At 73.1% G+C, this 55,121-nt stretch carries 57 protein-coding genes and 1 tRNA gene (2 of these 58 cut by a window edge); 26 read left to right on the plus strand and 32 right to left on the minus strand.

The genetic code is table 11. From position 1 onward, the window contains the following. Positions 1–510, plus strand: partial view of an MFS transporter gene (locus tag ABZ873_RS01455; RefSeq protein WP_360864092.1) — the final stretch only. 774 nt of this gene lie to the left of the window's left edge; 510 of the gene's 1,284 nt are visible here — the last part of the coding sequence; the start codon falls outside the window, past its left edge; its stop codon occupies positions 508–510. 4 nt (positions 511–514) lie between these two features. Here ABZ873_RS01455 and ABZ873_RS01460 read toward each other — a convergent pair whose 3' ends face one another. Beyond that, positions 515–1,345: a maleylpyruvate isomerase family mycothiol-dependent enzyme gene (locus tag ABZ873_RS01460; protein WP_360863727.1), complete on the minus strand. Its 831-nt coding sequence runs from the start codon at positions 1,343–1,345 to the stop codon at positions 515–517. Between the two features lie 163 nt (positions 1,346–1,508). Here ABZ873_RS01460 and ABZ873_RS01465 point away from each other — a divergent pair, with 163 nt between their 5' ends. Next, positions 1,509–2,288 (plus strand): carbon-nitrogen family hydrolase, encoded by a 780-nt coding sequence (locus tag ABZ873_RS01465; protein ID WP_360863728.1) that lies wholly within the window; start codon positions 1,509–1,511, stop codon positions 2,286–2,288. Positions 2,289–2,300: 12 nt separating this feature from the next. Here ABZ873_RS01465 and ABZ873_RS01470 read toward each other — a convergent pair whose 3' ends face one another. Then, entirely contained in the window at positions 2,301–2,663 is a 363-nt protein-coding gene (locus ABZ873_RS01470; protein ID WP_360863730.1) for a hypothetical protein, read from the minus strand. 110 nt (positions 2,664–2,773) lie between these two features. Next, entirely contained in the window at positions 2,774–3,292 is a 519-nt protein-coding gene (locus ABZ873_RS01475; protein ID WP_360863732.1) for an LURP-one-related family protein, read from the minus strand. 32 nt (positions 3,293–3,324) lie between these two features. Between ABZ873_RS01475 and ABZ873_RS01480 the strand changes: the two genes are divergently transcribed. Then, entirely contained in the window at positions 3,325–4,125 is an 801-nt protein-coding gene (locus tag ABZ873_RS01480; protein ID WP_360863734.1) for a hypothetical protein, read from the plus strand. A gap of 11 nt (positions 4,126–4,136) precedes the next feature. On the opposite strand, the gene ABZ873_RS01485 is transcribed toward ABZ873_RS01480, so the two are convergent. Then, positions 4,137–4,691, minus strand: a complete 555-nt coding sequence (locus tag ABZ873_RS01485) for a Uma2 family endonuclease (protein ID WP_360863736.1) — start codon at positions 4,689–4,691, stop codon at positions 4,137–4,139. Between the two features lie 117 nt (positions 4,692–4,808). Here ABZ873_RS01485 and ABZ873_RS01490 point away from each other — a divergent pair, with 117 nt between their 5' ends. Continuing rightward, positions 4,809–6,659, plus strand: a complete 1,851-nt coding sequence (locus ABZ873_RS01490) for an NHL domain-containing thioredoxin family protein (protein WP_360863738.1) — start codon at positions 4,809–4,811, stop codon at positions 6,657–6,659. A gap of 28 nt (positions 6,660–6,687) precedes the next feature. Here ABZ873_RS01490 and ABZ873_RS01495 read toward each other — a convergent pair whose 3' ends face one another. Beyond that, positions 6,688–7,980, minus strand: coding sequence for a M18 family aminopeptidase (locus ABZ873_RS01495; protein ID WP_360863740.1), 1,293 nt, complete (start codon positions 7,978–7,980; stop codon positions 6,688–6,690). Between the two features lie 152 nt (positions 7,981–8,132). On the opposite strand from ABZ873_RS01495, the gene ABZ873_RS01500 reads away from it, so the two are divergent. Then, a complete protein-coding gene (locus tag ABZ873_RS01500; RefSeq protein WP_360864094.1) occupies positions 8,133–9,344 on the plus strand; it encodes an RNA-guided endonuclease TnpB family protein in 1,212 nt (403 codons plus the stop codon). Positions 9,345–9,455: 111 nt separating this feature from the next. Here ABZ873_RS01500 and ABZ873_RS01505 read toward each other — a convergent pair whose 3' ends face one another. The 3 genes from ABZ873_RS01505 to ABZ873_RS01515 all read right to left on the minus strand — a co-directional run bounded on the left by ABZ873_RS01505 (position 9,456) and on the right by ABZ873_RS01515 (position 12,666). Then, complete coding sequence (locus ABZ873_RS01505) at positions 9,456–10,184, minus strand: hypothetical protein (RefSeq protein ID WP_360863742.1); 729 nt, start codon at positions 10,182–10,184, stop codon at positions 9,456–9,458. Between the two features lie 173 nt (positions 10,185–10,357). Continuing rightward, positions 10,358–12,184 carry an acyl-CoA dehydrogenase gene (locus ABZ873_RS01510; RefSeq protein WP_360863743.1) on the minus strand — a complete coding sequence of 609 codons (1,827 nt, stop codon included), beginning with the start codon at positions 12,182–12,184 and terminating at the stop codon, positions 10,358–10,360. A gap of 116 nt (positions 12,185–12,300) precedes the next feature. Further along, entirely contained in the window at positions 12,301–12,666 is a 366-nt protein-coding gene (locus ABZ873_RS01515) for an ATP-binding protein (RefSeq protein WP_360863745.1), read from the minus strand. Positions 12,667–13,023: 357 nt separating this feature from the next. Between ABZ873_RS01515 and ABZ873_RS01520 the strand changes: the two genes are divergently transcribed. The 4 genes from ABZ873_RS01520 to ABZ873_RS01535 all read left to right on the plus strand — a co-directional run bounded on the left by ABZ873_RS01520 (position 13,024) and on the right by ABZ873_RS01535 (position 16,076). After that, entirely contained in the window at positions 13,024–13,245 is a 222-nt protein-coding gene (locus tag ABZ873_RS01520; RefSeq protein ID WP_360863746.1) for a hypothetical protein, read from the plus strand. 46 nt (positions 13,246–13,291) lie between these two features. Continuing rightward, on the plus strand, positions 13,292–13,750 hold the full coding sequence (locus tag ABZ873_RS01525) for an SseB family protein (RefSeq protein ID WP_360863747.1): 459 nt from the start codon (positions 13,292–13,294) through the stop codon (positions 13,748–13,750). 192 nt (positions 13,751–13,942) lie between these two features. Then, positions 13,943–14,962: a winged helix-turn-helix domain-containing protein gene (locus tag ABZ873_RS01530; RefSeq protein WP_360863749.1), complete on the plus strand. Its 1,020-nt coding sequence runs from the start codon at positions 13,943–13,945 to the stop codon at positions 14,960–14,962. Positions 14,963–15,080: 118 nt separating this feature from the next. Continuing rightward, positions 15,081–16,076 (plus strand): pirin family protein, encoded by a 996-nt coding sequence (locus ABZ873_RS01535; RefSeq protein ID WP_360863750.1) that lies wholly within the window; start codon positions 15,081–15,083, stop codon positions 16,074–16,076. Positions 16,077–16,152: 76 nt separating this feature from the next. On the opposite strand, the gene ABZ873_RS01540 is transcribed toward ABZ873_RS01535, so the two are convergent. Both ABZ873_RS01540 and ABZ873_RS01545 read right to left on the minus strand, forming a co-directional pair. Continuing rightward, entirely contained in the window at positions 16,153–17,217 is a 1,065-nt protein-coding gene (locus ABZ873_RS01540) for an AI-2E family transporter (protein WP_360863752.1), read from the minus strand. A 95-nt stretch (positions 17,218–17,312) separates the two neighbouring features. Beyond that, a complete protein-coding gene (locus tag ABZ873_RS01545; RefSeq protein ID WP_360863754.1) occupies positions 17,313–19,547 on the minus strand; it encodes a SpoIIE family protein phosphatase in 2,235 nt (744 codons plus the stop codon). A gap of 157 nt (positions 19,548–19,704) precedes the next feature. On the opposite strand from ABZ873_RS01545, the gene aspS reads away from it, so the two are divergent. Then, positions 19,705–21,525, plus strand: a complete 1,821-nt coding sequence (aspS, locus tag ABZ873_RS01550; protein WP_360863756.1) for an aspartate--tRNA ligase — start codon at positions 19,705–19,707, stop codon at positions 21,523–21,525. Between the two features lie 105 nt (positions 21,526–21,630). On the opposite strand, the gene ABZ873_RS01555 is transcribed toward aspS, so the two are convergent. Beyond that, the gene (locus tag ABZ873_RS01555; RefSeq protein ID WP_360863758.1) at positions 21,631–23,451 is read right to left on the minus strand and encodes a VWA domain-containing protein; all 1,821 of its coding nucleotides are present in this window, start codon (positions 23,449–23,451) and stop codon (positions 21,631–21,633) included. A 404-nt stretch (positions 23,452–23,855) separates the two neighbouring features. Here ABZ873_RS01555 and ABZ873_RS01560 point away from each other — a divergent pair, with 404 nt between their 5' ends. After that, positions 23,856–25,952, plus strand: coding sequence for a PhoX family phosphatase (locus ABZ873_RS01560; RefSeq protein ID WP_360863760.1), 2,097 nt, complete (start codon positions 23,856–23,858; stop codon positions 25,950–25,952). 83 nt (positions 25,953–26,035) lie between these two features. On the opposite strand, the gene ABZ873_RS01565 is transcribed toward ABZ873_RS01560, so the two are convergent. From ABZ873_RS01565 to ABZ873_RS01580, 4 genes are all read right to left on the minus strand, one after another. Then, on the minus strand, positions 26,036–27,331 hold the full coding sequence (locus ABZ873_RS01565) for a HAMP domain-containing sensor histidine kinase (protein WP_360863762.1): 1,296 nt from the start codon (positions 27,329–27,331) through the stop codon (positions 26,036–26,038). Then, positions 27,274–27,981, minus strand: coding sequence for a hypothetical protein (locus ABZ873_RS01570; protein WP_360863764.1), 708 nt, complete (start codon positions 27,979–27,981; stop codon positions 27,274–27,276). Before ABZ873_RS01570 ends, ABZ873_RS01565 begins: the two co-directional genes overlap by 58 nt. 87 nt (positions 27,982–28,068) lie before the next feature. Further along, positions 28,069–30,066, minus strand: a complete 1,998-nt coding sequence (locus ABZ873_RS01575; protein WP_360863766.1) for an FUSC family protein — start codon at positions 30,064–30,066, stop codon at positions 28,069–28,071. 81 nt (positions 30,067–30,147) lie between these two features. Further along, positions 30,148–30,978: a hypothetical protein gene (locus ABZ873_RS01580; protein WP_360863768.1), complete on the minus strand. Its 831-nt coding sequence runs from the start codon at positions 30,976–30,978 to the stop codon at positions 30,148–30,150. A gap of 112 nt (positions 30,979–31,090) precedes the next feature. Between ABZ873_RS01580 and ABZ873_RS01585 the strand changes: the two genes are divergently transcribed. From ABZ873_RS01585 to ABZ873_RS01595, 3 genes are all read left to right on the plus strand, one after another. After that, a complete protein-coding gene (locus ABZ873_RS01585) occupies positions 31,091–31,621 on the plus strand; it encodes an Rrf2 family transcriptional regulator (protein ID WP_360863770.1) in 531 nt (176 codons plus the stop codon). Between the two features lie 65 nt (positions 31,622–31,686). Further along, entirely contained in the window at positions 31,687–32,094 is a 408-nt protein-coding gene (locus tag ABZ873_RS01590; protein ID WP_360863771.1) for a RidA family protein, read from the plus strand. A gap of 110 nt (positions 32,095–32,204) precedes the next feature. Continuing rightward, the gene (locus tag ABZ873_RS01595) at positions 32,205–32,558 is read left to right on the plus strand and encodes a hypothetical protein (protein ID WP_360863773.1); all 354 of its coding nucleotides are present in this window, start codon (positions 32,205–32,207) and stop codon (positions 32,556–32,558) included. A gap of 81 nt (positions 32,559–32,639) precedes the next feature. Here ABZ873_RS01595 and ABZ873_RS01600 read toward each other — a convergent pair whose 3' ends face one another. From ABZ873_RS01600 to ABZ873_RS01610, 3 genes are all read right to left on the minus strand, one after another. Continuing rightward, on the minus strand, positions 32,640–32,807 hold the full coding sequence (locus ABZ873_RS01600) for a hypothetical protein (protein ID WP_360863775.1): 168 nt from the start codon (positions 32,805–32,807) through the stop codon (positions 32,640–32,642). A gap of 660 nt (positions 32,808–33,467) precedes the next feature. After that, positions 33,468–34,064 carry a class F sortase gene (locus ABZ873_RS01605; protein WP_360863777.1) on the minus strand — a complete coding sequence of 199 codons (597 nt, stop codon included), beginning with the start codon at positions 34,062–34,064 and terminating at the stop codon, positions 33,468–33,470. A gap of 208 nt (positions 34,065–34,272) precedes the next feature. Next, positions 34,273–34,515 (minus strand): hypothetical protein, encoded by a 243-nt coding sequence (locus ABZ873_RS01610; protein WP_360863779.1) that lies wholly within the window; start codon positions 34,513–34,515, stop codon positions 34,273–34,275. Positions 34,516–34,696: 181 nt separating this feature from the next. Between ABZ873_RS01610 and ABZ873_RS01615 the strand changes: the two genes are divergently transcribed. Next, positions 34,697–35,170, plus strand: coding sequence for a histidine phosphatase family protein (locus ABZ873_RS01615; protein WP_360863781.1), 474 nt, complete (start codon positions 34,697–34,699; stop codon positions 35,168–35,170). A gap of 21 nt (positions 35,171–35,191) precedes the next feature. Here the strand turns inward: ABZ873_RS01615 and pucL are convergent, their stop codons facing one another. The 5 genes from pucL to ABZ873_RS01640 form a co-directional block, all read right to left on the minus strand. Further along, entirely contained in the window at positions 35,192–36,109 is a 918-nt protein-coding gene (pucL, locus tag ABZ873_RS01620) for a factor-independent urate hydroxylase (RefSeq protein ID WP_360863783.1), read from the minus strand. 276 nt (positions 36,110–36,385) lie between these two features. Next, the gene (locus tag ABZ873_RS01625) at positions 36,386–37,735 is read right to left on the minus strand and encodes an aspartate aminotransferase family protein (protein WP_360863785.1); all 1,350 of its coding nucleotides are present in this window, start codon (positions 37,733–37,735) and stop codon (positions 36,386–36,388) included. Positions 37,736–37,870: 135 nt separating this feature from the next. Then, positions 37,871–38,242, minus strand: coding sequence for a hypothetical protein (locus tag ABZ873_RS01630; protein WP_360863787.1), 372 nt, complete (start codon positions 38,240–38,242; stop codon positions 37,871–37,873). A gap of 144 nt (positions 38,243–38,386) precedes the next feature. Next, positions 38,387–38,590, minus strand: a complete 204-nt coding sequence (locus ABZ873_RS01635; RefSeq protein ID WP_360863789.1) for a cold-shock protein — start codon at positions 38,588–38,590, stop codon at positions 38,387–38,389. Between the two features lie 211 nt (positions 38,591–38,801). Further along, positions 38,802–39,542 (minus strand): protein phosphatase 2C domain-containing protein, encoded by a 741-nt coding sequence (locus tag ABZ873_RS01640; RefSeq protein ID WP_360863791.1) that lies wholly within the window; start codon positions 39,540–39,542, stop codon positions 38,802–38,804. A gap of 206 nt (positions 39,543–39,748) precedes the next feature. On the opposite strand from ABZ873_RS01640, the gene ABZ873_RS01645 reads away from it, so the two are divergent. The 3 genes from ABZ873_RS01645 to ABZ873_RS01655 all read left to right on the plus strand — a co-directional run bounded on the left by ABZ873_RS01645 (position 39,749) and on the right by ABZ873_RS01655 (position 42,021). Next, positions 39,749–40,072: a hypothetical protein gene (locus tag ABZ873_RS01645; protein ID WP_360863793.1), complete on the plus strand. Its 324-nt coding sequence runs from the start codon at positions 39,749–39,751 to the stop codon at positions 40,070–40,072. Positions 40,073–40,096: 24 nt separating this feature from the next. Then, positions 40,097–41,473, plus strand: coding sequence for an FAD-binding oxidoreductase (locus ABZ873_RS01650; protein WP_360863795.1), 1,377 nt, complete (start codon positions 40,097–40,099; stop codon positions 41,471–41,473). A gap of 119 nt (positions 41,474–41,592) precedes the next feature. Continuing rightward, positions 41,593–42,021 (plus strand): hypothetical protein, encoded by a 429-nt coding sequence (locus ABZ873_RS01655; RefSeq protein ID WP_360863797.1) that lies wholly within the window; start codon positions 41,593–41,595, stop codon positions 42,019–42,021. Between the two features lie 123 nt (positions 42,022–42,144). Here ABZ873_RS01655 and ABZ873_RS01660 read toward each other — a convergent pair whose 3' ends face one another. Further along, positions 42,145–43,563, minus strand: a complete 1,419-nt coding sequence (locus ABZ873_RS01660; RefSeq protein WP_360863799.1) for a chloride channel protein — start codon at positions 43,561–43,563, stop codon at positions 42,145–42,147. 82 nt (positions 43,564–43,645) lie between these two features. Continuing rightward, positions 43,646–44,143 carry a potassium channel family protein gene (locus ABZ873_RS01665; RefSeq protein ID WP_360863800.1) on the minus strand — a complete coding sequence of 166 codons (498 nt, stop codon included), beginning with the start codon at positions 44,141–44,143 and terminating at the stop codon, positions 43,646–43,648. Positions 44,144–44,315: 172 nt separating this feature from the next. Here ABZ873_RS01665 and ABZ873_RS01670 point away from each other — a divergent pair, with 172 nt between their 5' ends. Both ABZ873_RS01670 and ABZ873_RS01675 read left to right on the plus strand, forming a co-directional pair. Beyond that, positions 44,316–44,705, plus strand: a complete 390-nt coding sequence (locus ABZ873_RS01670) for an SHOCT domain-containing protein (RefSeq protein ID WP_360863802.1) — start codon at positions 44,316–44,318, stop codon at positions 44,703–44,705. 668 nt (positions 44,706–45,373) lie between these two features. Then, positions 45,374–46,162 (plus strand): hypothetical protein, encoded by a 789-nt coding sequence (locus tag ABZ873_RS01675; RefSeq protein WP_360863804.1) that lies wholly within the window; start codon positions 45,374–45,376, stop codon positions 46,160–46,162. Between the two features lie 344 nt (positions 46,163–46,506). Here the strand turns inward: ABZ873_RS01675 and ABZ873_RS01680 are convergent, their stop codons facing one another. Further along, complete coding sequence (locus tag ABZ873_RS01680; protein ID WP_360863806.1) at positions 46,507–47,391, minus strand: alpha/beta hydrolase; 885 nt, start codon at positions 47,389–47,391, stop codon at positions 46,507–46,509. 161 nt (positions 47,392–47,552) lie between these two features. On the opposite strand from ABZ873_RS01680, the gene ABZ873_RS01685 reads away from it, so the two are divergent. Continuing rightward, positions 47,553–48,407 (plus strand): helix-turn-helix transcriptional regulator, encoded by an 855-nt coding sequence (locus ABZ873_RS01685; RefSeq protein WP_360863808.1) that lies wholly within the window; start codon positions 47,553–47,555, stop codon positions 48,405–48,407. Positions 48,408–48,483: 76 nt separating this feature from the next. Here ABZ873_RS01685 and ABZ873_RS01690 read toward each other — a convergent pair whose 3' ends face one another. From ABZ873_RS01690 to ABZ873_RS01700, 3 genes are read right to left on the minus strand one after another with little or no spacing between them, the layout of a single operon-like run. After that, complete coding sequence (locus ABZ873_RS01690; protein ID WP_360863810.1) at positions 48,484–49,341, minus strand: sigma-70 family RNA polymerase sigma factor; 858 nt, start codon at positions 49,339–49,341, stop codon at positions 48,484–48,486. Further along, the gene (locus tag ABZ873_RS01695) at positions 49,338–49,859 is read right to left on the minus strand and encodes an RNA polymerase sigma factor (protein WP_360863812.1); all 522 of its coding nucleotides are present in this window, start codon (positions 49,857–49,859) and stop codon (positions 49,338–49,340) included. Before ABZ873_RS01695 ends, ABZ873_RS01690 begins: the two co-directional genes overlap by 4 nt. Beyond that, positions 49,856–50,128, minus strand: coding sequence for a hypothetical protein (locus tag ABZ873_RS01700; protein WP_360863814.1), 273 nt, complete (start codon positions 50,126–50,128; stop codon positions 49,856–49,858). Before ABZ873_RS01700 ends, ABZ873_RS01695 begins: the two co-directional genes overlap by 4 nt. Positions 50,129–50,313: 185 nt before the next feature. On the opposite strand from ABZ873_RS01700, the gene ABZ873_RS01705 reads away from it, so the two are divergent. Beyond that, a complete protein-coding gene (locus tag ABZ873_RS01705) occupies positions 50,314–50,757 on the plus strand; it encodes an NUDIX domain-containing protein (RefSeq protein WP_360863816.1) in 444 nt (147 codons plus the stop codon). Between the two features lie 132 nt (positions 50,758–50,889). Here the strand turns inward: ABZ873_RS01705 and ABZ873_RS01710 are convergent. After that, a tRNA-Gly gene (locus ABZ873_RS01710) sits at positions 50,890–50,960 on the minus strand. Positions 50,961–51,136: 176 nt separating this feature from the next. Between ABZ873_RS01710 and ABZ873_RS01715 the strand changes: the two genes are divergently transcribed. From ABZ873_RS01715 to ABZ873_RS01725, 3 genes are all read left to right on the plus strand, one after another. After that, positions 51,137–51,349: a hypothetical protein gene (locus tag ABZ873_RS01715; protein ID WP_360863817.1), complete on the plus strand. Its 213-nt coding sequence runs from the start codon at positions 51,137–51,139 to the stop codon at positions 51,347–51,349. 100 nt (positions 51,350–51,449) lie between these two features. Continuing rightward, the gene (gene dcd, locus ABZ873_RS01720) at positions 51,450–52,037 is read left to right on the plus strand and encodes a dCTP deaminase (protein WP_360863819.1); all 588 of its coding nucleotides are present in this window, start codon (positions 51,450–51,452) and stop codon (positions 52,035–52,037) included. Continuing rightward, positions 52,034–52,531, plus strand: coding sequence for a phosphoribosyltransferase (locus tag ABZ873_RS01725; RefSeq protein ID WP_360863821.1), 498 nt, complete (start codon positions 52,034–52,036; stop codon positions 52,529–52,531). Before dcd ends, ABZ873_RS01725 begins: the two co-directional genes overlap by 4 nt. A gap of 82 nt (positions 52,532–52,613) precedes the next feature. Here ABZ873_RS01725 and ABZ873_RS01730 read toward each other — a convergent pair whose 3' ends face one another. Beyond that, positions 52,614–53,570, minus strand: a complete 957-nt coding sequence (locus ABZ873_RS01730; RefSeq protein ID WP_360863823.1) for a Yip1 family protein — start codon at positions 53,568–53,570, stop codon at positions 52,614–52,616. A 289-nt stretch (positions 53,571–53,859) separates the two neighbouring features. Between ABZ873_RS01730 and ABZ873_RS01735 the strand changes: the two genes are divergently transcribed. Further along, positions 53,860–54,525, plus strand: a complete 666-nt coding sequence (locus ABZ873_RS01735) for a hypothetical protein (protein WP_360863825.1) — start codon at positions 53,860–53,862, stop codon at positions 54,523–54,525. A 79-nt stretch (positions 54,526–54,604) separates the two neighbouring features. On the opposite strand, the gene ABZ873_RS01740 is transcribed toward ABZ873_RS01735, so the two are convergent. Beyond that, positions 54,605–55,121, minus strand: the final stretch of a protein-coding gene (locus tag ABZ873_RS01740; protein ID WP_360863827.1) for a heterodisulfide reductase-related iron-sulfur binding cluster. 2,630 nt of this gene lie beyond the right edge of the window; only the last 517 of its 3,147 coding nucleotides appear in the window; its start codon lies beyond the right edge, outside the window; it ends in the stop codon at positions 54,605–54,607.

Consider the following 55,121-nt stretch of genomic DNA (forward strand, 5'->3'; position numbering starts at 1 on the left):
TGCTCGCACATGACGCTCGGCCTGGTCTACGGCCAGGTCGTCGGGCGCCGCCCGGGCGCCCGGATCCCGCTGGCCCTGGGCACCGTCGCCCTCACCGCCGTCTTCTGGGGCGCGGTGCTCGCCCACCCGGGCCGGGCGCCGCTCTGGCTGCTGATCACGCTCTGCGCGGTGCTCGGCGGCTGCGGCCCGGCCTCGATGATCGGCTTCGACTTCGCCCGCCCGGCGAATCCGCCCGAGCGCCAGGGGACCGCCTCCGGGATCACCAACATGGGCGGCTTCCTCGCCTCCATGACCACACTGCTGGCGGTGGGGATCCTGCTCGACGCCACCGGCGACAACTACCGCGTCGCCCTCTCCACCGTCTTCGTGCTCCAGGCGCTCGGCGTCGCCCGGATCCTGCGCCTGCGCCCCCGCGCCCTGGAACGCGAGACGGCCCGCGCCCGCGGCACGATCCCGTCCCCGGCCGCCCCGCGGCCCGTACCGGAGGGGGCCGGGCGGGAGGCGGGCTGAGGGTCTACGGGGTCACGGCGAACTGCGTCAGGATGGCCTCCGCCAGCTGCGCGTCGCCCTCCACCTTCACCCGGTCCGCCACCGCGTGCGCCCGCACCCGGCCCGCCGCGAGCCGTACGTACGTCTCCCAGTCCAGCACCAGCGTCACCGCCGGGCCCAGCGACGGGGACTTGTCCACCGTGCCCCGGCCCTCCGCGTCCACCCGCACGGTCCGCATGAACTCCAGCTGCCCGTGCACATCGAGGACCACCGCCGAGTTCGCCGGCGCGCCCGCCCGCTTCGCCACCACCTTCGGGAGCCCCGCCAGCAGCAGGTCCCGCGCCACGTACGCCCCCGGCGAGTCCCAGTTGCCCGGCACGCCCAGCGCCCACCGCAGGTCCTGCTCGTGCACCCACACGTCGAACGCCCGCAGCCGCAGCGCCTGCTCCAGCGTCACCTGCTCACCCAGCGGCCCGCGCACCATGGCCTCCGGATCCCGCTTCTCGTTGCGCAGCTGCCGCGCCCGGCGGATGACCGTGTACTCCAGCTCCGAGGTCATCTCCGGCGCCGTGTGGTGGCGCCGTACGTCGACCTGCACCTCCATGTACCGGCTGAACTCGTCCACCACGTGCCGCAGGTCCCGTGCCACGGTGTGGATCGGCCGCGGATCGCCCAGCTGCTCGCACTCGACACCGATGATGTGGGAGACCACGTCCCGGACCGACCAGCCGGGGCACGGCGTCGCCCGGTTCCACTCGCCCTCCGTCAACGGCAGGACCAGCTCTGATATCGCCTCGATGGAGTGGGTCCACGCGTCGGCATAGGGCTGAAGGCTGGGATGCGGATGGACGGTCAACGGGACCCCTCGCGGTGCTGTTCAGTGGCGTCGTTCAGTGGCGCGTTTCGGAAGCGGTGGACTCAGTTTCCAAAACTACGCTGCTGTTGAGCACCCCGGCAGTGCTTTCGTGTGACGATTCGTAGGCCCGAGTTGACGGCTTGAATGCCAGGACGGTGGTAATGTGCGCGCCTCGCTGATCCAAATCGCAGTGAACGAGGGCGAGTCGGTGTCTTCCCGACGCGCCCGCGTGGCCGCTCTCGTACGGGAGCAGGACGGGTCCGACCTCGTCGTGCTGCCGGAGCTGTGGACCGTCGGGGCCTTCGCCTACGAGCAGTTCGAGACCGAGGCCGAACCGCTGGACGGCCCCACCTTCGAGGCCATGTCCAAGGCCGCGCGCGACGCCGGGGTCTGGCTGCACGCGGGCTCGGTGGTCGAGCGCGCCGGGGACGGCTCGCTCTACAACACCGCCCTTGTTCTCTCCCCCGAGGGCGAACTGGCCGCGAGCTACCGCAAGATCCACCGCTTCGGCTTCGACCAGGGCGAGGCGGTGCTCATGTCCGCCGGGGACTCCCTGACGACGGTGACCCTGCCCGAGCAGACCCTCGGCATCGCCACCTGCTACGACCTGCGCTTCCCCGAGCTGTTCCGGGGCCTGGTCGACGCCGGGTCCACCACGATGGTGGTCGTGGCCGGCTGGCCCGCGCGGCGGCGCGCGCACTGGACGCTGCTGAACCGGGCGCGGGCGGTGGAGGACCAGTCGTACGTCCTGGGCTGCGGCCTGGCCGGCACCCACGCGGGCGTGGAACAGGCCGGGCACAGCCTGGTGGTGGACCCGTGGGGCGAGGTCCTGGCGGAGGCGGGCCCGGGGGAGGAGGTCCTGACGGTGGACCTGGACCCGAAGAAGGTCCGCGAGACCCGCACCCAGTTCCCGGCCCTCAAGGACCGCCGCCTGGGCGTCTGACGCGCCCGCGGCTCAGACGCCCCGGCTCCACAGCAGCACCGTGAGCGCGGCCGGGACGGGGCAGGCCACCGCGCCGAGCAGCAGCATCCGCGCGGAGGAGTCCATCGCGCGCAGCGCGGGGGTGCGGGCCAGCGCGACGAGCCCGGCGGCCCCCGCCGGCAGCAGGAGCAGGCAGCCGGGCAGCCACCAGGCCGGCTCGCCGCTCCCCAGGGCCCACAGCAGCGCGACGCAGCCGATGCCGCCCACCCAGGAGACCGTGAGCGCGGTGAGCGTCCAGACCAGGACGGCGAGCGCGACGACGACGGGCCGGTGCGCGCGAGGCTGCCGCGCGGGCCGGCCCGGCCCGTACAGGGCCGCGTAGGTCTCGGGGTTCACCGGGCTTCCTTCCGTGGTGCGGCGGGGACACCGCCGATCCTCGCCGCCCGCCGGCCGCCCCGGCATGAGCGTGCGTGCTCAGCCCGGCCGGGGCGCCGTACTCACCCGGCTCACCCGGAACCGGCGCTCTCCTCCCGCTCCCCCTCCCGCTCCTTCTCCGCCATCCGGATCACGCACACCGCGACCGCGATGAGCAGCGCCGCGTCCGCGTCCTCCCGGACCACCTCCACCGCGTACGTCTCGCGCACCCGGTACCACTGGCGCGAGACCAGGGCCAGCAGCTCCCCGTCGTACTCGATCTTGAACTCGCGGTCCGTGATCCGCCCGCTGACATCGAGCTCCGTGCCCTCGACCAGCGTCACCCGGAAGTGGTTGCGCAGCAGCGAGAACCGCTTCCGGCGGATCACCGCGAGCTGCCGCTCGTCCCGCTCCAGCGTCATGGCGTCGCGGAAGCCGAACAGCTTCTCCCGCAGGGTGATCAGGATCCGCCCGTCGGGGTCCTTGAGCTCCAGGGTGTCCCGGAAGCGCAGGGCCTTGCCGTCGACGAGGAAGGCGTGCCGCCCGTCCTCGTCCTCGATCCAGTAGTCGTCCCCGATGGCCAGCAGTTTGTCCCGAACGAGGTATTTCATGACCTCATCCGTGCCCGCGATAGGTTTCCGCCATGCCCCTGCTCTACGTGACCGACCTGGCGTACCCGGCACGCGGCCGCCGCTACTGCGACGAGGACATATTCCTCACCTCCCGGCTGCGCCGGGACTTCCGGCTGGCCCTGTGCCACCCGGCCGACGCCCGCGCCCTGATGCCCGCCTTCGACGCCGTGATCGTCCGCAACAGCGGGCCCGTCCTGCACTACCAGGAGGAGTACGACGCCTTCCGCGCCGCCGCCCTCGCCACCGGCACCCGGGTCTACAACCCGCTCACGGGCCGCGCCGACATGGCCGGAAAGCAGTACCTCCTCGACCTCACGGCCGCCGGCTACCCGGTCATCCCGACCGTCGACGACCCGGCCCGGCTGGCGGAGCTGCCGTCCGTGCCCGAGTACGCCGTCAAGCCGAAGCAGGGCGCCGACTCCATCGGCCTGACCTTCACGGCCACCCCGGAGGGCCCGGCGGGGGCCGTACTGATCCAGCCGCGCGTGGATTTCGCGTACGAGGTCTCCTTCTACTTCGTCGACGACGCCTTCCAGTACGCCCTGTACGCCCCCGACCCGGCCCGCCGCTGGGAACTGCGCCCCTACGACCCGGCCCCCGCGGACCTGGCCTTCGCCCGCGCCTTCGTCGAGTGGAACACCCTCGGCCACGGCATCCAGCGCGTGGACGCCTGCCGGGCCCCCTCGGGCGAACTCCTGCTGGTGGAACTGGAGGACCTGAACCCGTACCTCTCCCTCCACCTCCTCCCGCCCCACGTCCAGGACACCTTCCTCACCGCCCTCACCACCTCCCTCCACGCCTACCTCGGCTGAGCCGGGGCCCGTCAGAGCGCGCTGGTGTCGAGGTCGATCCCGAACGGCTCGGGCAGCCGCACCGGCGTGCCGAAGGGGTGCGGGCCGTCGGCCGTGGTGTAGCCGAGGCTGCCGGGTTCGGCGTAGAGGGTGACGGAGCGCTCCTGCCGGTCGACGAGCAGGTAGAGCGGCGCGCCGTACTCCGCGTACCGCTTGCGTTTCACCACGCGATCGGTCTCGGCGTCGGACCGGGAGGTGATCTCCACGACCAGCAGGGTCTGATCGGGCAGCAGCGCACCCCCATGGTGCGCGAGCTCTTCCGGCACGACGGCGATGTCCGGGATGTACCAGTTGCTCGATCCGGGCAGATCCAGATTGCCCGAACCCTCCACGCACCCGAGGTCGTCCACCCTCGCCTCGATCTGGCGGCGTACGAGCTTCGCCGCCCGCTCGTGGTCCCAGCTCGGTGTCACGTGGGTGATCACCCCTTCGACGATCTCTGTGCGGTCGCCCACGTGGTGCTGGATGGCGTACTTCAGGGCCCGTTCGGGATCGATGCCCTCGCTGTAGTCGCGCGCGGTGGTCATGCCGCAAGCCTCCTTCGACGCCCCGGGCCAGGCTCGCACACCCCCGTTCATTGCGGCCGTGTGTCCGGCCCGCGGTCACCCGTCGGGGTGCGGGGGCGGGGATGGCAAGCTGGACGGATGAACGATGCTGCCCCGGCGCCCACCCCCGCGCCCGCGCCCCGCCGTGCCCGTGTCCGTGCCCCCGAGCTGACCGGCAAGGGCGGCTGGCTGAACACCGGCGGGAAGGACCTCACCCTCGCCGGCCTGCGCGGACGCGTGGTCATCCTCGACTTCTGGACCTTCTGCTGCATCAACTGCCTGCACGTCCTCGACGAGCTGCGCGAGCTGGAGGAGAAGCACCGCGACACCGTCGTGATCATCGGCGTGCACTCGCCGAAGTTCGTGCACGAGGCCGAGCACGCCGCCGTCGTCGACGCCGTCGAGCGCTACGAGGTCCACCACCCCGTCCTGGACGACCCCGAGCTGGCCACCTGGAAGCAGTACGCCGTCCGCGCCTGGCCCACCCTCGTCGTGATCGACCCCGAGGGCTACGTCGTCGCCCAGCACGCCGGCGAGGGCCACGCGCACGCCCTCGCCCGCCTCGTCGAGGAGCTGGAGGCCGAGCACGAGGCCAAGGGGACCCTGCGCCGCGGGGACGGCCCGTACGTCGCGCCCGAGCCCGTCGCCACCGACCTCCGCTTCCCCGGCAAGGCCCTGCTCCTGCCCGGCGGCACCTTCCTCGTGTCGGACTCGACACGGCACCAGCTCGTGGAGCTGGCCGCCGACGGCGAGAGCGTCGTACGCCGCATCGGCAGCGGCGAGCGCGGCTTCGGCGCGGACGCGTTCAGCGAGCCGCAGGGCCTGGCGCTGCTGCCCGACGGCCGCGTGGTCGTCGCGGACACCGTCAACCACGCCCTGCGCACCTTCGACCCGGCCACCGGCCTCGTGGAGACCGTCGCCGGCACCGGCCGCCAGTGGTGGCAGGGCTCGCCCACCTCCGGCCCGGCCCTGGAGACGGACCTCTCCTCGCCGTGGGACGTGGCCTGGTGGCAGGACCGGGTCTGGATCGCCATGGCCGGCGTCCACCAGCTGTGGACCTGGGACCCGGCGACCGGCACCGTCGAGGTCGCCGCCGGCACCACCAACGAGGGCCTGGTGGACGGCCCCGCCGCCGAGGCGTGGTTCGCCCAGCCCTCCGGCCTCGCCGCCGCCGGGGACCGGCTGTGGATCGCCGACTCCGAGACCAGCGCCCTGCGCTACGTCCACCGCGCCGACACCGGCACCGGTTACGCGATCACCTCCGCCGTCGGCACCGGCCTGTTCGACTTCGGCCACCGCGACGGCGACGCCGCCCAGGCCCTGCTCCAGCACCCGCTCGGCGTCACCGCCCTGCCCGACGGCTCGGTCGCGGTCTGCGACACGTACAACCACGCGCTGCGCCGCTACGACCCCGCCACCGGCGAGGTCACCACCCTCGCGACGGACCTGCGCGAGCCCAGCGACGCCGTGCTCGCCGGCGAGGACATCGTCGTCGTCGAATCCGCCCGGCACCGGCTGACCCGGCTCCGGCTCCCGGAGGAGGCGGTCCGCGTGGACGCCGTCGCGCACCGCACCCAGCGGGCCGCCACCGAGGTCGCCCCCGGCACGCTCCGCCTCGACGTGGTCTTCCGGGCGCCGAGCGGCCAGAAGCTCGACACCCGCTACGGCCCCTCCACCCGGCTGCTGGTCTCCGCCACCCCGCCCGAGCTGCTGGCGGGCGGCGAGGGCGCCGGTACGGACCTCTTCCGCGAGCTGGCCCTGAACCCGGAGCTGACCGAGGGCGTCCTGCACGTCTCCGCGATGGCGGCCTCCTGCGACGACGACCCGGCGAACGAGTACCCCGCCTGCCACGTCCACCAGCAGGACTGGGGCGTCCCCGTCCGCATCACCCCGACGGGCACCACCCGCCTCCCCCTCGTCCTCGCGGGCCTGGACGACGACGAGGGGTAGCGGCACCCGGACTTCCTGGAGGGCGGCGTCAGCCCTCCAGGAAGGCCACCAGGGCGTTCGCCAGGAGGTACGGGTCCTCCGCGCCGCACAGTTCGCGGGCGCTGTGCATCGACAGGATCGCGACGCCGATGTCCACCGTCCGGATGCCGTGGCGGGCGGCCGTGATCGGGCCGATGGTCGTGCCGCACGGCATCGCGTTGTTGGAGACGAACGTCTGCCACGGCACCCCCGCCCGCTCGCAGGCGGCCGCGAACACCGCGCGCCCGCTGCCGTCGGTGGCGTAGCGCTGGTTGACGTTGACCTTGAGGATCGGGCCGCCGTTGGCGCGCGGGTGGTGCGTCGGGTCGTGCCGCTCACCGTAGTTGGGGTGGACGGCGTGCCCGGTGTCCGAGGACAGGCAGACGGTCCCGGCGAAGGCCCGCGCGCGGTCCTCGTACGTACCCCCGCGCGCGAAGACTGAACGTTCCAGCACGTTCCCCAGCAGCGGGCCGTCCGCGCCGGTGTCCGACTGCGAGCCGTTCTCCTCGTGGTCGAAGGCGGCCAGGACGGGGATGTGGTCGAGCTTGTCGGCGGCCGACACCGCCGCGAGCGCGGCCACGCCCGCGTGCACGGACAGCAGGTTGTCCATCCGCGGGCCCGCGAGGAGTTCGCGGTCGCGGCCCAGGTAGGAGGGCGGCTCGATGGAGTGCACCATCAGGTCCCAGCCGGCCACCGAGCCCTGCTCCAGGCCCTCTTCCTCCTCCAGGAAGGCGATGAGGTCGCCCTCGCGCGGGTCGCCCAGGCCCCAGATCGGCTGCATGTGCCGCTGCTTGTCGAGCTTGAGCCCGTCGCTGTTCACCGACCGGTCCAGATGCACGGCGAGTTGGGGTACGCGCAGCAGCGCGCGGTCGATGTTGACGAGGCGTTCGGTGCCGTCGCGCAGGGTCAGCCGCCCGGCCAGGCCGAGGTCGCGGTCGAGCCAGGTGTTGAGCAGGGTCCCGCCGTAGATCTCGACCGCGATCTGCCGCCAGCCCTGGGAACCGGTGTCGGGCAGCGGCTTGACCCGCAGGTTCGGCGAGTCGGTGTGCGCGCCGACGATCCGGAACGGCGTGTGCGCGGCGGCGCCTTCGGGGACGTACCAGGCGATGAGCGCGCCACCGCGGAGCACGAACCTGCCCCCGCTGCCCGCGTCCCAGGCGTCCGTCTCCGACACCTGCCTGAATCCCGCCTTCTCCAGCCGCTCGGCCGCGTTGGCCACGGCGTGGTACGGCGACGGACTGGCCGCCAGGAAGGTCATCAGATCGTCGGTGTGGCCGCGGTCGAAGCGGGCGGGAGAGCTCATCGTATTTCCCTTGTGTGGAAGCCCCCGGCTTCAGCCGGGTGAGGAAACGCAGTTCCGGCTCGGAGCCTCGCTGCGGCGGGCTGCCGCAGCGTGAGGCTGTGACCTGTGCTTGTGTTCGGATCGTGACCGACCCTAGCGTCCGGGGGGTGGGGATTCCTTCTGTGAAGCGGTCGTTCAAGTACCGTTTCTATCCGACGCGCGCACAGGCCGTGGAACTGTCGCGGACGTTCGGCTGCGTGCGGAAGGTCTACAACCTCGCCCTCGCGGCCCGCACGGACGCCTGGCGCACCGGCGGCCGGCGGATGGATCACACCCAGACCTCGGCGATGCTCACCGCGTGGAAGAAGACCGAGGAACTGTCCTTCCTGGCAGCGGTGTCGTCGGTACCACTGCAGCAGACCCTGCGTCATCTGCAGGCGGCGTTCGTGGGGTTCTGGCAGAAGCGGTCGGGGTACCCACGATTCAAGTCGAAGCGCAGGTCGCGGGCCTCGGCCGAGTACACCCGTAGCGGGTTCCGCTACGAAGGGGGCCGGCTGCGGCTGGCGAAGATGGACGAGCCTCTGGACATGGTGTGGTCCCGTCCCTTGCCGGACGGGGCGGTGCCGTCCACGGTCACGGTCTCCCGCGACAGCGCCGGCCGCTGGTATGTCTCGCTGCTGTGCGAGGACACCCCGGTGCCGATGCCGGTCACCACGAAGGCGGTCGGCATCGACGCGGGGCTGACCGCCCTTCTCACCCTCTCCACGGGTGAGAAGATTCCCAACCCCCGCCACGAGCGGAGGGACCGCGATCGCCTCGCGCGCGCCCAGCGAGCGCTGTCGCGGAAGAAGAAGGGCAGCAACAACCGGAGCAAGGCCCGCGATCGTGTGGCGCGGATCCACGCCCGGATCAGCGACCGCCGCCGGGACTTCCTGCACCGGCTGACGACTCGACTCGTGCGCGAGAACCAAACGCTCGTGATCGAGGATCTTGCGGTCGCCAACATGCTGCGCAACCGGGGCCTGGCACGTGCGATCAGCGATGTCGCCTGGCGGGAACTGCGGTCGATGCTGGAGTACAAGGCGGCCTGGTACGGCCGGGAGCTGGTGGTGGTCGGGCGGTGGTTCTCCAGTTCCCGGCTGTGTTCGGGGTGTGGGGTTCTCGGGGGTGCGGTGCCGCTCGGGGTGCGGGAGTGGAGCTGCGAGGGGTGCGGGAGGGTGCATGACCGGGACGGGAACGCCGCGGTGAATCTGCTGGCCGCCGGGCTGGCGGTCGCTGCCTGTGGAGCGGATGTGAGACCTCATCGGGAGTCCTCCTCTCGGTCGGGGCGGTCCGTGGCGAAACAGGAATCCCCACGCGTGAGTGTGGGAATCCCCTCCCGCTAGGGAGGGGAGGAAGCCAAGTGGTTCACCTTAACGAGGGCCGGGTTCCTGTTCGTCGTGGCCGGAGGGGGCGGGTCGCCGGGAGGGTGGTGCCGGGGCTGCGGTCCCGTGTGGTCAGGCCGGTGGGCGGTTGAAGCGGCGGTGCAGTTGTCTGCGCTCGCCCCGGCGGATGCGCGGGAGCATTTCCGGGGTCTGCGGGGAGCGCTGCGCGCGCCGTGTGCGTCCGGCGCAGAAGATACAGGCCGCGCCGGGGGGCGCGTCGGGGTCGATCGGGGCGCCGGGGTGTTCCGCGCAGCCCGAGGCGTTGCGCGGGCGGGACAGTTCGCGGGCGACGATGAAGGCGCGGTGGAGGTCGTCGGCAATGCGGACGAAGTCCTCGGCGGCGGAGGACAGGCCGAGGTGGAAGCGCTGGTCCTCCACGGTGCGCAGGTACCGGTGCAGCAGCGCGAGGTCGTACGGCCCGTCGGGCACCGGGTAGCCCAGGCGGCGCTGCTCCCCGGCGGGGGCCGGGGCCGGGCCGGGGCCGCCGCGGCGGGCCAGGCGGCGGCGGTCGTTGCAGATCAGGCAGCGGCCCCAGCCCTCGGGGGCCTCGGGGTCGAGGGCGCCGTTGGGGTGCTCGGAGCAGCCGGTGTAGCTCTTGGCGGGGGCCAGGCCGGCGGCCGTCTGGAAGGCCACGTACAGCGCGTCCGCGATGGTCTCGTACTCGGCGGGGTGCGCGCCGTCGTACAGCTCGCGGAGGTGGTCGCCGAGGCTGCCCAGGCTCGCCTGCAGCTCCTTGAGGGCGTACGGCCGCCCGGTGGGGACGGAGTACCCCCTGCTGCCGTGCTGATCCTGTGGACTCATGCCTACGAGCGTCCCATGAACGACCGACATCGGGGAAAGCCGCAGTACAGGGCGGCAAAGAGGCGGTGCGGAGCCCCCGGCACGCGGCAGCGGCCGGGTCCCTGTGCGGGGGACCCGGCCGCTGTGCGGTCCCGCCCGTGGCGGAGCTGGGCCACGGGCGGGGACGGTGGCCGCTAGAAGGCGGCCTCGTCCAGCTCCATGAGGGAGTTGTCGACGGTCTCGGCCAGCGCGCGCTGGACCGAGACGCCCGGCAGGACCTGGGACGCGAAGAACTTCGCGGCCGCGATCTTGCCCCGGTAGAAGGCCGCGTCCTTCGCGGAGGCCGTCGCCAGCTTCCCGGCGGCCACGGCGGCGCCCTTGAGCAGCAGGTAGCCGACGACCACGTCGCCGGAGGCCATCAGCAGGCGGGTGGTGTTCTGGCCGACCTTGTAGATGTTCTTGACGTCCTCGCCGGTGGCGGTGAGGTCGACGATCATCTGGCCGACGATGGCCTCCAGGTCCACGGCGGCCTTGGCGAGCGCGTCGCGGGCACCGGCCAGCTCCTCGCCGCCGGCGGCCTCCGCCAGGAACTTCTTGATCGTCTCGGAGAGCACGTTCAGCGAGGCGCCCTGGTCGCGGACGATCTTCCGGAAGAAGAAGTCCTGGCCCTGGATGGCCGTGGTGCCCTCGTAGAGGGTGTCGATCTTGGCGTCGCGGATGTACTGCTCGATCGGGTACTCCTGGAGGTACCCGGAGCCGCCGAAGGTCTGGAGCGACTGCGCCAGCTGCTCGTAGGACTTCTCCGAGCCGTAGCCCTTCACGATCGGCAGCAGCAGGTCGTTCAGGCCGACGAGCGCGGAGGCGTCCTCGCCGGCGGCCTGCTTGACCTGGATCTCGTCCTGGACGGTCGCCGTGTACAGGACGAGCGCGCGCATGCCCTCCGCGTACGCCTTCTGCGTCATCAGCGAGCGGCGGACGTCGGGGTGGTGCGTGATGGTGACCTTGGGCGCGGTCTTGTCCATGAAGTTCGCCAGGTCCGGGCCCTGCACGCGCTCCTTGGCGTACTCCAGCGCGTTCAGGTAGCCGGTGGAGAGGGTGGCGATGGCCTTCGTGCCGACCATCATGCGCGCGAACTCGATGATCATGAACATCTGGCGGATGCCGTCGTGCTTGTCGCCGATCAGCCAGCCCTTGGCGGGGTGCTGGTCGCCGAAGGTCATCTCGCAGGTGTTGGACGCCTTGAGGCCCATCTTGTGCTCGACGTTCGTCGCGTAGACGCCGTTGCGCTCGCCCAGCTCGCCGGTCTCCCAGTCGAAGTGGAACTTCGGGACGAGGAAGAGCGACAGGCCCTTGGTGCCCGGGCCGTGGCCCTCGGGGCGGGCGAGGACGTAGTGGAGGATGTTCTCCTCCATGTCGTGCTCACCGGAGGTGATGAAGCGCTTCACGCCCTCGATGTGCCAGGAGCCGTCCTCCTGCTGGACGGCCTTGGTGCGGCCGGCGCCCACGTCCGAGCCGGCGTCCGGCTCGGTGAGGACCATGGTGGAGCCCCAGCGCTTCTCGACCGCTATCTGCGCGACCTTCTTCTGCGCCTCGTTGCCCTCCTCGAAGAGGATGCCGGCGAAGGCGGGGCCGGAGGAGTACATCCAGATGGCCGGGTTCGAGCCGAGCAGCAGCTCCGCGTAGGCCCAGATGAGGGAGCGGGGCGAGGTGGTGCCGCCGATCTCCTCGGGCAGGCCGAGGCGCCAGTACTCGGACTCCATGAAGGCTTCGTAGCTCTTCTTGAAGGAGGCCGGGACCGGGGCGGTGTTGGTGGCGGGGTCGAAGACCGGCGGGTTGCGGTCGGCGTCCTCGAAGGAGGCGGCCAGCTCGTTCTCGGCGAGGCGGGCGATCTCGGACAGGACGCTCTTGGCGGTCTCGGTGTCCATCTCCTCGAACGGACCGGTGCCGTACTGCTGGTCGCGGCCGAGCACCTCGAAGAGGTTGAACTCGATGTCGCGGAGATTCGACTTGTAGTGCCCCATGGCGACGGCTCCGTTAAGGCTCGGGGAGACAGGTTCCTCGTACATACCAATCGGTAACAACATGATGCTACCCGCCGGTAATAACGGCAACCCTTCGGCGCCGACTGTGACCAGCGTCAAAGCTCGCACCACACCGTCTTCGTACGGGCCCCCCGGACGACCCCCCACCGCAGCGCGACGGCGTCGAGCAGGGCGAGCCCGCGCCCGGACTCGTCGGTGTCGTCCGCCTGCCGGGGTACGGGCCATGCGCGCGGGTCGGGATCGGTGAGCTCGACCCGCGTACGGGTTGCCCTTCCGGTGCCGGTGACGCGCAGGGTGACGGGGGTGCCTTCGCCGACATGGCGGATGACGTTGGCCAGGAGCTCGGTGACGCAGAGCGCGGCGTCGGGGTGCGCGTCGGGCCCGAGGTGCTCGCGTACGGCGTGCCGCAGCACCGGGGCCGCCTGGGGGGCGGCGAGCAGCCGGATGGTGAGCTCGTTCACGGCGCGGCCGGGGCGGGGGCCGGGGTACGGGCCGGGGTGCGGGCCGCCGAGGGGGCCGTGGTGCGGGAGCGGTCGTGCATGGGGGAGCCTTCCGTGGCGGACGGTGACGAACTCCTCACAGGCTGGTGGGGCGGGGGCGGCCGTGGGAAGGGCTCGCGGTCCACAACCCGGAGTGTGGAAGTCCGCCTCGTCGCCGCCGGAGGGTCCCGCTGGCGGTCGGGGCGGCCGACAGGGGCCCCGCGTAGGGGAGTTGGGGAACGGGACCCTCCAGGGGTGGCCGTTTCGGCCCCCGCCACCTGGGCATTCGCGGGCAACGGGCCCTGGCGCGGGGCCCGGTGACCGTGGTGGAGGGGATCCGTGGACAAGCAGCTCCTGGTGGGCACAACTGCCGTCGTGATGGGTCTGGTCGTGATCGCGGGCAGCGGACATCTCGTGCGGCGGGCGTCCGCGCCGGACCACTTCTTCGGCCGCGCCAACCGCGCCCACCCCGTCTTCGCGCGCTTCATGCCGCTGTTCGTCGGCGCGGCCATGACCGTCATGGGCGTGCTGGTCCTGACCGGGGTCATGCACGCCCGCTGACCGGTACCCGCCCGTAGCCCGCGGAACGCTCGATAGGGTGGGCCGCATGTACGGCTACGACCAGAACCCGGGCGCCCAGCAGGGCTACGCGCAGCAGCCTCCGCAGGGCTACGCGCAACAGGCGCCGCCGTTGTACCCGGAGCCGTCCCCGCCCTCCCTCGCGGACGCCGTACGGGCCTTCACCACCGGGTCCCTCTCCGCCGAGGACTTCCAGCAGGTGTTCGCCGGCTCGAAGGTGTACTGCCCGCGCGGCGACACCCCGGGCTTCCTCGCGCTGCACAACACGCAGCAGCCGGTCATCCCCATGTTCACCACGCTCAAGGAGCTGCGCCGGTACGCCGGCAAGGAGTCCAAGTACTTCGTGATCACCGGCGCCGAGGTGATCGACCTCCTCCCGACCGGCTACGGCTTCGTCCTCGACATGGAGGGCGACCACCGCATGGTCTTCGACGCGAAGGCGGTCGAGCAGATGGTCGACTTCGCGATGCGCCGCATGTACGGCTAGACACCCAGGGCCAGTGCCAGGGCCGGGGCCGGGGCCGGGGCCTGGTCGGGGAGCGGGGCCGGACCCCCGTCCCGGCCCCGCTCCCCCGCCGCCCCCGAGGTGGTGCCGTGGCGGCCGGTGTGTGAACCATGCGGGGAACCGCCCGCGGCCGAACAGCCCCTTAAGGCAGGGCCGAAACCCGGGGAGGGCACGTTGCTGCGGATCCACTTCACGGCCGAGGACCTCGCCCGGACCCGCGTCGGCCCCGGGATCGGCGCGGCGGCGGAGACGTACTACGGCATGGCGCTGCTCCGGAACCCGCGCACCGCGCCCCCCTTCCGGCGGTGGAAGGGCGCGGTCGCCCGGCATCTGGGGGCGGAGGCGGGCCCCCTGCTGGCCCTGCTCCCGGACCGGGGGCCGGGGCTGGACCTGCTGACGATCGCCGGGGACGCCCCTTCCCTCGGGGAGGCGGTGGAGGGCCTGCTCGGCGCCTCGCGCGCCCGGCTGCGGGAGGAGCTGTCGCAGCTGTCCGTGCGCCCGGCCGACGCGGCGTGGGTCCGGAGCCTGCGGGACGGGGACGCGGAAGCCCTCCGCCTGCTGGCCCGGTCCCTGGAAGCCTGTCACCGCGGCGCGATCGCCCCGTACGGGGACCGGGCAGCCGCCCATCTCGACGCGGTGCGGGCGGCGTACGCGCGGACGCTGATGGAGGGCGGGGTGGAGCGGCTGCTGGCGGGGCTCTGCGTACCGCTCGTGCGCTGGCGCGCCCCCGTGCTGGAGGTGCGGCATCCCAAAGAGGTGGAGTTCCGCCTGGGCGGCCGCGGGCTGGTCCTCGTCCCGGCCGTGTTCATGGGGCGTACGCCGACCCTGCTGTGGGACCCGGCCGACGAGGCGGCCCCGCCCCGGCTGACCGTGCCGACCGTGACCGACCCGGAGGTGGGGGAGGCCCTGTGGGAGCGGGCGGACGGCACGGCGCAGGACGCGCTGGGAGCCCTCCTGGGGCGGACGCGGGCCGCCGCGCTCAAGGTCACCGTCGGGGGCTGCAACACCACCGAACTGGCCCGCCGCCTGAACGTCTCGCTCGCCGCCGCCAGCCAGCACGCGACGGTGCTGCGCAACGCCCACCTGATCACCACCAGCCGCCGCGGGGGCGCCGTCCTGCACAGCATCACGGCGCTCGGCATCGATCTGCTCGCCTCCGAGAGGCGGCCGCACTCCCCGCCGGGCAGGCCCTGACCTGCGTATCAGCCTCCAGCGGGCCCCCGGGAATGGATCCCGGGGGCCCGCTGTTCTGTGCGGGTGTGGCAGAAAGTTCGACTTTCAACTAAACTCGCCGCAGAAGGAGGTCCTGACCATGCCCGCAGTGACTGTTGAGAACCCGTTGACGCTTCCGCGCGTGGCCCCGCCGCAGGCGGCCGTTCCGCGCAAGGTGCTGGCCGTCGTCTCGGCGCCGACCGGGTTCGAGGGTGAGGGATTCCCGGTGCGGCGCGCCTTCGCGGGGATCAACTACCAGTACCTCGACCCGTTCATCATGATGGACCAGATGGGCGAGGTGGAGTACGCGCCGGGCGAGCCGAAGGGCACCCCCTGGCACCCGCACCGCGGCTTCGAGACCGTCACGTACCTGATCGACGGAACCTTCGTCCACCAGGACACCAACGGCGGCGGCGGAGTCATCAACGGCGGTGACACGCAGTGGATGACCGCCGGTTCGGGCCTCCTGCACATCGAGGCGCCGCCGGAGTCGCTCGTCGTGTCCGGCGGGCTGTTCCACGGCCTCCAGCTGTGGGTGAACCTCCCCGCGGCCGACAAGATGATGCCGCCGCGCTACCAGGACATCGGCGGCGGCAAGGTCACCCTGCTGACCACCCCGGACGGCGGCGCCCTGCTGCGCGTCATCGCCGGTGACATCGACGGCCACGAGGGCCCCGGCATCACCCACACCCCCATCACGATGATCCACGCGACCGTCGCGCCGGGGGCGCAGATCACCCTGCCGTGGCGCGAGGACTTCAACGCCCTCGCCTACGTGATGGCCGGGCGCGGGTCCGTCGGAGAGGACCGCCGCCCCCTGCACACCGGGCAGACGGCCGTCTTCGGCGAGGGCGGCTCGCTCACCGTCCGGGCCGACGAGGCGCAGGACGCGAACGCCCCGGACCTGGAGGTCGTCCTCCTCGGCGGCCGCCCGATCCGGGAGCCGATGGCGCACTACGGGCCGTTCGTGATGAACAGCCAGCACGAGCTCCAGCAGGCGTTCGACGACTTCCAGGCGGGCCGCCTCGGCCGCATCCCCACTACCGAGCGCACCGGCCTCGGCCACCGCGGCACGGGCGAGGCCGCGGAGAACTGACCGCGGGTCCCGCGCGCGGGACCCGCCCCGGGCCCGGCCCGCCCCCCTGGGCCGGGCCCCCTGTGCCGGGCCCGGCTCAGGCCGGGCCCACCGGCCCCGGCGCCGCCTCGGCCGCGTACCGGGAGCGGAGCTCCGAGATCACGCCGAACACCGCCGCGGTCAGCGGTACGGCGAGCAGCATCCCCAGGATCCCCGCGACACTGGCCCCGGCGGTGATCGCCAGCATCACCACCGCCGGGTGCATCTGCACGGTGCGGCTCTGCACCACGGGCTGGAGCACGTACCCCTCGATCATCTGCACCAGCAGCACCAGCCCCAGCGCCCACAGCCCGATCGCCCACCCGCGGTCGGCGAAGGCCACGAGGACGGCGACGGCGCCGGACAGGATGGCGCCGAGGTAGGGGATGTAGGCGGTCACGAAGACCAGCGCGGCCAGCCCCAGCGCCCCCGGCACATCGAGGATCAGCAGCCCCACGCCGATCAGCACCCCGTCCACCAGCGCCACGAAGGTGGTGCCGCGCATGAAGCCCTCCACGGCTTCGAAGGCCCGCCGGGCCATCGCCTCCATGAGGTCCCCGGACCGGCTCGGCACCAGCGAGCGCAGGGTGCCGACGGCCTGGTCGGAGTCGCGCAGGAAGAAGAAGATCAGCACCAGCGCGAGCAGGATCATCGCCAGCATCGAGCCCACCACGCTGATCCCGGTGACCACGCCCGAGGCGGCCGTTCCGCCGAACTTCGCCAGCAGTTCCCTGGAGTTCGCGGTCAGATCCTCCACGGAGGTGCCCACGGCCCCGAAGTGCTCGGCGAGCGAGGCCCCGGCCCGGCGCAGCGCGTCGATGATCTGGTCGCCGGTCTCCATCAGCGCCACGACCACGATGTACGTGGCCCCGCCCACCACGGCGACGACGGCGAGGCAGGTCAGCGCCGCGGCCAGCGAGCGGTTCATGCCCATCCCGGCGAGCCGCCGGTGCATCGGCCCGAGCAGGGCCGTGCCGAGCACGGCCAGCAGCACGGGCGTGACCACGGTCTGGAGGACGGTGCACAGCCAGATGCCCACGGCGAGCACCGCGGTGGCCAGCAGGACGACGGCGCACCAGGCGGCGAGCCGGCGCACGGGATCCGGGAGGAGGGGGTTCGGCACGCCGTCATCCAACCACGCGCGTGTCGGCAGTCCCTGACGGCGAGTCGTACGGTCCCCCGCGCGCGGGACCGGCCCCCGCGCGCGGGGGACCGTACTCAGCCCGTGGCCGCCGCGTCCTCCGGCCGCTTGGACTGCTCGCGCAGCTCGAACCAGATCGACTTGCCCTCACCGCGCGGGTCCACGCCCCACGCGTCGGCCAGCATCTCCATCAGCAGCACCCCGCGCCCGCTGGAGGCCATCTCCCCCGGGTGCCGCTTGTGCGGCAGCTCGTCGCTCGCGTCCGCGACCTCCACCCGCAGCCGGCGCGTGCCCAGCTCGCCCGCCGCCTCCGCCACGAGCACCGCGTCCCCGTCGGTGTGCACCAGCACGTTGGTGACCATCTCGGAGACCATCAGGACCACCGAGTCCACCTGCTCCTCGTCGGCCCAGTCGTGCAGCAGCTCCCGGATCTGCCGCCGGGCGCCCGCGATCCGCTCCGGCTCCGCCTGCGCCACGGTCAGCATGGTGCGCCGGGCCGGGCGTACGGCGGGCCGCGGCCCGGCGCCGCCGGGGCGGCCGCCCTCCCGGTACAGCAGGACCACCGCTATGTCGTCCTCGCGCCGGTCGGCCAGCGGGCCGGTGGTGTGGTGCGAGGAGGGCCCGTGCACGGCCTGCACCAGCAGGTCCGCCAGCGCCTCCAGGTCCCCGGGCCCGTGGCCCGCGGGTCCCTGGCCGACCGGGTCGTGGCCGGCGTGCTCCCGGCCCGCGGGGTCCTGGCCCGCGGGCTCGTGCGGTCCGCCCTCCAGGACCGCGCGCAGCCGGGCCCAGCCGGTGTCCAGGTCGTGGCCGCCGGTCTCGATCAGCCCGTCGGTGCAGAGCATCATCGTCTCGCCGGGTTCCAGGGTGAACCGCGTGGTGGGGTAGTCGGTGTCGGGGACGATCCCGAGGGGGAGCCCGCCCGCGGTGGGCCGGCTCAGGACGGTGCCGTCGGTCATGCGCACCGCCGGGTCGGGATGGCCGGCGCGGGCCACCTCCAGCGTGCCGGTCGCAGGGTCGCACTCCACGTACAGGCAGGTCGCGAAGCGCGGGCTCCGGGCGTCCGGGTCCTCCTCGGCGTCCGGCTCCTGCGGGGCGCCCAGCCCGGCGAGGAACCGGGAGGCCCGCGAGAGCACCGCGTCCGGCCGGTGCCCCTCGGAGGCGTAGGCCCGTACGGCGATCCGCAGCTGGCCCATCAGGCCGGCGGCCCGTACGTCATGGCCCTGGACATCCCCGATGACCAGCGCGAACCGGCCCGACGGCAGCGGGATCATGTCGTACCAGTCCCCGCCGACCTGGAGCCCGCCGCCGGTCGGGACATAGCGGGCGGCGATCCGCATGCCGGGGATCTCCGGGCCGAGCTGCGGCATCATCGAGCGCTGCAGGCCGGTCGTGAGCTCCCGCTCGGATTCGGCCACGCCCGCGCGCTGGAGGGCCTGCGCGAGCATCCGGGCCACGGTCGTCAGCACGGACCGCTCGTCGGGGGAGAAGGACGCGGGCCGCTTGAAGGCGGCCATCCAGGCGCCCATGGTGCGCCCGGCCACGATCAGCGGCAGGAAGGCCCAGGAGACCCGGTCGAAGCGCTGCACGAGCGGCCAGGTGGCCGGAAACCGCCGCTTGTAGTCCTCGGGGGTGGCCAGGTAGATCGCCCGCCCGGTACGGACCACCTCGGCGGCCGGGTAGTCCGTGTCCAGCAGCATCTCCGTGAAGGGGCCCTCGTCCCCCGGATCGTGCCCGTGGTGGCCGATGACCGACAGCCGGTCCCCGGCCACACCGAAGACGGCCAGCCCGTCGGGGCTGAACCCGGGCATGGACAGCGAGGCCGCGACCCGCAGCACCTCCGCCGTGGACCGGGCCTCGGCCAGCGCGCGGCCCGCGTCCAGCAGGAACGCCTCGCGCGAGCGCCGCCAGTCGCCGGTGATCGGGGTGTGCGCGGCGGTGGTGCCCGGCTGGGGCTCCGCGATCTCCTGGATGGTGCCGATCAGCTCGTAGTCCACGCGGCCGTCCGCCGACCAGCTCTCCACCGGCCTGGAGCGGCTGCGTACGGTCCGCAGCACCCGGCCGTCCACGTCCATGATCCGCAGCCGGGCCTCGGCGAGGGTGCCCTCGGCGACGGCCAGGTTCACGATCCCGTTGACCTCGTTCCAGTCCACCGGATGGAAGCGGGAGCGGACGGCGGCCTCCGGCAGGACGGCCGGCTCGGCGGGCAGCCCGAGCAGCCGGGCGGCCTCCCCGTCGAGGGCGACCGTCCCGGAGGCGTTGTCCCATCTCCACAGACCGGTCGCGACGGCGGCCAGGACATCCTCGGTGCGCACCCGGTCATCTTGACAGGTCATATCCGTTACGTGCCTGTTCGCCGGGTTGACGAGCCCGTTTTCGCAGGCCGGAGGGAGTGCCCGCCCCGTCACCCTCCCGGACGGTAACCTTGGGACGGTTGAATCCACCCTGGTATCGCGTAGAACTGGATGACTGATGCATCGGTACAGGTCCCACACCTGCGGCGAGCTCCGCGCCTCCGACGTCGCCGCCGACGTCCGACTGAGCGGCTGGCTGCACAACCGTCGAGACCTGGGCGGCATCCTCTTCATCGATCTGCGCGACCACTACGGCATCACGCAGCTCGTCGCGCGGCCGGGCACCGCCGCGAACGAGGCCCTGAGCAGCGTCACCAAGGAGACCGTCGTCCGCATCGACGGCAAAGTCGTCTCCCGCGGCGCGGACAATGTCAACCCCGAGCTGCCGACCGGTGAGATCGAGATCGAGGTCTCCGAGGTCGAGGTGCTGGGCGCCTCCGCCCCGCTGCCCTTCACCATCAACACCGACGACGGGGTGAACGAGGAGCGGCGCCTGGAGTACCGCTTCCTCGACCTGCGCCGCGAGCGGATGCACCGCAACATCATGCTGCGCTCGGCGGTCATCGCGTCGATCCGCTCCAAGATGGTGGCGCTCGGCTTCAACGAGATGGCGACCCCGATCCTCACCGCGACCTCCCCCGAGGGCGCCCGTGACTTCGTGGTGCCCTCCCGCCTGAACCCGGGCAAGTTCTACGCCCTGCCGCAGGCCCCGCAGCAGTTCAAGCAGCTGCTGATGATCTCCGGCTTCGACCGCTACTTCCAGATCGCGCCCTGCTTCCGCGACGAGGACGCCCGCGCGGACCGCTCGCCGGGCGAGTTCTACCAGCTCGACGTGGAGATGTCCTTCGTCGAGCAGGAGGACGTCTTCCAGCCGATCGAGCGCCTGATGACCGAGCTCTTCACCGAGTTCGGCAATGGCCGCGAGGTCACCTCGCCCTTCCCGCGGATCCCCTTCCGCGAGTCGATGCTCAAGTACGGCAACGACAAGCCCGACCTGCGCGCCAAGCTGGAGCTCGTCGACATCACCGACGTGTTCGAGGGCTCGGAGTTCAAGGCGTTCGCCGGCAAGCACGTGCGCGCCCTGGCCGTCCCGGACACCGCCGCCCAGCCGCGCAAGTTCTTCGACGGCCTCGGCGACTTCGCGGTCTCGCTCGGCGCGAAGGGCCTGGCCTGGGTGCGCGTCGGCGAGGACGGTGCGCTGACCGGCCCGATCGCCAAGTTCCTCACCGAGGAGAACGTCAAGGTCCTCACCGAGCGGCTGGGCCTGGCGGCCGGGCACGCGGTGTTCTTCGGCGCGGGCGAGTTCGACGAGGTCTCGAAGATCATGGGCCCGGTCCGGGTCGAGGCCGCCAAGCGCGCGGGCCACTTCGAGGAGAACGTCTTCCGCTTCTGCTGGATCGTCGACTTCCCGATGTACGAGAAGGACGAGGAGACGGGCAAGATCGACTTCTCCCACAACCCCTTCTCCATGCCGCAGGGCGGCATGAAGGACCTGGAGGAGAAGGACCCGCTCGACATCCTGGCCTGGCAGTACGACATCGTCTGCAACGGCATCGAGCTGTCCTCGGGCGCCATCCGCAACCACGAGCCCGAGGTCATGCTCAAGGCGTTCGAGATCGCCGGCTACGAGGCCGAGACGGTCGAGCGGGAGTTCGCGGGCATGCTGCGCGCGTTCCGCCTCGGTGCGCCGCCGCACGGTGGCATCGCGCCGGGCGTGGACCGCATCGTGATGCTGCTGGCCGACGAGCCGAACATCCGCGAGACCATCGCCTTCCCGCTGAACGGCAACGCCCAGGACCTGATGATGGGCGCGCCGACGGTGCTGGAGGAGGCCCGCCTGCGGGAGCTGAACATCGCGCTGCGGAAGCCGGTGGAGACGAAGCCGGCCGCCGCCGAGCGGCCGGTGGCCGAGGCGGTCCACCCGGACGCCGCGCGCTGACGCTCTGCCGCAGCCGGCGTAGCCGACGTAGCCGACGTAGCTGACGGGGAAGGGCCCGGGATCCTGGATCCCGGGCCCTTCCCCGTTGTCATGCCGTCGGCGGTGTCAGAACCGGTCGAGGAGGCCCTTGAGCAGGGCCGGGGAGGTCAGGCCGGTGGGGGCCGGGCCGGCAGGGAAGAAGCCGGCGTTCCCGGTGTCCAGCCTGCGTACGAAGTCGAACGCCTTGGAGTCCTGGTCGCCGAAGCCGATGAACTGCCAGTGCACCTCGGGGGCGGTGGCGGCGGCCTCGGCCAGCGCCTGCCGGGCGGGCTGGCGGTTGTCCGGGGCGCCGTCGGTCTGGAAGAGGACCAGGGCCGGGCCTTCGCCGCCTTCCTTGCCGTAGTGCGCGAGGACGGCCTGGACGGCGGCGTGGTAGCTGGTGCGGCCCATCCGGCCGAGCTCGGCGTGGCGGTCCTCGACCCAGGTCGGGGTGTGGCCGTCGAGGGTGAGGTCGGCGGTGCCGTCGATCTCGGTGGAGAAGAAGACGGTGTGCACGGTCGCGGCCTCGTCCAGGTGGGCGGCGAGGGCGAGGGCGTGGTCGGCGAGGTACTGGGCGCTGCCGTCCTTGTAGAACCCGCGCATGGACCCGGAGCGGTCGAGCACGAGGTACACCTTGGCCCGCGCCCCGGCCTTCCCCTTGCCCCGCAGCACCTGCCCGGCGGCCTTGTAGGCCCCCAGCACCCCGACGGCCCGCCGCCGCACCACCCCGACGGGGTACGCGGGCCCCAGCACCCCGGCCGCCACCTGCTCCGCCGCCGGGGCGGCAACCTCGCCCTGCGCCTCCGGCACGCCGACAACGACGGGCTCCGCCGGTGCGGGCTCCGCGTACGGCTCGCCTGCGGCGGCGACCACGACCGGCTCCGCCGCCGGGGCGGGTGCCTGCTCGGCGTCGGCGGCAGCCGCGACCGGCTCGGCCTGCGCCTCCGGCACGACGACGACAACCGGCTCCGCCGCCGGTGCGGCGTCGTCCTGCACCTCCGGCGCGGGGGCAACCGGCTCCGCCGGAGCGGGAACCTGCGCCTCCGGCGCGGCAGCGGCAACGGGCTCCGCCGGGGCGGGGACCTGCGCCTCCGGCGCCTCGGCGGTGTCCGGCTCCGCCGGAACCTCGGCCTGCTCGGGGTGGGCGGGCGCCGCCGGGGCGGCGGCCTCGGCCTGCGCCTCCGGCGCGGCCACGGCGACCGGCTCCGCCGGGACGGGGGCCTGCTCCGCGTCAGCGGCGACCACGACCGGCTCCGCCGGAGCGGCGGCCTGCGCCTCCGGCGCCTCGGCGGTGTCCGGCTCCGCTGCCGGGACGGCAGCGTCTGCCTGCGGCGCGTCAGCTACGGCCGGCTCCGCCGGAGCGGGAGCCTCAGCGGCAGGCTCCACCTGCGCCTCCGGCGCGTCAGCGGCAACGGGCTCCGCCGGAGCGGGAACCTGCGCCTCCGGCGCGGCAGCGGCAACCGGCTCCGCCGGAGCGGGAACCTGCGCCTCCGGCGCGGCAGCGGCAACCGGCTCCGCCGGGGCGGGGGCCTGCTCGGCGTCGGCGGCAGCCGTGACCGGCTCCGCCTCGGCAGCGGCGTCTGCGGCAACCGGCTCCGCCGGAGCAATGGGCTCCGCGTCCGGCTCCGTTTGCGCCTTCGGCGCCTCGGCGGGGGCCTCCGGGGCCGGTTCGGCCTCGGGCTGCGGCGCGTCAGCGGCAACGGGCTCCGCGGCAGCGGCAGCGGCAGCGGCGACCGGCTCCGCCGGAGGCGTGGGCGGCTGGGGGCGGCGGGCCTCCGGGACCGTGGGGTCCGTCGTCTGGGGCGGGGCCGTCAGGACCGCGCTCGCCTCACGGTCCCGCGGAGCCGACTGCGGCGGCACCGTCGGGTTGTCGAAGGACGCGGCCACGAGCTCGGCGGCCGCATCCATAGGGGTGCGTTCCGCCTGATTCGGGACAGCCGCCGAAGGAGAGTCCGAAGTCTCCGGAACCGGTTCCGCAGACCGTCCGAACACCTTGCGCAACAAGCTCCGAATACCCATGGGCCAGACCTTTCGCATGAGTGCGTGCGTCATTTGTCCGTGCTGCGCGGTTGATCCCTGCCCAGAGTGGACACGTAAGGTTATCGGCCGCCCGGCTGGATCTTCGGCAGGGGCGCCCTTCGTGGCGTCCGCCGCCTCCCGGCCCCCACCCCGATCCCGAACTGCCGCTCCGCCGTGCCGGGTTCACCGGCCGTTCATCCCCGCGCCTCCGCTTCGGCGCAACCCGGCCCTACCGTCGCGGCTGGATTCGTTCCGACAACTTGTCGGCGCCCACGCAGCCTCGGAGGACACTCGTGCGCAAGCTTCTGCCGTTCATCGGCAACCCGCATGGGAGCGGCCGGTCCGCTCTCACCTGTCGATACCGCTGCGGCGACGCCTGCTTCCACGAGGTGCCGAACACCAGCGACAACGAGTACGCGGGCGATGTCATAGCCCGCGCCTACTCCCGCCGCTCGATGCTGCGCTCTGCCGCCGTCGTCACCGTCGCCACCGCCGCCGGCTCCGCCGTGGCCCTCGGCGCCCCCGGCCAGACCGCCACCGCGGCCCCCGCCCCCGACGCCGAAGCAGCCGCAGGCACCGGCACCGGCAAGACCGGCGAAGCCGCCCGCGGCCTCCGCTTCAAGCCCGTCGCCCCCAACACCGACGACAAGGTCACCGTCCCCGAGGGCCACGAGCAGAACGTGGTCATCCGCTGGGGCGACCCGATCGTCAAGGGCGCCCCCGGCTTCAACCCCGACAAGCAGACGGCCGCCGCTCAGGCCGGGCAGTTCGGCTACAACAACGACTTCCTGAGCCTCCTCCCGCTCGGCGGGGACTACGAACGCCAGCAGCTGCTCGTGGCCAACCACGAGTACACGGACGAGAACCTCATGTTCAAGGCGTACGACCCCGCCAACCCCACCCGCGAGCAGGTCGAGATCGCCTGGGCCGCGCACGGCCTGTCCGTGGTCGTCGTGCAGGAGGACCACCGCAGCGGCAAGCTGACCGCGGTGAGCCGCCACCAGCTCAACCGCCGCCTCACCGCCACCAGCGAGTTCCGGCTGACCGGCCCGGCCGCGGGCAGCGCCCTGCTCAAGACCTCCGCCGACCCCACCGGCACCAAGGTGCTCGGCACCCTCAACAACTGCGCCGGCGGCACCACCCCGTGGGGCACCACCCTTCACGGCGAGGAGAACTTCAACCAGTACTTCGCCAACGCCGGCCAGGTCACCGACCCGGCCGCCGCCGCCCGCCTCAAGCGCTACGGCGTGACCTCCGGCGCCACCGAGCGCAAGTGGGAGCGCTTCGACAAGCGCTTCGACGTCGCCCAGGAGCCCCACGAGCCGCACCGCTTCGGCTGGGTCGTCGAGCTCGACCCGTACGACCCGCACTCCGTCCCCCGCAAGCGCACCGCGCTGGGCCGCTTCAAGCACGAGGCCGCGCAGCCCCGGCTGACCGAGGACGGCCGCCCGGTCGTCTACATGGGCGACGACGAGCGCTTCGACTACTTCTACAAGTTCGTCTCCTCGAAGCGGATGAAGAAGGGCAATTCCCGCGCCGCGAAGGAGCACAACCTCACCCTGCTCGACGAGGGCACCCTCTACGTCGCCAAGCTCACCGGCGACTCCCCGGCCGCCGAGTTCGACGGCTCCGGCAAGTACCCCTCCGACGGCGAGTTCGACGGCTCGGGCGTCTGGATCAAGCTCGCCACCGGCAATGTCTCGCACGTCGAGGGCATGACCGCCGAGGAGGTGTACGTCTTCACGCGCCAGGCCGCCGACAAGGTGGGCGCCACCAAGATGGACCGCCCCGAGGACGTCGAGCCCTCCCCGCGCACCGGCCGGGTCTACGTCGCGCTGACGAACAACACCGACCGCGGCAAGCCCGGCAAGGAAGGCGCCACCGAGCCCAACCCGCGCAACCTCAACAAGCACGGCCAGATCCTGGAGCTCGCCGAGAACTTCGACGACCCGGCGGGAGACGGCTTCGCCTGGCGGCTCTTCCTCGTCGCCGGCGACCCCAACGACCCGGCGACGTACTTCGCGGGCTTCCCCAAGGACAAGGTCAGCCCGATCTCCTGCCCGGACAATGTCGCCTTCGACCCGCACGGCAACCTGTGGATCTCCACGGACGGCAACCAGCTCGGCTCCCACGACGGCCTGTTCGGCGTCGCCACCGCGGGCGAGCGCCGGGGTGAGCTCAAGCAGTTCCTCACCGTGCCGCGCGGCGCCGAGACCTGCGGCCCGCTGATCCAGGACAAGCGCGTCCTGGTCGCCGTCCAGCACCCGGGCGAGATCGACGGCGCCTCCGTCGAGAAGCCGCAGTCGGTGTGGCCCGACGGGCCCGGAAAAATCGTCCGCCCGGCCGTGGTCTCCGTCTGGCGCAAGGACGGCAAGAACATCGGCGTCTGAACCCCGCACCGCCGGGCCGTGTTTCACGTGAAACATCCCTCACGGGAGCACGGCCCGGCGCCGCGGGCGGTCGCCGGCCGCCGTCAACTGCCCTCCGGCAGCCGCCCGACGGGCAGCCGCAGCGTCGTCAGCGCGCCCCCGTCCGGCGCGTTGGCGAAGCTCAGCGCGATGTCCAGCACCGCCGCCTGCCCGCTCGCGATCGTCAGCCCCAGCCCATGGCCGCGCCCGCGCCCCGGCTCCCCGGTACGGAACCGCTGCGGGCCGTGCTCGATCAACTCGGGCGGATAGCCCGGCCCGTGGTCGCGGATCGTCACCACCGGGCCCTCCACCGTGACCTCCACCGGCGGCAGCCCGTGCTTGTGCGCGTTGACCAGGAGGTTCGCCAGGATCCGGTCCAGCCGCCGCCGGTCGGTGAGCACGGTCGCGTCGCGCACCACCCGCACCGAGGCATCGGGGCCGTCGCCCTCCACGGCCCGCCGCACGGCCCGGCCCAGCTCCACCCGGTCCAGGTCGGCCCGTTCGACGCCCGCGTCCAGCCGGGAGATCTCCAGCAGGTCCTCGGTGAGCAGGTGCATGGCCTTGAGCCGGTCGTTGATCATCTCCTTGGGGCGGCCCTCGGGCAGCAGGTCCGCCGCGGCCAGTGAGCCGGTCAGCGGGGTGCGCAGCTCGTGCGCCACATCGGCCGTGAACCGCTTCTCGGCCTCCAGCCGCTCCTGGAGCGAGGCCGCCATGGTGTCCAGGGCCCGCGCCACGTCCCGTACCTCGTCCCGGGAGCGCCCCTGGGCCTTCCCGGCGGGGAAGCCCACCCGGGCGTCCAGGTCCCCGGCGCTGATCCGGCGGGCCACGGCGGCGGTGGTGGCGAGGCGCCGGCTGATCCGGTCGGCGAGGAACAGCCCGGCGAGCGCCACCGCCCCGGCGGCCAGGGCCGCCGAGGCGAGGATCGCGGTGTCGATGTCCCGCAGCCGGTCGCGGGTGCTGCCGAAGGGGATCCACACCGCCAGGGCCTTGCCGTCGGCGGGCCCGGCGGCCCACATCACGGGCTTGCCGTCCTGCTCGCCGACCATGCTGCCGGTCTGCCCGCGGGCCACCAGCGCCCGCAGCGGGCCGGGCAGGCCGGGCGGGTCCAGGGCGGAGGCCACGTCGCCGTGCGCGGTGCCGTACTCGTAGTGGCCGAGGGCGTGGTCCAGGTCCGCGTCGGCCGCCTTGCGGACCTCGCCGACGATCTGCCGGGCCACCACGTTGTGCACGAGGATCCCGAGCGCGGCGGCCACCGCGCAGCAGACGGCCGTGGTGGTGAGGGCGATCTTCCAGCGCAGGCTGCTCAGCGCGCGCATCGGGTGCCGTTCGCGCTCGACGGGGTCTGGCCGGTGCCGGGGCATTCGTCGAGGGTGAGCTGGCTCAGGTTCATGATCCCGGCCCGCGGGTCCCACACGTAGTCGGAGACGGAGACGTACTTCGGGTTCGTGGTGGGCTCGCGGACCGCCAGGTGCTCGGCGGCCACCTCCACCCCCTCCAGCACGGCCCGGCGGGACAGGATCCGGGCGATGCTGCCGTCGTCCCGGACGGTGTAGACGCGCAGCTCGCTGAGCCGGCCGTCGAGGTCGACGGCGGTGATCAGCTCGTCGCGGCCGTTGCCGGTGAGGTCGTGGAGCACGGCGGGGCGCACGGGGCAGTCGGGCCCGCCGTCCACAGCCTGTGTGCAGAGCGCGAGCCGCTGGGGGGCGCGCGGGTCGACGAGCCGCCCGGTCCCGCCGTCCTGGGCCACGGCGGAGGCGACATCGGCCCGCACCACGTCGAGCGCGTCGACCGTGCTCAGGTCCAGCCCGCGCACCTTGGGCAGGCCCGGGACCACGGCGGCGGTGCCCGGCCGCTCGGCCGCGTCGGGCGGGGCCGGGCGGATGTCCTTCCACAGGGTCCGGGGGGCGTGCACGGTGCCCCGGTCGCCCTCGCTCTGGAGCCCTTCCACGTCGGCGCACCCCGTCGCCCCGAGGAGGAGGGCGAGGGCCGTGGCGGCCGGGGCGCGGTGCATGCTCCGATGCTCCCCCGTCCGGCCCGGCGCGGCCCGGGGCGGTGGCCCGTTCGGGGGACCGCCGCGCGCGGGCGCGGACCGCTCCGGTCAGTTCTCCTCGGGCCGGGTGATGCCCCGGGCGGCGGCGACCTCCTGGCGGACGGGCGCCAGTACGCTCGTCCCTTCGCCCTCCGCCTCCCCCTCGCCCCGGACCGGGACGGTGCTGCTGCGCACCCGGGCGGCCAGCTCCCGCAGCTGCCGGGCGATCGCCTCGACCTCCTCGGCGGCGGGCGGCTCGGCCCCGTGGTTGACCCGGACCCGCGCGGCCGTGGTGGCGTCCACGATCCGCTCGACGGCGACCACCAGCGGCCACCAGGCGGCGGCCCGGGTGCCCGTGGGCGGCGGCTCGGTCAGGGCCCGCTGGAACTCGCTGCGCACCCCGGACAGGTCCCGGTAGATGCGCCGCCGGGCCTGGAGTCGGGCGGTGCGCGCGGCGGCCAGGGCGGCCTCGTCGGGGGCCGGGGCGAAGGCCCGTTCCAGATAGCGGGCGGTGTCGTCCACGGTGTCGGCGAGCCGGTCGCCGATCCGGGTGTGCCAGCTCTCGGGCCACAGCAGATAGCCGGCGACGAGGGTGATGGCGCAGCCGATGAGGCTGTCGATCAGCCGGGGCCGGATCAGGTCGAAGCCCTGGTGGTTGAGGAGGTCCGAGAGCAGCAGGATCACCGGGGTGATCGCGGCGGTCTGGAAGGCGTACCCCTTGGCGGAGAAGACCGGGATCAGCGCCCCCAGCACCATGATCACCGGTACGTCCCACCACCCGCGCGGCACCTCGGCGAGCACGGCGGCGGCCACCACCAGGCCCAGCGCGGTGCCGACGGCGCGCAGCACCGCCCGGGAGAACACCGAGCCGAAGTCCGGCTTGAGGACGAAGGTGACCGTGAGGGCGATCCAGTAGGAGCGCTCCACCTCGACCACCGATACGAGGGCCTGCGCGAGCCCGATGCACAGCGCGAGCCGCAGCCCGTACCGCCAGGACGCCTCGGACAGCATCATGTCGCGCACGATCCGCCGGGCCCGCACCCGCAGCGCGGCGGGCCTGCCGAGGCGGTCGTCGACGTTGTACGGGTCCGGCGCGGCCAGCGGCACGGTCGCGGCGGCGTGCCGCAGCGCGGCGTCCACGGCCCGCTCGGCGGGGGTGTGCGCCTCCGGCAGGTCCAGGACGGGCGCGGTGGTGCGGCCCTCCTCGACGGCGGCGGCCAGCTCCCGCACGGCGGCCGGGATCCCGGGCGGCAGCGGCCGTCCGCGCAGGTGGGCGGCGGGCGCGGCCTCGACCAGCGGGATCACCACATTGAGCTGGGACAGCATCCGCACCAGCGAGGGGCTGCGGCCGTGCACGCGCGCCCGGCGGCCCAGGATCAGGTCGTACGCCTGGTTGAGGGCCCGGGTGACCTCCCGGCGGCGCTCGTCGTAGACCTCGGCGGGGCCCCCGGCGGCCTCCAGGGTGTCGGCGAGGGCCCGGTAGGTGGCGGCGACGGCGGCGCGCTCGGGCCGGCGTCCGCGCAGCGGCCAGCCGAGCAGGGTCAGCGCGAGCACGAACAGCCCGCCCGCGGCCAGCAGCAGCGGCGCCGTCCACCAGGGCCGCGGGAGCGGCAGCCCGGCGCCGACCACGGCGTTGAGCAGGAGCAGCAGCCCGGAGACGGAGGCGACCGTGCCGATGGAGGAGATCATCCCGGAGACCAGGGCGATCAGGGTGAGCGCGCCGACGGCCAGCCAGCCGTGCCCGTAGACCAGGGTGCCCAGGGCCACGCCGACCGCGCCGAAGCACTGGGGGACGGCGATGTTGAGGACGCGCATCCGGTAGGCGTCGGCGGTGTCCCCGATGACCCCGGACAGGGCGCCCATGGAGGCGAGGGCGCCGTACTCGGGCTCGTCCAGGGCGAAGCCGACGGCGAGCGGGACGGCCATGGCCACCGCCGCGCGCCCCGCGGCGGCCCAGGGGACCGGGGCGGTGGTCGGTTTCAGCCCCCGCAGCAGCCAGGCGGGCGGGGCCAGCGGATGGTGCCGGGCGCGCCGCGCCGCCGTGTGTTCGGTGCGTTCGGTGCTCATTCCCGCTTCCGTGCCGCTGCTCGCGAATCGGTTCTTCCGGTCTGTTCCGCGCAGTTCTACGCGGGTCGGTACCTTCCGAGCTTATGGGGTGCGGCGCACCCGTCCGCTCACCCATGCGGCCAGCGCCGCGACGAGCCCCGCCACCAGCACCACCCAGGCGGTGGTGCGCAGGAAGGCGGTGAGGGCGTCGTAGACGGCGCCGGCCGCGGCCCGGTCGATGTCGGCGGGCAGATCGTCGAGGGTCAGCCTGCGGCACACGGCCACCGTGATCCACAGCAGCACGGCCCCGACCGCCAGCCCCAGCCCGGTGGCCAGGACGGCGCGCCGCCGGTGGACGGCGACCGCGATGGCCGTCGCGGCCAGGAGCAGGGTCAGGACGGGGAGCCAGACGCCGGCGATCTGGAGCATGCGGAAGCCTTTCCGGAGGGCGCCGAGGTTGTCGTACTCCATGACCTCCACGGACAGCCGCTCGCTCACCGGGATGCGGTCCGCGAAGGGCACGTCGTCGGCGACGAGTTCGCTCTTGATGCTGGCCACGACGGGGGCGAGGTCGATGGTGACGGCGTTGCCGTGGCCGGTGGTGAGCGCGTCGAGGAAGGCCGCGTGGGCGGCGCGGTTGGCCGCGTCCCAGGCGGTGCGGTAGGCGGGGGTGCCGGCGAAGGAGCGCAGAGCATCGCCGAGCAGGGCGTCCACGCCGGACTGGAAGGGGCCCACGTCGATCTGCCCGGACAGGGCGCGCGCGGTCTGGGTGACGACGACCTCCTGCACGGCCGGGTCCTCCGCGAGGGGGGCCATGGCCGCGGTGTAGCGGTCGGCGTCGCCCAGTTCGCGGTCGGCCCAGTACGCGACGGCGCTCGCGGGCACGAGCAGGGTCACGAGCACGATGAGTACCGCCGACAGGATGGTGCGCACGTCACCAGGGAAAGCGGGCAGGCGGGCGGGCGCGAGCGGGGTTGCTGCGGTCGGGTGGCCGACGCCTCCTTGCCGGGAAATATCCTGGACATCTAATATCCAGGATATGAGGATGGGCGAGGGAGTCGAGTGGGCGCTGCACAGCTGCGTCAACCTGGCCTGGAGCGGGCCGGACCGGGCCGTCCCGGCGGCGCGGCTCGCCGCCTGGCACGACCTGCCCGCGGCCTACCTGAACAAGCAGCTCCAGGCCCTGGCCAGGGCGGGCATCCTCACCTCCAGCCCCGGCCCGCGCGGGGGGTTCCGGCTGGCCCGTCCGCTCGACACCATCTCCCTCATGGACGTGGTCGCCGCCGTCGAGGGACCGGAGGACGCCTTCCGGTGCCTGGAGATCCGGCGCCAGGGCCCCGGCGCGGCCACCGGCCCGGAGGACGCGCCCGACAACGGCTTGGAAGGCGGCGGGCCGGAAGGCGGCGGTCCGGAGGGCGGCGGGGCGGACTGCGCCATCGCCCACGCCATGGGCCGGGCGGACCTGGCCTGGCGCAGGGCCCTGGCCGCGCAGAACCTCGACGAGATCCGGCGGCAGGCGGAACGGCAGGCCCCCGAGGCCCCGGCCCGCCTGCGCGCCTGGCTCGCCGCGCCATGACGCTCGTACGCACACGCACGCAGACGCACCGACACCGACACCGCAACGGACACAGGGAGTTCGGCATGACGCGCAGCATCATCAACCCGGCAGGTCTCCACAACCCGACCAACTTCGGCTACAGCCATATCGTCTCCGCCCCCGGCGAGCAGGTCTTCATAGCCGGCCAGTACGGCTCCGACGAGAGCGGCCACGTCGTCTCCGACGACTTCGCCGCCCAGGTCGAGCAGGCGTTCCTCAACCTCCGCACGGCCCTCGCCTCGGTCGGCCTCGGCCCCACCGACGTGGTCCGCATCGGCACGTACGTCGTCGGCCACGACCAGGCGAAGCTGGCGGTGCTCCTCAAGCACCTGCAGGGCACCTGGGGCACCGACCTGCCCGCCCAGACCCTGATCGGCGTGGCCTCCCTCGCCCTGCCCGGGATGCTCTTCGAGATCGACGCCGTGGCGGTCCGCCCCTCCGACCACCGCTGATCCACTTGCCGCGCGGTGGCGGCGGGTGTGCCCTGGATGATGGGAGAGAGGAGCCCGCCATGGCACACGCGGCACCCGCTGCCCCCGGGCGGCACCGGCGGTCTGCGGACATGACCCACCTGAGCAAGGGCGCCTATGTGCGGCCCCTGCTCCTCGGACTGGTCTACGGAGTCTGGGCGGCCTTCATCGAGCGGCAGACGGGCCCGGTGACGGTCGCCAATGTCCTCTTCGGGATCCTGTGCGGCCTGGTCTTCGCCGGGATCATGTTCGGACTGGCGCGCATCGGGCCGCGGCTGATGCGCGAGGCGCACGCCGCCGCCTACGGGGCCTTCGGCGGTATCGCCGTGGGCTACCTCCACAGCCTGACCGACGAGTCCATCCTCAAGTCGGTCGTGATCGGCCTGGCGGTCGCGGTGGGCGTCGGCGCCACCGCCTTCTACCGCTACTACACCCACGAGAACTGACCCGGAGGGCCGACGGGAGCAACGGGACCGGCCCGGCCGCGCGATGCGGCCGGGCCGGTCCCGTATGCGTACGGCCCCGCGCTACGGGCGGACGGCCACCGCGCCGTGCTGCGGCTCGGCGTCCTCCTCCGCGGCCGTATCGGGGATCTTCGCCGTGGTGGCGGGCTCGGTCTGCCGGACCGGCGGGGAGAAGCGGGCGGCCTCGGCGCGGAGCATGGCGTTCAGTGCGGCGTACGGGTCGATGGGCATGGCGGAACCTCACGGTGCTCAGGGGGGTGTGGGGGCTGCGCGCGGGGGACCGGGCTCGCTGCGCGAACCGGGCCCCGGGGCCGCTCAGCAGCGCAGGACCACACTCCGCACCGCCCGCGCGGACGCGCCCGGCGCGCCCGGCTCCGGGAAGGGCCCGCACCGCGGGCCGTCCTCGTGTTTCACGTGAAACATCGTCAGCGGGGCCCGGCGTACGCCGCTCACCCCGCGCCCGGCCGCCCGGACGGCCGCCCGTGCCTCGGGATCGGCCGCCGGATCCGACGGCCCCTCGGCGGGCTCGGCCGGTACCCGCGGCTCCGCCGGTTCGGCCGGGGCCCCAGGCTCGGCGGGCGCCGCGGGCGCGCCCGGCGCGCCCGGCGCTCCCGGCCCGCCAGGGGCCGCGGGAAGCGCGGAGGCGGGCCGGTGATCAGCCGCGGCCGCGGCGCCCGCCGGACCGGCGCCGAACACGCACAGCAGCACGACACAGGCCGCGGTCAGCGCCCTGGTCAGTGCCGTCCGTGCGGATCGCCTCCAGGTCATGCGGCAGATGTGCCCCGCTCCGCGGCGCGACTCTCCGGCGGGGCCCGAGAAGCCCCCGACCGGGGGACGAAAACACCCCCGACGGCTGACAGCCCGTCACCCCGGGCACCCCGGCCGCCCGGATCAGCCGCTGACGCGATGCCCCGTCAGCCGGGCCAGTACGGCGGTCTCCCCGCCGATCAGCCGCAGTTGGGCCCGCCCCGGCCGCTCCTCCGGCGCCGACGCCGGCCCGGGGGAGACCCGTACGACGGTGAACACGGCCGTACGGCGGTCCGCGCGCGGGATCTCGATCGTCCGGCCCCGCCGCAGCTCGCCCAGCGGCAGCCCGTCCCCGGTGACCACCGCGGTCCCGGCCGCCCCGGGCGCCGGACCGTCGGCGTCCCAGGAGACCCCCTCGCGGCCGCCGCCCAGCGGTACGTCCACCCCGAGGCTCGGGATCCGCAGCCGCAGCGGCCGCGCGGAGCGCAGGGGCCCGCTGACCGTCCGCAGCGGGCCCCCGGCCCCCTGCGGCGGGCGGACGGTCCGGGCGCGCTCCTGCTCGCCCAGCTCCAGTTCCCGGACGAGCCGGCGGTGCCCCGACAGGCCCAGGGCCCGGGAGGGCAGCGCGTCGTCGGTGGTCGCGGCCGCGGGTCCGGCCCCCTCCGTGCGCTGCAACGCCACGACGGTGGTGGACAGCAGAGCCACCGTCAGCGAGGCGACGACCCACTGGGCGCGGGGCATGGGATTCCCTCCTGTCCGGCTCGGGCGGCCGGGTCATGTGAGCAGTGGACACCTCCTCTGCCCATCGGCATCCCGTGAAACACGGGGGAGGGCCCCCAGGTCACGGGGACGCGCCCGCACGAACGCGGAGTCTTCCCAGCTCGCGGCGGGTCGGCGCGCGGCCGCCCGGCGGCGGCCGGGCTACGCCCGAACGGGTGAGCCCCGAGGGTTACAGGACGACGGCGGCGGTGCCCGCCCCCATCAGCGCGGCCGCGAGATGCACGGCCGGGTGCCCGTAGTCCCCGTACCAGAGGTGGCGGGCCAGGCCGCCCAGCGCGGCCAGAGCGGCGATGACGCCGATCTGGCCGAACAGGGTGACGGCGCAGCAAGGGGCCAGGAGCAGCAGGAACGAATTCAGCCAGAACGGGGCGGCACCCGTCCAGCCCCGCCATTCCCTGATCGCCGTCGCCATGGACTACCGGCCCCCTTCATCTCAACTCGTGGGCTGCACAGCCTCCTTGGGTGCGGGGTCGGGCACAAGGGCCCGTTCGGCTAGAAAACCGGGGAGCAGGCCGAAACTCGTCTACGGCGGGCCCGGTCCCCTCCAGGGGGCCCGCGACAGCGGCGAGAAGCGCGGCGCCTACGCTCCCCCCATGAAGACCCCGCTGGTCCGTGTCCACCTCGTCCGGCCCGCCCTGGACGAGGCCGCCCGCCAGGGCCGTTTCGCCGCCCCGCTGCCCTGCCCCGGCCACGACGGGCTGCGCGGCCTCGACCACGGCGCCTGGACGGGGCTGACCCTGGACGAGGTCGCGGCACGGGAGCCGGAGGCGGTCCACGCCTGGCTGACGGATCCCGGCTACGCCCCGCCGGGCGGCGAGTCCGTGGCCGCGCTGACCGCCCGGGCGGGCGCGGCGCTGGCCGCGCTGCCCCCGGGCACGCACCGGCTCGTGGTCGGGCAGGCCGTCGTACGGGCGGCGGTGGTGCACGCCCTGGAGCTGCCTTCGGCCGCGTTCTGGCGGCTCGACGTGCGGCCGGAGTCGGTGACCACCCTCACCGGCCGGTCGGGCCGCTGGAACCTGCTGGTGGGCCGGCCCGAGGAGGGGCCGGAGGGCGCGTGGACGGCGTAGGCCGGGGGGACGGCGTACCGGTCAGGCGACGATCCAGTCGGAGGTCGCGATGACCGGCCGCACACCGTCCCGGTGGATGGTCCCCTCGATCAGGCCGTACATGCGGTCGGCCGCGAAGTAGACCTCGTTCTCGTTCTTGAGGCCGAAGGGCTCCAGGTCCACGAGGAAGTGGTGCTTGTTCGGGAGGTTCAGGCGCACCTCGTTGACCTTGGGGCAGTGGTCGAGCACCCGCTCGGCCATCTGGTTCAGGGTCTGCTGGAGGGAGTAGGAGTACGTCTCGGCGAACGCCTCCAGCAGGTGCTTGCGGACCTTCTTGTACGACTGGTCCCAGTCGTGGCCGGCGTCGTCGGCGGCGAGCGCCGAATGCGCCCAGCGCGCGGTCACCTTGGTCGCCAGGATGCGGTCGTACGCCTCCTTGAGGGTGGTGTACCGGTCCTTGATGTAGCCGTGGAACTCGGAGTTCGTCGAGTTCATCACCGTCAGGTCCTTGAGCCCCGAGATGACCTGGAGGCCGCTGGTCTCGCTGTAGGTGATCTGCGCGGTGCGCACCTCCTGGCCCTTGAGGGCGAAGGAGTGCTGCTCCTTGCGGGTGGGGACGGGGATCCGCTCCCAGGCGAACTCCTCGATGCGGATCTGCGCCTCGCGGATGGGCTGCTGGGAGGAGACGAAGTGCTTGGCGAGGAGGATGCCGAACGCCTCGGGGGAGGCGACGCCGTGCTCCTTGGCGAAGGCGTACACGGTGTTCTTGGTGGTGTCGGTCGGCAGGCAGTTGGCGTTGTCGCCGGTCAGGTGGACGTCGCGGAACTCACCGCGCAGCGCGACGGAGACGTTGAGGTCGCGGATCTCGTGCCAGGACCCGTCGTTGCCCTTGCGGGTGACCTTCACGATGCGGTTCTCGGCCTTGCCGTACTGGTTCTGGGCCAGGACGTGCTTGCTCATGCTGACTTCCTTCGGGTACTCGGGAACACGGAGTCCGTTCATCTGGATCCCGTACGCCCGGCGTCCAGCGGTCCGCTCCGTGGAGTGGGGCCCGCTCCCCGCCGTTCGGCCCCGAGGGGCCGCCCCGGGACTGACGTGCATCCCGGTCCGTAGGTGCTCGGCCTTGTGGTGCTGGACGGCCTGCACGGATTGCAGCACGGGTTCGGCGCCCCGATCACCGGACGAATCATCCGAACACCAGCACCGACACCTTGGGCGACCCCACAGAACCGCAGGTCAGACCGTGTGCGTGTCCGCCACCGCCAGGGCCTCGTCGAGGACGGCGAGCCCCTTGGCCACGTCCTCGGCCGAGATGTTGCAGGGCGGCGCGATGTGGATCCGGTTGCCCGCGAGCAGCGGCCACAGCCCGCCCTTGCGGCAGGCCGCCCCGAACTCGGCCATGGGGGCGTTGTCGGCGCCGGAGGCGTTGTAGGGCACCAGCGGCTCGCGGGTCTCCCTGTTCCGTACGAGTTCCAGCGCCCAGAAGGTGCCCAGCCCGCGGACCTCGCCGACCGAGGGGTGCCGCGCGGCGAGCGCGCGCAGTCCGGGGCCCAGCAGCTCGCTGCCGGTACGGGCCGACCGCTCGACGATGCCTTCCTCCTCCATCACCCCGATGGTGGCGACGGCCGCGGCGCAGGCCAGCACGTGCCCGGAGTACGTCAGCCCGCCCGGGTAGGGCCGGCGGGCGAAGGTCGCGGCGATCTCCGCCGAGATGGCGACCCCGCCGAGCGGGACATAGCCGCTGGTCACGCCCTTGGCGAAGCACAGCAGGTCCGGGGTCACCCCCCAGTGCTCGGCGGCGAACCACCTGCCCGTCCGGCCGAAGCCGACCATGACCTCGTCGAGGATCAGAACGATGCCGTGGCGGTCGCAGATCTCCCGTACGCCGGGCAGGTAGCCAGGCGGCGGGACGAGCACACCGGGGGCTCCGCCGACGGTCTCCAGGATGACCGCGGCCACCGACTGCGGGCCCTCGAAGACGATGGTGTCCTCCAGATGGCGCAGCGCGCGCTCGCACTCCTCGGCCTCGTCCGCCGCGTAGAAGGGCGAGCGGTAGGCGAAGGGCCCCCAGAAGCGCACGACGCCGGCGGTCGCGGAGTCGTTGCCGAAGCGGCGGGCGTCGCCGGTCAGGTTGATCGCGGCGGAGGTGGCGCCGTGGTACGAGCGGTACGCGGACAGCACCTTGGGGCGGCCGGTGTGCAGCCGGGCCATGCGGACGGCGTTCTCGACGGCCTCGGCGCCGGCGTTGGTGAAGAAGATCTTGTCGAGGTCGCCGGGGGTGCGCTCGGCGATCAGCCGCGCCGCCTCGGAGCGCACGTCCACGGCGAATCCGGGCGCGACGGTGGTCAGCCGGGCGGCCTGCTCCTGGACGGCGGCGGTCACCTTGGGGTGCTGGTAGCCGATGTTGGTGTAGACGAGGGCGCTGGAGAAGTCGAGGTAGCGGTTGCCCTGGTAGTCCCAGAAGTACGAGCCCTCGGCGCCGGCCACGGCGAGCGGGTCGATGAGCTCCTGTGCCGACCAGGAGTGGAAGACGTGCTTCCGGTCAGCGTCTTTCACGGTCGCGAGGGCATCGGCTGCTGCGTTCATGGAACGAGAGTAGACGTCCGGCATGTGGACACGGCCGGGGTGCGCCAACGCGCAGCCCCGGGCGGTGGGCGGCCGGGGCCGCCCACCGGATACGGGTGAGGCAGACGGGCGGGGATGCTGGGCGGGGGCTCGGGGCTACTTGTCGGAGTAGCTGAAATCTCCGACGGTCCACGCGTCGACGTCGGCCAGCGCGATCCGGTACATCCCGCCGGTCTCGGGGATGCCCAGGGTGCCCTGGAGGATGCGCGCCACGTGGAAGTGCAGGTGCGAGGGTGGTCCGGCGGGCGGTCTGGCGCCGCCTTCCGGGGAGCTGAACACCTTGGCGAACGGCCCGAGCCGTTCGGAGTCCTGGAGGACCTCGGCCACCCGCTGGCGCCAGACGCTCTCGGGGGCGAGCCGGCCGGTGATGACGGCGCCGTGGACGACGACGGTCAGGGACATCTGATTGGTCTGCTCCGACTCGACCGTGGCGGCGAGGTCGACGAGCAGGTCGTCAGGGATCGACATGGGCAGGGACTCTAGCAAGCGCGCTCGGGCCCCGGCGGTGCTTGTGCGCAGGACGGCCGGCGGCGGACGGACCACGGCCCACGCGAAGGGGCCGGTGCCCGCACGGAGAGTGCGGGCACCGGCCCCTTGCCGTCGGCGGACGCGTCAGGCGGGAACGATGTTCTCGGCCTGCGGGCCCTTGTGGCCCTGCGTGACGTCGAAGGTGACCTTCTGGCCTTCCTGGAGCTCGCGGTAGCCGGAAGTGGCGATGTTGGAGTAGTGGGCGAAGACGTCCGCGCCCCCGCCCTCCTGCTCGATGAAGCCGAAGCCCTTTTCCGCGTTGAACCACTTCACGGTTCCGGAAGCCATGCGCGTTCTCCTCTGGGGAAAGGAAAAGTGAGCTCACCGGCCCATCCGGTAAGAGCACTTGTAAGTTTTCTGGCACTACAACTGCAACGTCCGTCACCGTAGCACAGGGAAAACCGGCGGGCCCGGAACCAATTCCGTGCCGATAATTCCCGCTCCGGTCATGGGTATATCTGAGCGGGGCGAAAGGAATATCGTATGAATAATTTCCGGGTCAGACGCCTATCCGGACCAGCGCCAGCGTGATGTTGTCCGGCCCGCCCGCGTCGATCGCCGCCCTCCACAGTTCGAAGGCGGCCCGGCCGTCGTCGTGCACCCGCAGCAGCTCCGCGATGGTCTCCCCGGGCACCGGGTCGGTGAGCCCGTCGCTGCACACCAGGTAGCGGTCGCCCTCGGACACCGCGAAGGTCTCGATGTGCGGCGCGATCGGCCGCCGGCCGCGGCTGCCGCCGAGCGTCTGGGTGACCGCCGAGGTCGTACGGTGCCCGGGCGCGGGCGGCGGGCTGTCGTCCACGCTCAGCTGGCGCAGGCCCTCCCGGGCCGCGTGGAACACCTTGCTGTCGCCGACGTTGAAGGCCAGCAGCGATTCCGCGAGGACGAGGGTCCCCGCGACCGTGGTCCCCATGGTCGCCAGGTCCGGACGGCCCTCGGCGGCCGCGTACACGGCCTCGTTGCAGAGGTTCAGCGCGTCCCCGACGGCCTCCTCCCCGTCCAGCGAGGCGCCGAGCGAGGAGAGCTGGCGTACCACGAGCTCGCTGGCCACCTCCCCTGCCGGCTGGCCGCCGAGCCCGTCCGCGACCGCCACGAGCAGCGGCCGGCCGAAGGGGAACACCAGGGTCTGCGGATTCTGGGTCACGGTCCCGCACAGCGTCCACGGCCCCACGGCGAGGCTGTCCTCGTTGTGCGCGCGGACCAGCCCGACATGGCTCAGGGCGGTCACAGCTATGTACGGCACCTCGGCGTACCGCCTCTCCGCGAAAGCAACGGCAACAGCAACGGCAGCGGCAGCGGCAGCGGCAACCACCGCGGCGACGGGAGTCGCGTCCCCCGACTCCATTGTGGCGCCGCTCCGGCATGCGCCGCGCGGGCTGCCGGAGGACGCTGGTCGTGAGGCCGCCTGTCCCCCGACCGGCGGACCGGCCGAGGGAAGGAAGGCCGCAGATGTTCGCACGGCTGAGCACCTACCAGGGATCGCCCGTCCCCGCCGAGGGGGACCTGAGCGCGCACGCGCAGGAGATCGTCCGGCAGGTGCAGGACGTACCCGGCTTCCGTGGCGTGTACTACCTCGTCGACCGGTCCACGGGCGAGGCCAGGTCGCTGACGCTCTGGGAGGACGAGCGGGCCATGCTGGAGAGCGAGGAGACCGGCACCCGGATCCGCGAGGAGACGGCCCGGCGCGAGGGCCAGAGCATCGTCTCGGTCGAGCGGTTCGAGGTGGGATTCAGCCACCTCGGGTCCCAGGGGGAGGGGGGAGAGGGCGAGTAGTACGCGGTACGAGGAGCGATGGCCATGGGCAGGATCGCTGTTGACGGGTTGCGCGAACGGACGCGCGGGGCGGTGCTCACGCCCGGCGACGACCTCTACGACGAGGCGCGCACGGTCCACAACGCCATGATCGACAAGAAGCCGGCGGCCGTGGTGCGCTGCGCCCACGCGGGCGATGTCATGGCCGCCGTCGACCACGCCCGGGAGAACGGCCTGGACCTCGCGGTGCGCGGCGGCGGGCACAGCGTGCCCGGCTTCGGCACCTGCGACGACGGGGTGGTGGCCGACCTGTCCGGGATGCGCGGGGTCCGCGTCGATCCCGCGCGCCGCACGGCGCGCGTGGAGGGCGGTGCGACCTGGGGCGACTTCAACGCGGCCACGTACGCGTTCGGGCTGGCCACCACCGGCGGGATCATCTCCACCACCGGCGTCGGCGGGCTCACCCTCGGCGGCGGCATCGGCTACCTCTGCCGCGGGCTGGGCCTGAGCTGCGACAACCTGATCTCGGCCGACGTGGTGACCGCGGACGGGCGGATGGTCGTCGCGGACGAGGAGCAGAACGCCGACCTCTTCTGGGCGCTGCGCGGCGGAGGCGGGAACTTCGGCGCGGTGACCTCCTTCGAGTTCCGGCTCGCCCCGGTCAAGGACGTGTACGGCGGGCCGATGCTCTTCGAGCCGGACGACGGGGCCACCGTGCTGCGCTCCTTCGCCGAGTACATCGCGGACGCGCCGGAGCAGATGGGCGCCTTCCCCGCCTTCCAGCTGGCGCCGCCGCTGCCGTTCATCCCGGCGGACCGGCACGGGCAGCCGTTCGTGCTGATCGTGGGCTGCTGGTCCGGGCCGCTGGAGCAGGGCGAGGACGCCTTCCGGGCCTTCCACGACTTCGCCCCGGTGGTCGCCGAGCTCGTCGGCCCGATGCCGTACCCGGCGCTGAACAGCGCCTTCGACGCGCTCGTACCGCCCGGTCTCCAGCACTACTGGAAGGCCAACTTCGTGACGGAGCTGAGCGACGCCGCGATCGAGGCGCACCTGGCGCACGGCCCCCTGCTGCCCGCCGTCAACTCGACGGTGCACATCTACCCGGTCGACGGCGCCTGCCACCGGGTCCCCGCGGACGCGACGGCCTTCGCCTACCGCGACGCCTCCTTCGCGACCGTCATCGCCGGCATGTGGCCCGACGCGGCGGCCAACGAGGCCAACACCGCCTGGGTGCGCGACTACTACGAGGCGGTCGCCCCGCATTCGGAGGAGGGCGGCTACGTCAACTTCATGGCGGAGGACGACCAGAGCCGCGTCCGGGCCAACTACAAGGGCAACTACGACCGTCTGGCGAAGGTGAAGCGGGCGTACGACCCGGACAACCTCTTCCACATGAACCAGAACATCAGGCCGGCCGCCTGACGCCGCGCGAGCACGCGGATGCGGAATGTCCCGGTATCTGCATATTTTGGCGTAGCAGTCGTAGTGCGTAGCAGCCCGAAGTGGCCGTCGTAGTCGTGTGCCCGATGGAGGAAGGTCCCATGAAGCGTTTGCCGGTGATCGGTGTGCTCTGCGTCAGTGCGGTGTTCGCCCTCAGCGCCTGTTCCGACGACAGCAGCTCCCCCGCCGAGGAGGCCACCCAGGCCGCCGCCGACCTGTGCACCGATCTGAACTCCCTCAAGGCCGACAACGCCAAGCTCAAGGCCCTGAGCCCCGCCAACGCGACGAAGGACCAGATCAAGGACGCGGTCGACGCGGTCCAGGACGACTGGGAGAACGTCAAGGAGAACACCCAGAAGATGAAGGACGCCGAGCGCCAGGCGGTGCAGCAGGCCGCCGAGAACCTCAAGAAGGGCTACGAGAACCTGCCCGGCGACACCACCGGCAAGGACGCGCTCACCCAGCTCCAGCCCCAGATCCAGCAGCTGGAGGACGCCACGGCGACGGCCTCGGCCGGCCTCAAGTGCTGACGTCGCCGTCCGGCTGATGGGGGGCCGGGCGACCGGCCCCGCGTGGGGAGCCCCCGTACGGCCGAGTGCCGCGCGCCCGAAGTCCCGTACCCCCGGCGCCCGTCGGGCCGGTGGTGCCGCCCGCTACGGGCGGGCCGCCGGCGCGGCGGGCGCTCCGGGTGTGCCGGGGGCGCCGGGTGCGCCGTGCGGGCCGGACAGCGAGGGTACGGTCGGCCCCGCGGGCAGCAGTTCGGTGACGACGAAGGCCACCACCGCCGCCAGGATCACCACCGGCACCATCGCCGCCCCGCCGAGCACCACCACGACCAGCACCACGGAACTCACCGGCAGCCGCATCGCGGACGCCGCCGTCGCCGCCATGCACGCGGCCAGCGCGGGGATGAGCCCGAGCCCCGGCAGCGGCGCGAGCAGCACGCCCGCCATCCCGCCGAGGCACAGCGCGGGGAAGATCGGACCGCCGCGCATGCTGCCGAGGCAGAGGGCGTAGGCGGCGCCCTTGAAGAGCAGTACGGCGATCAGCGCGCCCACGCTCCAGGCGTGCGGGTCCTTCGTCAGCTCGGCGAGGGTCTGCTGCCCGGAGCCGGCGGCGTCGGCGGGGGAACGGCCGGTGATCAGCGCGAACAGGGCGATGCAGACCGCGGCGGCCAGCGCGCACTGCACGGTCCGTACGAGCGGCCGCGCGACGACGTAGCGGGCGATCAGGCGCGCGCCGTGCATGACGGGGTGCAGGGCGAGGGCCACGGCCGCCCCGATGAGCACGGCCCAGCCCACGTCGGCGGCGTCCAGGTGCGGCGCGGGGCCGGAGAGTTTCAGCGTCAGGTCGCCGGTCGGCAGGCCCGTCCAGCGGCCGAGTCCGGTGAACACCAGCGATCCGACGCCGGTGGACAGCAGCGCCGGCAGCATCACCGCGAACAGCTGCGGCCCGCCCACGCCCGCCACCTCGATCAGCAGCACCGCCGCGATCAGCGGGCTGCCGAAGATGACGGCGATGGCCGCCCCGGCGCCGGCCGCGCCGACGAGCACGGTGCTCTGCGGGGTGGCCGGGGCCTGGGCGATGTCCCGCAGCAGCAGCGCGAGTCCGCCGCCCAGCGCGATCAGCGGGGCCTCGGGACCGAGCACCGCGCCCAGCGGCAGACTGGCCGCGGCGGCGAGCACGACCCCGGGCAGCGCGCCCGCGGAGGCACCCCCGGTCTGCATGCCGCCCGCGGGGATGTGGCCGCCGGCGCCCCGCATATGAGTGACGACCAGCCCGACGACGACACCGCCGACCAGCAGCAGCGGGAGCGGCCACCACCAGGGCGGGGCGTCCCAGCCGAGGGACTTGGGGAGGTCCGTCCACAGCGAGGTCTCCATCTGGCGGATGGCGACCAGGAACCAGAAGGCGGCGAGGGAGACCGGGATGCCGATGAGGGCGCTCAGGCACAGCAGTTTGAGGTAGCCGGGACTGCGCAGGAGCTGGCGGAGCACAGTGGCCTCCTGCGGCTGCTCCTGGCCCGCGGACGGTTCTGCGGACGGTTCGGGACCGGGTCGCGTCTGCGGCATGGCTCACTTCCTTTCCGCTCCCTCGATGGTCCACCCGGATCCCGCACTCCGCCGCCGGGCGGGGTGCGCGGGAATCCCCTCCTCATTCCTCGTCCGGCACCTGCGCGGCCCCCGCCCGCCTGCGCATTCCGACCCGCATGGCCCCGAACAGCGCCTTGGCGATCACGCCGACGACGGCCAGGTCGGCGATCATCTGCACGGTGACGAGCACGCGCCCGGTCTCGGAGACGGGGGCGATGTCGCCGAAGCCGACGGTGGCGAAGACGGTGACGGTGAAATAGATGGCGTCGGTGCGGTCCAGGGGCTCGTTGAAGGAGCCGGGCACGTTCGCGGCGAGCACGTAATAGGTCGCGGAGAACAGCACCAGGAACAGGGGCACGGCCGTGCACAGCGCCTCCAGGGCGCGCAGCCGCGGATACGCCGAACGGGTGATGGCGGACGCCTGCCAGGCCGCGAGCAGGCAGAAGGCGATCAGCCCGAGCACGAGCGTCACCAGCGTCTTCACCCCGAAGCCATGATCGAGGGGCGACAGGTAGTACCCGGCGGTGAGCAGCCCCACGGACCCCAGGGACCGCGTCACGTGCCCCAGCACCACCCGCCGATGCCGCCACCCTCCACCACTGCGCTCCATGCCCTCAGCAGAACGCCCGCGGGCGGGCCCGGCCAGCGGAGAGGGCCCGGTTCCGGCTCGGCATGCGCAACCGGGAAGCCGCCTGTATCAATGAATAACCAGGTCGTGAACGGAGTCGAGCATGGACGACTATCCCCTCCTCAACCTCTTCTGGACGATGTTGTGGTTCTTCCTGTGGGTCATGTGGTTCTTCCTCCTGTTCAAGATCATCACGGATATCTTCCGTGACCACACCTTGCACGGCTGGGCGAAGGCGGGCTGGCTCATCCTGGTCCTGCTGCTGCCGTTCCTCGGCGTATTCATCTACGTCATCGTGCGCGGCCACAGCATGCACGAACGGGACGCGAAGCAATACCAGGAAAACCAGGAGGCTTTCCGCTCGTACGTCCAGCAGGCGGCGGGAACGAGCGGCGGCTCGGCGGAGGAACTGAGCAAACTGTCGGCCTTGAAGGACAAGGGCGACATCACGCAGGAAGAATTCGACAGGGCCAAATCCAAACTCCTGGCGTAACACCCAGCCAGCCCCCCTGCCGCCGGGACCCGACCCCCAAGGGGGTCGGGTCCCGGCGGCAGTGCACGCGGTGCGGTCTCCGCCCGGCCGAGGCCGCTGTGCGGCAGCCGCACCGGCCGGGCAACTCCCGCACTCACAAGGCCCGGTTCACTGCCCGGCCCGTGGCGAGTCCCTGGGGCACTGGGCGCCCGGCCGCCCAGGCGGCGGCGCGCGGCCTGGGCCGCCGCGACAACTCCGGCACGGGCGCCGCCGTTCTGCACCCCGTCCCGGAGGTCGGCTTCGCCGCCCGGCCTCTGGCGAGTCCCTGGGCAGTGGGCGTACGGCCCGCCCAAGCGGCTCCCGAAGCGCCGACGCGCGCCTGAGTCGCCGCGACAACTCCGCGCATGGGCGTGACCGTTCCGCACCCTGTACCGGGGCGCGGCCCGTAGCCACCGCGACAACTCCGCGCGCGCGAGCGCCGTCGTTCCCCACCCCGTCCCGGGGTGCGGCCTGCGGCCACCGCGCACACGGTCCGCCGGCCTGCTTCCGGCAAAGCCGCTGAGCGGCTGGGTGGGGCCCCGGGCCCCGCCCCAACCCCCGCCGGCCATCTGCCGCCCGAGGGACCCCAGGTGACCCCCGCCCTGACGCGTCGTTTGGCGTCTTAAGCGATCACAACCTGGAGGCCGGCAGTGGGCGGACAGCAGACGAGCAGGACCCGAGAGCCGGCCCTGGAGGGCGCCGACGACCTCCGCACCGCCGCCGACGCGCTCGCGGACGGCTCACCCGTCGTCCACCCCTTCGGCACCGCCTACGCCGTCACCGCCCTCCCCGACCAGCCGGCCGTCGAGCGCCTGAACCACCTCAAGGGCCGCCCCCCGACCCGCCCCGGCAGCGTCACCACCACCCGCGCCCGTATCGCCTCGCTCTTCGACTGGAGCCGGCTGCCGGCCCGCTTCCCGCGCCGCCAGGTCGAGGAGCTCATCCAGGAACTGCTCCTCCTCGGCCCCTTCGGCTTCCGCGGCCCCGCCGCCCCGCACATCCCGCACCACCTGACGTCCGTCCAGGACGGCGTCACCACGGTCCGCCTGCTCGCCCCCGGCCACCACTGCCCGTCCCACACCTTCCTGGCCGAGGCCCTGACCCGTACCGCCGGCACCTACCTCGCCGTCGCCTCCACCGCCCACCCCCGCCACCTGACCACCCCGCCCGGCCAGTCCCTCCGTACCCTCGCCCTCCCCACCCCCGACGCACCCGCGGCCGGCTCCCTCCACCCCCACCACGCCCCGGCCCCCGTCCCCACCACGGTGCTCTCCTTCCACCACGTCACCGGCACCGGCCGCTCGGGCCTCCCCGCCCTCACCCTCGAACGCCCCGGCTCCCTCTCCACGGCCCACACCCGCGCCCTCGCCGCCACCCACGGCTTCGCCCTCACCCCCCACCCCACCCCGACCCTGACCCCCCGCCCCCACCAGGACTGACGACCGCCCGACCCCCGTACGCGCGGTCTTCCCCCCTCCTCCCACGCTGCCGGTGCCCGGCAAGGTGCTCCGGGGCCGGTCCGGCGTCCGGCAGGGTGGACCGCCCGCCGCGCGCGGCGGCCCATCGCGGCCCTGACGGCCCTGCCCGCGTCGGCGACGGTCACCGGCCTCGGCCCGATGGCCGACCTGCCCGGCGGGACGACCGCGACCACCGCCGCCGGCCGGGCCTCCGTGACGCGGTCCAGGGGCCCGGGGAGACGGCGCTCGGCACCTATACCGCCCGCGCCCCACGAGGGCCCCCGGTCCGAACTTCGCGGGGGCATCCGGCTGAACACCGGCACCGCTCAGCCGCACGCCCCGGCGGCCGCGTCCCCGAGGAAGGCCGTCACCAGCTTCACGAACGCGTCCTCCTGCTCGAAGAACATCACATGCCCCGCGTCCAGCTCCGCGTACGAGCTCCCCGCGATCGCCGCGTGCAGCGCGCGGCTGTGTTCCACCGGGACCGTGATGTCCTGGGTGCCGCCGATCACCAGCGTGCGGGCCTCGACGCGGGGCAGCAGGGGGCGGAGGTCCACGCGCAGGTCGTAGTCGATGTGCCGCAGCGTGCCCGCCGTCGGCGGCATGTTCGGGATCAGGGCCTCGAACGCCTCGTGGCCGATCGAGTTGAGGAAGGCGCGGCTGAACCCGGTCATCGCCACCGCGCGGCCGAAGGAGGCGGGGTCCGAGGCGCCGAGGTCCCGCCAGAGGGTGAACAGGCTGCGCAGGTACGCGTCGCCGTCGGTGTGTGCCCAGCCGGCGACGAGCACCAGCCGCCGCACCAGGTCGGGCCGCAGGGCGGCCACTGTGGCGGCGACGGTCGCGCCCATCGAGAACCCCAGCAGGTCGACCGGCCCCTCCGCCGGGTCCACCGCGTCCTCGATGACGGCGATGACCTGCGCCGCCAGGCCCTCGGCGGTCAGCGGCGCACCGTCGTCGACGGTCGCGTCGGTGCCGGACAGGTCGGGGGTGATGACGGTGCGGTGCGGGGTGAACCGGGGCGCGGTCTGACCCCAGTTGACGGCGGAACCGGCCGATCCGGTGCCGTGCACGAGCACCAGCGCGGGACCCGCGCCTGCCTTCCCGTACCGGACCCGCGCGCCGTCGACCCGGACGGTGGCGCTGGTTGCGGTGGCGCTCGTCGCGGCACTGGTCGCGGCACTGGTCGCGGCAGTGGTCATGGTCGTAGTCATGGGGGAAGCTCCTCGCTGATGTGTGCCGACCGGCGGCCGTTCGTCTCCTCGTCCGGCCCGGTCCACACCGTGCCGCCGCCCGGCCGCGCCCGGGAGAGCCCTCTCCACCCTGGGACCGCCAGTCCCTCCCTGCGCCCGGCGCCCTCCGGCAGGATGCCCGTATGAAGATCGACCGCGCGGCCCTCGCCGACTTCCTACGCCGCTCCCGCGAGCGGGTGCGCCCCCAGGAGGCGGGCCTGCCGGTGGGGCCCCGGCGCCGTACTCCGGGGCTGCGCCGCGAGGAGGTCGCCCAGCTCGCGGGCATGTCGGCGGACTACTACATCCGCCTCGAACAGGCCCGCGGCCCCCAGCCCTCGCCGGAGATGCTCGCCGCCCTGGCCCGCGCCCTGCGCCTGTCCGACGATGAGCGCGACCACCTCCACCTCCTGGCCGGCCGGCGCCCGCCCGCCGCCCGCACCTCGGGCGACCACGTCGGCCCCGGGCTGCTGCACCTGCTGGACCACCTCCCCGCCACACCGGTGCAGGTGCTCGGCGACCTCGGCGACGTCCTCGCCCAGAACGCGCTGGCCGAGGCCCTGCTGGGCGGCGTGTGCACGGTGTCGGAGCATGGCCGCAACGTGGTCTGGCGCTGGTTCGCCGACCCCTCCCAGCGCACCGCGTACCCGCCGGAGGAGCACGCGTACTACAGCCGCCTGCACGTCGCCGACCTGCGCGCGGCCGTGGGCCGCCGGGCCGGCGACCCGGCGGCGACACGCCTGGTGGAGCGGCTGAGGACGACCGGCGAGGAGTTCACGACCCTGTGGGACCTGCACGAGGTCTCGGTCCGCCGCACCTCCCGCATGCGCGTCCTCCACCCGCTGATCGGCCCCCTGGAACTGGACTGCCAGCTCCTCCTGGCCCCGGAGGGCGACCAACGCGTAGTCATGTACACCCCACCCCCCGGCACCGACACAGCGCAACGCCTGGCCCTCCTGGGCGTGTTGGGCACGGGCCAGTTCACCGCAGCCACCGACTGAGACCGGGCCCGCCGCACGCAGGCCCGACCGAGCCCGGTCAAGGGCCGGAACGACCACCCGCCCACCCGCCCGGACGTCATGCATCGCCGCCCGGCAGAAGCCGGGCAAGGTCGCGGACGGCCCGGTACTGGAGGACCCTGACGGCAGCCTCGCTCCTGCCCATCACGCGCGCGGTCTCGGCGACGGAGAGGTCCAGGAAGAAGCGCAGGGTGACGCACTCCTGCTGCCTCGGCGTGAGCAGTCGTACGGCCTCCAGCAGGGCGGCGGCGGAAACGGCGCCCAGGGCGCAGTCCTCGGCGGAGGGCACGACCTCGGCGGCGTCGAGCAGGTCAGCGGTGGTGATCTCCAGCCGGAAGCGGCGGGACGCGAAATGGTCCGCGACGAGGTCGCGGGCGATGGCGATGAGCCACGCGCGGAAGTCGCGCCCCTGCCAGGTGAAGGTGCCGATCCGGCGCAGGGCGCGCAGGAAGGTCTCGCTCGTCAGGTCCTCAGCCAGGGCCTCGCCGCCCACGCGGAAGGAGATGTACCGGTAGACGGCGTCGCTGTGCTCGTCGTAGAGGCGCCCGAAGGCGTCGGTCTCGCCGGCCCGGGCCCGCTCGACGAGGTCCGTCATGCCCGCAGCACTGCCCCGGTCCGCCGGAGTTCCAGGGGTACGGGGATCAGCCGGGGCGCCGGTTCCCGGCCATGCCCGGACGGTCGAGGTCTGCGCGGTCGCGTGGCAGAGCGCGAGCCGCTGTTCATCGCGGTGGGCCGGCGTAGCACCGGGGGCGTGAGCGGCCGCGTGCGACGGGGCGGCGGCATGCGTCTGGGTGGGGGGAGCGGCGGGGTCCGTGCGTGCCAGGAACTGCCGCAGGCGCTCGGCGGTCTCCTCCGGATCGGACCACATCTGCGCGAGGGCGCTCCGCGTCTGCTCCAGGTGCTCTTCGACGCTCATGCGGCTCCCCCTTCCTCTTCGGCGTACATCTGGCTGAGACGGGACAGCGCGCGGGAGACATGGGCCCGGGCCGAGCTCGCTCGTACCCCCATGACATGAGCCACCTGGTCGTAGGGCAGATCGAACAGGCACCGCAACATCACGGCCTCACGCTGCTGTTCGGGTAACTCGTCGATACGGCGCACCAGGTCGAGACGGTCGTCGCAGCTGAGGCCGGCGTCGTCGGGCGGAAGCCGGTCGAAGTCGGCGGGATCGGTGCGCTCTCCCAGCCGCAGGTGCTCCTTGCGGACGGTGTCGTACCGCTGTCCGGCCACCTTGAACAGCCATGCCTGCGGATTGGGATGAGCGCTGAGGCGGGCCCAGGACCGCAGCGCCTCCTCCATCGTCGCCTGAGCCGCTTCGTCCAGTACGTCATGACGGGCGCCGCGGGTGAAGAGGTAGCGGCGTACGAGCGGTTCGTAGCGCAGGAAGAACGGCTCGAAGCCGGGCGCCGGCGGGCGGGCGCGCTCCCCGGTCAACGTGCGCCGCGCCGGCTGCGTGGCGGGGCGTGCTTGATGGTGCGTACCTCCAGGCTGCGGCGGCCGCCCGGCTCCTGCCGTACGACGAGGCTGCTGCCCGGAGGGAGCCGTTCCACCAGGTCCACCAGTTCCCGGCCGGCGCGCGCGGCCTCGCGCTGGCGGAGGGTCTCTCTCAGCAGCCGCCACACGTGCGCACCGCGGCCCCGCCCGGCTGCCAGACCGGCCACCGCGGCGGCAACGATCGGTACCGCATCCGTCAGTGTTCCCACACCGTCTCCGTCCGTCGGTCACGGTCCCCGCCCGAAAGGGGCCCTCGCCACAGGAAAGGCGGATGCGGGCCAAAATGCTGCAGTACAAAGCGAGTTGTCTTCACTTCTCTCCTGGCGATCCGTCCCCCTCGACCGCGGCCGGCTGCTGCACTGGGGGCTCCACAACAGGCAAGGAGCCATGCCAAATGAACGAGCGAGTACGCGCCGTCCTCGTCACCGCCGACGGCACGATGCTGGTCATCCGCCGTACCAAGCCCGGTGTTCCCGTGTACTGGGTGCTGCCCGGCGGCGGCGTCGAGCCGACTGACGAGTCCCGGGAGGCCGCCCTCCACCGGGAGATCCACGAGGAGATCGCGGGGAAGGCCGACATCGTGCGCCTCCTCCACACCATGGAGTCCGACGACGAGCGCCAGCTCTTCTACCTCGCCCGCGTCACCACCTGGTCCTTCGAGGACCGCACCGGCCCCGAGTTCAGCGCCGAGGGCCGCGGCGCATACGCGCTGGAGGAGATCCCGCTGACCGTGGAAGGGCTCGACGGCATCGACCTCAAGCCCGAGGGAATCGCGGACGTGCTGCGGGCCGCCATCCGCGACGGCAGCCTCGGAGGCGGTAGCGGGCCCGGGGTGTGACCCAGGGCGCAGCGGCAGGCTGCGCGGAAGAAGCAGCGGAAGGGCCAAGGTGGTGCGGAGGTGGTGCAAGGCCCCTAAGGAGGTCTAGACAACGAAGAAGGCCCAGGTCGTTGACCTGGGCCTTCTTGTAAGAGCGGATGACGGGAATCGAACCCGCGCTATAAGCTTGGGAAGCTCATGTTCTACCATTAAACTACATCCGCGCGGTGGGCCAGTTGCCTGGAGTCCTACCGTCGCTCACTCTACCTCATGATCGACCCCCGGCGTATCCGCCGCGGGGGCGGTGTCGTGTGGGGTGGGCAGGGGGGCGTGTGGGGGCGGGAGTTGGGCGTACCGTGGGGGCGGAGCGGCGGCTGGAGTGGGTGTGGGTCATCCCCTAATGTGGCGATTCGTCGCAGTACAGCTCGTTGGGGAAAGGGACTCGATGGAGCACACCGTCGTCCGCTGTGCCGAAGGGCACGTTTTCAGTACCGCCTCCTTCCCGCTGCAGCACCTCGGTGCCGGCCGGATCGGGCCCGGACGGCTGCTGCGGTGTCCGCGGTGTGCCCGGCTGCGGCAGGCCGTGCCCGTCGGGGGCAGCGTCAAGCGTTAGTGGTAGTGGCGGTGAGGAGCAGGCCGCCGTCGTAGGTGTGGGCGCGCGGGCGGGCCCTCTCGATTGGGGGAGGTCCGCGCGCTCTGCGTATCCTCGGGACGTGCTTCTCTCTGACAAAGACATCCGGGCCGAGATCGACAGCGGACGGGTGCGCATCGACCCGTTCGAGGAATCGATGGTGCAGCCCTCCAGCATCGATGTGCGGCTCGACCGGTTCTTCCGGGTCTTCGAGAACCACCGCTACGCCCACATCGACCCCGCCATCGAGCAGCCGGATCTGACCCGGCTCGTCGAGCCGGAGGGGGACGAGGCGTTCATCCTGCACCCGGGCGAGTTCGTCCTCGCCTCGACCTACGAGGTCATCTCGCTGCCCGACGACATCGCCTCCCGGCTGGAGGGGAAGTCCAGCCTGGGCCGCCTCGGTCTCGTGACGCATTCGACCGCCGGGTTCATCGACCCCGGCTTCTCGGGCCACGTGACCCTGGAGCTGTCGAACCTCGCCACGCTGCCGATCAAGCTCTGGCCCGGGATGAAGATCGGGCAGCTCTGCATGTTCCGGCTCAGCTCGCCCGCGGAGTTCCCGTACGGCAGCGAACGGTACGGCTCCCGTTACCAGGGGCAGCGCGGGCCGACCGCCTCGCGCTCCTTCCAGAACTTCCACCGCACCCAGGTGAGGCACGAGGCATGAGCGCAGTACGCGAGAACCTGACCTACGAGGCGTTCGGCAGCGCCGTGCGCGAGCTGGCGCAGACCATCGCCGACGACGGCTACGAGCCCGACATCATCCTCAGCATCGCGCGCGGCGGGGTCTTCGTCGCGGGCGGTCTGGCGTACGCGCTGGACTGCAAGAACATCCACCTCGTGAACGTGGAGTTCTACACCGGCGTCGGCACCACGCTGGAGATGCCGGTCATGCTGGCGCCCGTGCCCGAGGCGATCGACTTCACCGACAAGAAGGTGCTGATCGCGGACGACGTCGCCGACACCGGCAAGACGCTCAAGCTGGTGCACGACTTCTGCCTCGGCCATGTCGCCGAGGTCCGCTCCGCCGTCATCTACGAGAAGTCGCACTCCCTCGTGAAGTGCGAGTACGTGTGGAAGAAGACGGACGACTGGATCGAGTTCCCCTGGTCGACCGAGCCGCCGGTCGTCGTGCGCGAGGGTCAGATCCTCGACGCCTGACCGAGCGCGCGGTGCGTGAGCGTGCGAAGGGCCCCCGGCCGCGGCCGGGGGCCCTTCGTGTGTGCGCCCGCGCGCAGTGTCCTCAGATGGTGCCCAGCTTGATGATCGACAGCAGGGCGATCAGCTGGATCGCGGACGCGCCCAGGGCCTTCGGCCAGGGCAGGTCGTGCGACTTGCTGATCAGCGAGGTGAAGAGGGCGCCGGCGGCCACCCAGGTCGCCCAGCCGAGGATCTGGACGAACATGTTGTCGCCGCCGAGGAACACGGCGAAGACCAGGCGCGGGGCGTCCGTGATGGACATGACCAGCATCGACAGGCCGATCGTCGGCTGCCAGGTGCCGTCGCCGCCCATCTGGCGGGCCAGGGTGTGCGTGACCGCGCCCAGCAGCAGGCCACAGATGACGAAGGCCACGCCCGCCGAGAGGACGATCGGGATCGCCTTCGGCACGGTCGCGTTGATCACGTCCTGGCGGGCGTCGTCGAGGCCGAAGACCGCGAGCAGGCCGTAGAGGAAGGTCACGATCAGCGCGGGGCCCCAGACGGGGTAGTCGCGCATCTGGAGGAAGGTCTGGCCCGGGCGGGTCACGATGCCGCGGAGCAGTTCCTTCCAGGGGAGTCGCGGGCCGACCGGGGCCGCGGCGGCGCCGGCCTGGTAGGTCGCGCCCTGGCCGTACGGGTCCTCGCCGACGGCGAAGACCTGGGTGTGGCCCGGGTTGTCGTTCGAGTAGTTCCCGTGACCGCCGCCGTGACCACCGCCGTGCCCACCCTGGCCGCCGCCGTGGCCGTACGGGGGCTGCTGCTGGGGGTGGTGGCCCTGCGGGTGCTGCTGCCCGTACGGGTCGAAGTACTCCGGCTCGCCGTGGCCCCCGGGGCCGCCCTGCTGCGGCCACTGCTGCTGCGGTGGCGGTCCGCCGGCGGGCGGGTAGGGCTGCTGGCCGTACGGCGGCGGTTGCTGCTGACCGTACGACTGCTGCTGTTGCGGGGGTTGTTGCGGAGAGCGGTTGTTGTCCCGGCCGCGTCCGATCCTGAATCCAGCCACGTGATCGAACGTACCTGGTCCGGCGCGCTCCGGTGAACGGGCGGCCGGAAGAAGGGGCCTTTGCGGCTGAGCTGTGACATCCCCTAGGGGATCCCGGTGGGGCTGTCCCCACCCCGGGGGTGGGCCGGTTCGGTGTCCGTTTTACGGGGCTGTGTTGTTAATTGTTGCGGTTCGTTACATTCCCTATGGGATGCGGAGATGTGGGGCCCGTAGCTTCGTGAGCGACGGACCGACCGACCGACCGGCTGACCGAACGACCGAACGGCCGAACACGAGGAAGAGTCACATCATGCGCAGCACTCGCCGTACCACCACCCTCCGCACCGCCGCCGTCCTCGCGGGCGCGGCCGCCGTCCTGGCCCTGCCGGCCGGGTCCGCGTTCGCCGCCCCGTCGGCCGGGGCCGAGCCGTCGGCGCGGGCGGAGCGGGTGGAGCGGGCGCACGTCACGACCGTGCGGCTGGCGGACGGTTCCGTCGCGGAGGTCTACCGGACGGGTGCCCACCGCTTCGAGGCGGACATACGGACGGGCTCCGGGGCGCCGGCCAGGCTGGTGGGCGGGGCCGGGGGAGTGGCGTACGGCCAGGGCAACGGGCTGCACGTGGTGCTCCACCCGAACGGGACGGTGACGTCGTGGATGGAGGGCGCGCCGAAGCCGAAGCCTGGGCCGGCGGCGGGCGGGGTGCGGGTCGCCCTGCCGGACGGGCGTGTCGCGAAGCTGGTGGAGGGGCTGGGCGGTGAGCGGGCCGAGATCGCGGCGCCGGACGGGCGCGTGCTGGCCGTGGTGGACGCGAAGCGGCCGAGTGCGTGGAGCGACGGGTGGATGTACCGGCTGGTCCAGGACGGGCAGCGCGTGAAGTTCGTCGCGATCGACGCCAAGGGGGGCGGGAGCGGCTGGGTGTACGGGACCGACGGCAGGCTGATCGAGACGTACCGGGCCGCGGGGCAGCGCGGCTGAGCACCGCGGAACGCCGGAGCGGCCGGCCCCCGAGTGGGAACCGGCCGCTCCGCCGCCCGCCTGGCCTGCCGGCTAGGCCCTACTTGGCACTCTCGGCCTTCGCACCATCGGCGTCGCCCGCAGGCTTGGCCTCGGCCTCAGCCTTCGGCTCAGCCTCGGCCTGGGCGTCCGCTTCCGGCTTGGCCTCGGCGGACGCGCTGCCCGCCTCCGGCTCGGCGTCGGCCTCGGGCTCAGCCGCCGCAGGCTTGGCCTCGGCCTGGGCAGCCGTCTCCGGCTTGGTGTCGGCTTCGCCGGCCGCTTCCGTCTTCGGCTTCGCCTCGGCCGCAGGGGCGGCGGCCGGGGCCTCCGCGTACGCGGCGTCCGCCTTCGACTCGGCGTCTGCCTCGACCTTGGTACCGGCCGCGGGCGCAGGCTTCGCGTCGGCCGCTTCCGCCTTCGGCTTCGGCTCGGCCGCAGGGGCGGCAGCCGGGGCCTCCGCGGACGCGGCGTCCGCCTCCGGCTTGGCGTCAGCCTTCGGCTCTGCCTCAGCCTTGGTTTCAGCCTCCGGCTTGGCAACAGCCTCGGGCTCGACGTCCGTAACCGGTTCGGCCTTGGCG

The organism is Streptomyces sp. NPDC047014, from assembly GCF_040644195.1.
In the GTDB taxonomy this organism is placed as follows: Bacteria; Actinomycetota; Actinomycetes; order Streptomycetales; family Streptomycetaceae; genus Streptomyces.

Bases quoted from the DNA above. Each gene is read 5' to 3' on its own strand.
- ABZ873_RS01485 (WP_360863736.1), bottom strand. From the start codon at position 4,691: ATGACCACCGCGCGCGACTACAGCGAGGGCATCGATCCCGAACGGGCC.
- ABZ873_RS01585 (WP_360863770.1), top strand. From the start codon at position 31,091: ATGGGCGAGGGAGTCGAGTGGGCGCTGCACAGCTGCGTCAACCTGGCC.
- ABZ873_RS01635 (WP_360863789.1), bottom strand. From the start codon at position 38,590: ATGGCTTCCGGAACCGTGAAGTGGTTCAACGCGGAAAAGGGCTTCGGC.
- ABZ873_RS01600 (WP_360863775.1), bottom strand. From the start codon at position 32,807: ATGCCCATCGACCCGTACGCCGCACTGAACGCCATGCTCCGCGCCGAG.
- ABZ873_RS01475 (WP_360863732.1), bottom strand. From the start codon at position 3,292: ATGAAATACCTCGTTCGGGACAAACTGCTGGCCATCGGGGACGACTAC.
- ABZ873_RS01510 (WP_360863743.1), bottom strand. From the start codon at position 12,184: ATGGGGCACTACAAGTCGAATCTCCGCGACATCGAGTTCAACCTCTTC.
- ABZ873_RS01605 (WP_360863777.1), bottom strand. From the start codon at position 34,064: ATGCCCCGCGCCCAGTGGGTCGTCGCCTCGCTGACGGTGGCTCTGCTG.
- ABZ873_RS01505 (WP_360863742.1), bottom strand. From the start codon at position 10,184: ATGAGTCCACAGGATCAGCACGGCAGCAGGGGGTACTCCGTCCCCACC.
- ABZ873_RS01525 (WP_360863747.1), top strand. From the start codon at position 13,292: ATGTACGGCTACGACCAGAACCCGGGCGCCCAGCAGGGCTACGCGCAG.
- ABZ873_RS01670 (WP_360863802.1), top strand. From the start codon at position 44,316: ATGGACGACTATCCCCTCCTCAACCTCTTCTGGACGATGTTGTGGTTC.
- ABZ873_RS01480 (WP_360863734.1), top strand. From the start codon at position 3,325: ATGCCCCTGCTCTACGTGACCGACCTGGCGTACCCGGCACGCGGCCGC.
- ABZ873_RS01615 (WP_360863781.1), top strand. From the start codon at position 34,697: ATGAAGACCCCGCTGGTCCGTGTCCACCTCGTCCGGCCCGCCCTGGAC.
- ABZ873_RS01650 (WP_360863795.1), top strand. From the start codon at position 40,097: ATGGGCAGGATCGCTGTTGACGGGTTGCGCGAACGGACGCGCGGGGCG.
- ABZ873_RS01715 (WP_360863817.1), top strand. From the start codon at position 51,137: ATGTGGCGATTCGTCGCAGTACAGCTCGTTGGGGAAAGGGACTCGATG.
- ABZ873_RS01570 (WP_360863764.1), bottom strand. From the start codon at position 27,981: ATGCACCGCGCCCCGGCCGCCACGGCCCTCGCCCTCCTCCTCGGGGCG.
- ABZ873_RS01595 (WP_360863773.1), top strand. From the start codon at position 32,205: ATGACCCACCTGAGCAAGGGCGCCTATGTGCGGCCCCTGCTCCTCGGA.
- ABZ873_RS01565 (WP_360863762.1), bottom strand. From the start codon at position 27,331: ATGCCCCGGCACCGGCCAGACCCCGTCGAGCGCGAACGGCACCCGATG.
- ABZ873_RS01630 (WP_360863787.1), bottom strand. From the start codon at position 38,242: ATGTCGATCCCTGACGACCTGCTCGTCGACCTCGCCGCCACGGTCGAG.
- ABZ873_RS01590 (WP_360863771.1), top strand. From the start codon at position 31,687: ATGACGCGCAGCATCATCAACCCGGCAGGTCTCCACAACCCGACCAAC.
- ABZ873_RS01575 (WP_360863766.1), bottom strand. From the start codon at position 30,066: ATGAGCACCGAACGCACCGAACACACGGCGGCGCGGCGCGCCCGGCAC.
- ABZ873_RS01660 (WP_360863799.1), bottom strand. From the start codon at position 43,563: ATGCCGCAGACGCGACCCGGTCCCGAACCGTCCGCAGAACCGTCCGCG.
- ABZ873_RS01645 (WP_360863793.1), top strand. From the start codon at position 39,749: ATGTTCGCACGGCTGAGCACCTACCAGGGATCGCCCGTCCCCGCCGAG.
- ABZ873_RS01690 (WP_360863810.1), bottom strand. From the start codon at position 49,341: ATGAGCGTCGAAGAGCACCTGGAGCAGACGCGGAGCGCCCTCGCGCAG.
- ABZ873_RS01680 (WP_360863806.1), bottom strand. From the start codon at position 47,391: ATGACTACGACCATGACCACTGCCGCGACCAGTGCCGCGACCAGTGCC.
- ABZ873_RS01625 (WP_360863785.1), bottom strand. From the start codon at position 37,735: ATGAACGCAGCAGCCGATGCCCTCGCGACCGTGAAAGACGCTGACCGG.
- pucL (WP_360863783.1), bottom strand. From the start codon at position 36,109: ATGAGCAAGCACGTCCTGGCCCAGAACCAGTACGGCAAGGCCGAGAAC.
- ABZ873_RS01555 (WP_360863758.1), bottom strand. From the start codon at position 23,451: ATGGATGCGGCCGCCGAGCTCGTGGCCGCGTCCTTCGACAACCCGACG.
- ABZ873_RS01725 (WP_360863821.1), top strand. From the start codon at position 52,034: ATGAGCGCAGTACGCGAGAACCTGACCTACGAGGCGTTCGGCAGCGCC.
- ABZ873_RS01490 (WP_360863738.1), top strand. From the start codon at position 4,809: ATGAACGATGCTGCCCCGGCGCCCACCCCCGCGCCCGCGCCCCGCCGT.
- ABZ873_RS01705 (WP_360863816.1), top strand. From the start codon at position 50,314: ATGAACGAGCGAGTACGCGCCGTCCTCGTCACCGCCGACGGCACGATG.
- ABZ873_RS01685 (WP_360863808.1), top strand. From the start codon at position 47,553: ATGAAGATCGACCGCGCGGCCCTCGCCGACTTCCTACGCCGCTCCCGC.
- ABZ873_RS01495 (WP_360863740.1), bottom strand. From the start codon at position 7,980: ATGAGCTCTCCCGCCCGCTTCGACCGCGGCCACACCGACGATCTGATG.
- ABZ873_RS01535 (WP_360863750.1), top strand. From the start codon at position 15,081: ATGCCCGCAGTGACTGTTGAGAACCCGTTGACGCTTCCGCGCGTGGCC.
- ABZ873_RS01735 (WP_360863825.1), top strand. From the start codon at position 53,860: ATGCGCAGCACTCGCCGTACCACCACCCTCCGCACCGCCGCCGTCCTC.
- ABZ873_RS01655 (WP_360863797.1), top strand. From the start codon at position 41,593: ATGAAGCGTTTGCCGGTGATCGGTGTGCTCTGCGTCAGTGCGGTGTTC.
- aspS (WP_360863756.1), top strand. From the start codon at position 19,705: ATGCATCGGTACAGGTCCCACACCTGCGGCGAGCTCCGCGCCTCCGAC.
- ABZ873_RS01610 (WP_360863779.1), bottom strand. From the start codon at position 34,515: ATGGCGACGGCGATCAGGGAATGGCGGGGCTGGACGGGTGCCGCCCCG.